Origin of the sequence: Pseudidiomarina homiensis (assembly GCF_003987225.1) — a bacterium.
Lineage (GTDB): Bacteria > Pseudomonadota > Gammaproteobacteria > Enterobacterales > Alteromonadaceae > Pseudidiomarina > Pseudidiomarina homiensis.
This window is the reverse complement of record NZ_PIPX01000001.1, coordinates 1089105-1146775: the sequence shown is the minus strand read 5'-3', so window position 1 is coordinate 1146775 and position 57671 is coordinate 1089105. Positions and strand designations below refer to the sequence as shown.

The 57671-nt window shown below is 49.9% G+C and carries 46 protein-coding genes and 1 tRNA gene (2 of these 47 cut by a window edge); 36 read left to right on the top strand and 11 right to left on the bottom strand.

Translation table 11 applies throughout. The features are described 5' to 3' along the window. Both CWI70_RS05535 and CWI70_RS05530 read left to right on the top strand, forming a co-directional pair. Positions 1-1125, top strand: partial view of a S8 family serine peptidase gene (locus CWI70_RS05535; protein WP_198677653.1) — the 3' end only. Its footprint begins 3117 nt before the window's first position; the window shows 1125 of its 4242 coding nt (coding positions 3118-4242); the start codon falls outside the window, past its left edge; the stop codon is at positions 1123-1125. Continuing rightward, positions 1122-1553, top strand: coding sequence for a hypothetical protein (locus CWI70_RS05530; RefSeq protein WP_126771269.1), 432 nt, complete (start codon positions 1122-1124; stop codon positions 1551-1553). Before CWI70_RS05535 ends, CWI70_RS05530 begins: the two co-directional genes overlap by 4 nt. Here CWI70_RS05530 and CWI70_RS05525 read toward each other — a convergent pair. Continuing rightward, positions 1542-5030 carry a hybrid sensor histidine kinase/response regulator gene (locus tag CWI70_RS05525; RefSeq protein ID WP_126771267.1) on the bottom strand — a complete coding sequence of 1163 codons (3489 nt, stop codon included), beginning with the start codon at positions 5028-5030 and terminating at the stop codon, positions 1542-1544. The two genes, CWI70_RS05530 and CWI70_RS05525, sit on opposite strands and share 12 nt — an antisense overlap. Before the next feature lie 527 nt (positions 5031-5557). On the opposite strand from CWI70_RS05525, the gene CWI70_RS05520 reads away from it, so the two are divergent. The 6 genes from CWI70_RS05520 (at position 5558) to CWI70_RS05495 (ending at position 15353) form a co-directional block, all read left to right on the top strand. Then, the gene (locus CWI70_RS05520; protein ID WP_126771265.1) at positions 5558-8509 is read left to right on the top strand and encodes a TonB-dependent receptor domain-containing protein; all 2952 of its coding nucleotides are present in this window, start codon (positions 5558-5560) and stop codon (positions 8507-8509) included. A gap of 104 nt (positions 8510-8613) precedes the next feature. Then, entirely contained in the window at positions 8614-10578 is a 1965-nt protein-coding gene (locus CWI70_RS05515) for a S9 family peptidase (protein ID WP_126771264.1), read from the top strand. A gap of 155 nt (positions 10579-10733) precedes the next feature. Next, positions 10734-11000, top strand: coding sequence for a DUF4212 domain-containing protein (locus CWI70_RS05510; RefSeq protein ID WP_126771262.1), 267 nt, complete (start codon positions 10734-10736; stop codon positions 10998-11000). 11 nt (positions 11001-11011) lie between these two features. Further along, positions 11012-12727, top strand: coding sequence for a sodium:solute symporter family protein (locus CWI70_RS05505; RefSeq protein ID WP_126771260.1), 1716 nt, complete (start codon positions 11012-11014; stop codon positions 12725-12727). A 140-nt stretch (positions 12728-12867) separates the two neighbouring features. Further along, complete coding sequence (locus tag CWI70_RS05500) at positions 12868-14724, top strand: DUF294 nucleotidyltransferase-like domain-containing protein (protein WP_126771258.1); 1857 nt, start codon at positions 12868-12870, stop codon at positions 14722-14724. Next, positions 14724-15353: a 3'-5' exonuclease gene (locus tag CWI70_RS05495; RefSeq protein ID WP_126771256.1), complete on the top strand. Its 630-nt coding sequence runs from the start codon at positions 14724-14726 to the stop codon at positions 15351-15353. The genes CWI70_RS05500 and CWI70_RS05495 overlap by 1 nt, the downstream gene beginning before the upstream one ends. 172 nt (positions 15354-15525) lie before the next feature. Here the strand turns inward: CWI70_RS05495 and CWI70_RS05490 are convergent, their stop codons facing one another. Further along, a complete protein-coding gene (locus tag CWI70_RS05490) occupies positions 15526-15876 on the bottom strand; it encodes a LytR/AlgR family response regulator transcription factor (RefSeq protein ID WP_126771254.1) in 351 nt (116 codons plus the stop codon). Between the two features lie 278 nt (positions 15877-16154). Here CWI70_RS05490 and CWI70_RS05485 point away from each other — a divergent pair, with 278 nt between their 5' ends. Then, entirely contained in the window at positions 16155-18122 is a 1968-nt protein-coding gene (locus CWI70_RS05485) for a S9 family peptidase (protein ID WP_126771252.1), read from the top strand. Positions 18123-18175: 53 nt separating this feature from the next. Here CWI70_RS05485 and CWI70_RS05480 read toward each other — a convergent pair whose 3' ends face one another. Continuing rightward, positions 18176-21058, bottom strand: coding sequence for a TonB-dependent receptor plug domain-containing protein (locus CWI70_RS05480; RefSeq protein ID WP_198677652.1), 2883 nt, complete (start codon positions 21056-21058; stop codon positions 18176-18178). Between the two features lie 447 nt (positions 21059-21505). Here CWI70_RS05480 and CWI70_RS05475 point away from each other — a divergent pair, with 447 nt between their 5' ends. After that, positions 21506-24190 (top strand): TonB-dependent receptor plug domain-containing protein, encoded by a 2685-nt coding sequence (locus CWI70_RS05475; protein WP_126771250.1) that lies wholly within the window; start codon positions 21506-21508, stop codon positions 24188-24190. Between the two features lie 136 nt (positions 24191-24326). Here CWI70_RS05475 and CWI70_RS05470 read toward each other — a convergent pair whose 3' ends face one another. The 4 genes from CWI70_RS05470 to rpsT all read right to left on the bottom strand — a co-directional run bounded on the left by CWI70_RS05470 (position 24327) and on the right by rpsT (position 27810). Then, on the bottom strand, positions 24327-25301 hold the full coding sequence (locus CWI70_RS05470) for a class I SAM-dependent methyltransferase (protein ID WP_126771248.1): 975 nt from the start codon (positions 25299-25301) through the stop codon (positions 24327-24329). Positions 25302-25334: 33 nt separating this feature from the next. Beyond that, positions 25335-25411: transfer RNA gene (locus CWI70_RS05465), tRNA-Arg, on the bottom strand. A 26-nt stretch (positions 25412-25437) separates the two neighbouring features. Next, positions 25438-27387: an alpha/beta hydrolase family protein gene (locus tag CWI70_RS05460; protein ID WP_157980869.1), complete on the bottom strand. Its 1950-nt coding sequence runs from the start codon at positions 27385-27387 to the stop codon at positions 25438-25440. 162 nt (positions 27388-27549) lie between these two features. Continuing rightward, positions 27550-27810 (bottom strand): 30S ribosomal protein S20, encoded by a 261-nt coding sequence (gene rpsT / locus CWI70_RS05455; protein ID WP_126771244.1) that lies wholly within the window; start codon positions 27808-27810, stop codon positions 27550-27552. Between the two features lie 323 nt (positions 27811-28133). Between rpsT and CWI70_RS05450 the strand changes: the two genes are divergently transcribed. From CWI70_RS05450 to ispH, 9 genes are all read left to right on the top strand, one after another. Next, positions 28134-31232 (top strand): TonB-dependent receptor domain-containing protein, encoded by a 3099-nt coding sequence (locus tag CWI70_RS05450; protein WP_126771242.1) that lies wholly within the window; start codon positions 28134-28136, stop codon positions 31230-31232. Positions 31233-31384: 152 nt separating this feature from the next. Beyond that, on the top strand, positions 31385-32926 hold the full coding sequence (gene murJ, locus CWI70_RS05445) for a murein biosynthesis integral membrane protein MurJ (RefSeq protein WP_126771240.1): 1542 nt from the start codon (positions 31385-31387) through the stop codon (positions 32924-32926). A gap of 102 nt (positions 32927-33028) precedes the next feature. Beyond that, positions 33029-33307, top strand: coding sequence for a type II toxin-antitoxin system prevent-host-death family antitoxin (locus tag CWI70_RS05440; protein WP_126771238.1), 279 nt, complete (start codon positions 33029-33031; stop codon positions 33305-33307). Further along, complete coding sequence (locus tag CWI70_RS05435) at positions 33291-33638, top strand: type II toxin-antitoxin system RelE/ParE family toxin (RefSeq protein ID WP_126771236.1); 348 nt, start codon at positions 33291-33293, stop codon at positions 33636-33638. The genes CWI70_RS05440 and CWI70_RS05435 overlap by 17 nt, the downstream gene beginning before the upstream one ends. Positions 33639-33716: 78 nt before the next feature. Beyond that, positions 33717-34685 (top strand): bifunctional riboflavin kinase/FAD synthetase, encoded by a 969-nt coding sequence (ribF, locus tag CWI70_RS05430; protein WP_126771234.1) that lies wholly within the window; start codon positions 33717-33719, stop codon positions 34683-34685. Positions 34686-34750: 65 nt separating this feature from the next. Continuing rightward, entirely contained in the window at positions 34751-37603 is a 2853-nt protein-coding gene (gene ileS, locus CWI70_RS05425) for an isoleucine--tRNA ligase (protein ID WP_126771232.1), read from the top strand. Continuing rightward, complete coding sequence (gene lspA, locus CWI70_RS05420) at positions 37596-38111, top strand: signal peptidase II (RefSeq protein WP_241967825.1); 516 nt, start codon at positions 37596-37598, stop codon at positions 38109-38111. The genes ileS and lspA overlap by 8 nt, the downstream gene beginning before the upstream one ends. Then, positions 38108-38545: an FKBP-type peptidyl-prolyl cis-trans isomerase gene (gene fkpB / locus CWI70_RS05415; RefSeq protein WP_126771228.1), complete on the top strand. Its 438-nt coding sequence runs from the start codon at positions 38108-38110 to the stop codon at positions 38543-38545. The genes lspA and fkpB overlap by 4 nt, the downstream gene beginning before the upstream one ends. Next, on the top strand, positions 38545-39486 hold the full coding sequence (gene ispH / locus CWI70_RS05410; RefSeq protein WP_126771226.1) for a 4-hydroxy-3-methylbut-2-enyl diphosphate reductase: 942 nt from the start codon (positions 38545-38547) through the stop codon (positions 39484-39486). Before fkpB ends, ispH begins: the two co-directional genes overlap by 1 nt. Positions 39487-39489: 3 nt before the next feature. Here ispH and CWI70_RS05405 read toward each other — a convergent pair whose 3' ends face one another. Then, positions 39490-39876, bottom strand: a complete 387-nt coding sequence (locus tag CWI70_RS05405) for a type IV pilin protein (protein ID WP_126771225.1) — start codon at positions 39874-39876, stop codon at positions 39490-39492. A 108-nt stretch (positions 39877-39984) separates the two neighbouring features. Here CWI70_RS05405 and CWI70_RS05400 point away from each other — a divergent pair, with 108 nt between their 5' ends. The 16 genes from CWI70_RS05400 (at position 39985) to CWI70_RS05325 (ending at position 54672) form a co-directional block, all read left to right on the top strand. Next, a complete protein-coding gene (locus tag CWI70_RS05400) occupies positions 39985-40530 on the top strand; it encodes a GspH/FimT family pseudopilin (protein WP_198677651.1) in 546 nt (181 codons plus the stop codon). Next, on the top strand, positions 40524-41141 hold the full coding sequence (locus CWI70_RS05395) for a prepilin-type N-terminal cleavage/methylation domain-containing protein (protein ID WP_126771221.1): 618 nt from the start codon (positions 40524-40526) through the stop codon (positions 41139-41141). Before CWI70_RS05400 ends, CWI70_RS05395 begins: the two co-directional genes overlap by 7 nt. After that, positions 41131-42246 (top strand): pilus assembly PilX N-terminal domain-containing protein, encoded by a 1116-nt coding sequence (locus CWI70_RS05390; protein WP_126771219.1) that lies wholly within the window; start codon positions 41131-41133, stop codon positions 42244-42246. Before CWI70_RS05395 ends, CWI70_RS05390 begins: the two co-directional genes overlap by 11 nt. Further along, positions 42236-44188 carry a type IV pilus modification PilV family protein gene (locus CWI70_RS05385; protein WP_126771218.1) on the top strand — a complete coding sequence of 651 codons (1953 nt, stop codon included), beginning with the start codon at positions 42236-42238 and terminating at the stop codon, positions 44186-44188. The genes CWI70_RS05390 and CWI70_RS05385 overlap by 11 nt, the downstream gene beginning before the upstream one ends. Positions 44189-44262: 74 nt before the next feature. Further along, a complete protein-coding gene (gene ccmA, locus CWI70_RS05380) occupies positions 44263-44889 on the top strand; it encodes a cytochrome c biogenesis heme-transporting ATPase CcmA (RefSeq protein ID WP_126771216.1) in 627 nt (208 codons plus the stop codon). Further along, positions 44886-45569, top strand: coding sequence for a heme exporter protein CcmB (ccmB, locus tag CWI70_RS05375; protein ID WP_126771214.1), 684 nt, complete (start codon positions 44886-44888; stop codon positions 45567-45569). The genes ccmA and ccmB overlap by 4 nt, the downstream gene beginning before the upstream one ends. A 1-nt stretch (position 45570) precedes the next feature. Continuing rightward, positions 45571-46329: a heme ABC transporter permease gene (locus CWI70_RS05370; protein WP_126771212.1), complete on the top strand. Its 759-nt coding sequence runs from the start codon at positions 45571-45573 to the stop codon at positions 46327-46329. Beyond that, complete coding sequence (gene ccmD, locus CWI70_RS05365) at positions 46329-46529, top strand: heme exporter protein CcmD (protein ID WP_126771210.1); 201 nt, start codon at positions 46329-46331, stop codon at positions 46527-46529. The genes CWI70_RS05370 and ccmD overlap by 1 nt, the downstream gene beginning before the upstream one ends. A 5-nt stretch (positions 46530-46534) precedes the next feature. Continuing rightward, positions 46535-47029, top strand: coding sequence for a cytochrome c maturation protein CcmE (gene ccmE, locus CWI70_RS05360; RefSeq protein WP_126772742.1), 495 nt, complete (start codon positions 46535-46537; stop codon positions 47027-47029). Next, entirely contained in the window at positions 47026-48981 is a 1956-nt protein-coding gene (locus tag CWI70_RS05355; RefSeq protein ID WP_126771208.1) for a heme lyase CcmF/NrfE family subunit, read from the top strand. Before ccmE ends, CWI70_RS05355 begins: the two co-directional genes overlap by 4 nt. Continuing rightward, positions 48978-49556, top strand: coding sequence for a DsbE family thiol:disulfide interchange protein (locus CWI70_RS05350; RefSeq protein WP_126771206.1), 579 nt, complete (start codon positions 48978-48980; stop codon positions 49554-49556). Before CWI70_RS05355 ends, CWI70_RS05350 begins: the two co-directional genes overlap by 4 nt. A 20-nt stretch (positions 49557-49576) precedes the next feature. Beyond that, complete coding sequence (locus CWI70_RS05345; protein WP_241967824.1) at positions 49577-50047, top strand: cytochrome c-type biogenesis protein; 471 nt, start codon at positions 49577-49579, stop codon at positions 50045-50047. Further along, positions 50044-51267, top strand: coding sequence for a c-type cytochrome biogenesis protein CcmI (ccmI, locus tag CWI70_RS05340; RefSeq protein ID WP_126771204.1), 1224 nt, complete (start codon positions 50044-50046; stop codon positions 51265-51267). Before CWI70_RS05345 ends, ccmI begins: the two co-directional genes overlap by 4 nt. Positions 51268-51281: 14 nt before the next feature. Beyond that, entirely contained in the window at positions 51282-52028 is a 747-nt protein-coding gene (locus CWI70_RS05335) for an MlaA family lipoprotein (protein ID WP_126771202.1), read from the top strand. Between the two features lie 47 nt (positions 52029-52075). Beyond that, a complete protein-coding gene (gene galU, locus CWI70_RS05330; protein ID WP_126771200.1) occupies positions 52076-52960 on the top strand; it encodes a UTP--glucose-1-phosphate uridylyltransferase GalU in 885 nt (294 codons plus the stop codon). A 161-nt stretch (positions 52961-53121) separates the two neighbouring features. Further along, a complete protein-coding gene (locus tag CWI70_RS05325; RefSeq protein ID WP_126771198.1) occupies positions 53122-54672 on the top strand; it encodes a peptide MFS transporter in 1551 nt (516 codons plus the stop codon). Positions 54673-54675: 3 nt separating this feature from the next. On the opposite strand, the gene CWI70_RS05320 is transcribed toward CWI70_RS05325, so the two are convergent. From CWI70_RS05320 to cmoA, 3 genes are all read right to left on the bottom strand, one after another. Then, on the bottom strand, positions 54676-55566 hold the full coding sequence (locus CWI70_RS05320; RefSeq protein WP_126771196.1) for a LysR family transcriptional regulator: 891 nt from the start codon (positions 55564-55566) through the stop codon (positions 54676-54678). 26 nt (positions 55567-55592) lie between these two features. Further along, positions 55593-56558, bottom strand: a complete 966-nt coding sequence (gene cmoB / locus CWI70_RS05315; protein WP_126771194.1) for a tRNA 5-methoxyuridine(34)/uridine 5-oxyacetic acid(34) synthase CmoB — start codon at positions 56556-56558, stop codon at positions 55593-55595. A 157-nt stretch (positions 56559-56715) separates the two neighbouring features. After that, the gene (gene cmoA, locus CWI70_RS05310; RefSeq protein ID WP_126771193.1) at positions 56716-57462 is read right to left on the bottom strand and encodes a carboxy-S-adenosyl-L-methionine synthase CmoA; all 747 of its coding nucleotides are present in this window, start codon (positions 57460-57462) and stop codon (positions 56716-56718) included. A gap of 154 nt (positions 57463-57616) precedes the next feature. On the opposite strand from cmoA, the gene aspS reads away from it, so the two are divergent. Further along, a protein-coding gene (gene aspS / locus CWI70_RS05305) for an aspartate--tRNA ligase (protein ID WP_126771191.1) crosses the window boundary here: on the top strand, positions 57617-57671 show its start. 1724 nt of this gene lie beyond the right edge of the window; only the first 55 of its 1779 coding nucleotides appear in the window; the start codon lies at positions 57617-57619; its stop codon lies beyond the right edge, outside the window.

Genomic DNA, 57671 nt, shown 5'->3' with positions numbered 1-57671 from the left:
CAGTATCCGAGTGCCGGTGATGTACTACAACCGCGGTTACTAAGAGGCGAACGTGCCGCAGTCGAAATTGCTTTTGACATGCAGGTGGACACCATCGCTGATGCGCCTGATCGCGCTGTGTCGACCGCATGGGAGCGACCTACGGCGATCGACTTAAGTGAAACCTTTGCGGCGCCAGGCCGTGAACTGCTGACCTTAGTGACGGTTGCCAACGCGGCGCAGAGCTATAACGCGGTATTACCGCAAGAAATTAGCGCCACGGGTGCGGTGACTGCAGAAGTGGTTGCGGCGCCGAGCAATGGTACCGTAACCGTGCTCAGCAATAATAACCTTGAGTATACGCCTAATGCAGGTTTCGTTGGCGATGATAGTTTCACCTATCGCGGCGTGGATGAAGCGGGTCAAGAAACTACCCTTGGTACGGTAAGCGTGCAGGTTGTGAATACCGCACCAAGCATCTTGATTACGGAAGTTGATAGCGCACAAGCAACCGCTGCGACGGTTGTGCTGGATGCCAGTGCCTCGACCGACGCTGAGGGGGATGTGCTTAGCTTCAACTGGGAGCAAACCGACGGTCCAGTGGTTGAGTTAATTGACGCAGACAGTGCCCAAGCGAGCTTTGTGGTACCGGAATTGGAAACAGCCGCCAGCGTTACCTTCGGTTTAACGGTATCGGATGGCTTGAGTAGTAGCGAGGCCTCTATCACTGTAGATTTGCGTGGCGCAAATCAGGCACCAACAGCCTTTGCTCGCGCAACACCATCTGACGTAGAAAGTAGTGGTAGCGTCGTGCTAAGTGCTACGGAAAGCACCGACCCAGACGGGGATACCTTAACTTATACGTGGCGTCAAACCTCGGGGATTAATGTCACGTTATCGGCCTCAGAAGGTGAAGAGGTAAGCTTTACTGCGCCGATCGTTAGCAGTATCTCAACTCTCGGCTTTGAGTTAACCGCTAGTGATGGTGAGTTTGAGGACACCGCTACGGTGAATGTTGTTGTTTCACCGTCGTCAGGAAATATCCCAGATCCAGATACTGAGAGCTCAGGGAGCTTCTCGTGGTGGCTCGCATTAGCTGCTTCTGGGTTGGCGTTCGTGCGCCGTCGTAAGGGAGTCGAAGTATGAACACGGTATGGCAAACCTTTGGCGTGATGGGGCTATCGCTGCTCGTGATGGGGTGCCAGCCACCCCAACAAGAGACGGTGGCGGAACCAGAAATTGCGCTGCAAGATCAACAGCAGATGCAAAATCAGATCACTGAGATGGACCAACAGATCCGCTCAATGGTAGGAATGGCGTACGCCGAAGACGCCAAACAATGTCGTTTAGCAGAGGTCGGCCACCGTCCTTGTGGTGGCCCCGACTACTACTTGGGTTACTCGACGTCGACGGTGGATGCAGAGGTTTTAACGAAGCTCATTAATGAGCATCGTGAGTTACAGCAAGCTTATCAACAAGAGTTTGGCATCATGGGCACCTGTGAAGTGCTCCCTCGCCCAGTGGTTACCTTGCAAGGTGGTCGCTGTGTTGCGGTGCATGCATCAGACCGCTAGTTTTTGTAAGTGCCGCAGCAGGGCTTTGAGTTGCGCAGGCTTGACCGGCTTGGCGATAAAAAGTAACTGCTGTTGGCGTGCCTGTTGACGCACGTGGTCGTCACGCATCGCAGTGACCAGTGCGCCGGTTAATGTCTCGCCCCAAAACTCGCGCAGCGCCTGCACCAGTGTGAGTCCATCATGTTCATCATCGCCAAGTTGGTAGTCTAACAAGACACCATCGGGTGCGCTGTGCGTGCTCGCATACTGCAAAGCAGTTGTGCTACTGGTAAAGGTTTCGACCGTGCAGCCCCATTTTTCCAGCAAGGCGCGCAAGGCACTGAGGTTTTCGGGGTCATCGTCGACGCACACCAAGGTCAGATGATCGCTTGGAGTGCCGTGTTCTTGCTCAGCCTGCGGCTGATAAACCTGTGCTTCGGCACCTTTCGGCACGGTCACCATAAAACAACTTCCACGTCCTTCAACACTGCTAAGTTTAAGTTCACAGTGCAGTTGCTCACTCATACGTTTGGCAACGCTAAGCCCGAGGCCCACGCCTTCAACGCGAGTGTTCTGGCCGCGGTAAAAGGCATCAAAGATTCGATGGCGCTGTTGACTGGTAATTCCGGGCCCGGTATCCCACACCGCCATTTGTAGGTGCTCGCCCCGTTGCCGCACACTTAGCAACACTTTGCCATGATCGCGGTTGTACTTGATGGCATTGGAAAGAAAGTTTTGGATAATCCGCCGTAGGTACGTTGGGTCCGTGTAGATAACAGCATCGCGCCAATGGCTGCGCAGCTCAATTCCGCGTTGCTGCGCAAGCACGGTATATTCATGGATCAGCGGTTGCAACACCGAGCTCAGTTGTACATGCCGAAAACTCGGTTGTAGTGCGCCTTGGTCCATTTTCGCAATTTGCAATAAGGTACTAAGTAGGTGTTCTGTCGAGGCCAATGCGGTATCGAGCTTGCTGCTCAGTTGTTGGTTGTGGGAACTCAGGTTGCTCTCGTCCATTGCCGATAAATACAACCGTGCGGCATTAAGGGGCTGCAGAATGTCATGACTCGCCAGCGCCAAAAAGCGGGTTTTGGATGCATTCGCCTCTTCGGCTTCCTGTTTGGCTTGTTTGAGCTCCACCTCGACTTTGCGACGACGTTCAATCTCTTCGGTGAGCTCATTATTGATCTCACGAATTTTACGTTGCCGAGTATTCATGCGTTGCTCAAGGTCAATATTGGCCTCTTCGAGGGCTTGGGCCGTCTCAACGTGCTCGGTAATGTCGGTAAAACTGGTGACGAAGCCACCATTGGGCAGCGGGTTGCCGACCATTTCAATGACTCGGCCATCGCCACGCCGACGAATAAAACGGTGTGGTGAGCCCATTTGCATGTAGTTCAAACGCTTACTGACCAGCTCATCAATTTCACCGGGTCCACACTCACCGCGTTCGGCGTTATAGCGAATAAGTGTTGCTATAGGCTGTCCCGGTTTGACCATGCCTTCGGGGTAGTCAAAGAGATCAAGGTAACGTTTATTCCACGCCACTAAGCGCAACTCGGCATCGACCACGCTAATGCCTTGCGCTAAGTTTTCGAGTGAACTGAATAAAATGGACTGCTGGGTTTGCAGGGCCTGTGTCGTGTCGTCGAAGAAGTGCACGACTTCTTCAAGGTGGAGTCGGCGGTCACGTAGGGCTGCTTCAATCAACGAGCGCGCGGTTGCTGCCCCGAGCACTCCGGTGAGCGCGCGTTCAACGTAGTCGATGAATTCGCGGCGGGCGACATCCTCTTTATTACTGTCATCGATGAATGCTTGTTGGGCATCATTGAAATACGCAAGCAATTGGCGCGTACGTTCTTCGCCGACAAAGGTTTTTAGTAGCAGTAACATGTCACCATTGGTGGCTTGGTGATGCCGGCCTATGGTGTGTTCTTGCACCGCGTTACGCGGCATCACGAAAGCGGTTGCTTGGATGCGATCGACCAGGCGTGGTTGGGCAACATAGGAAAACACCACGTACGCGGCGGTGTTGAGTAACAAGCTGATGACCGTACCTTGGGTGATGATGCTGGTATCGTTGATCTCGTGTGGCAGGTACATAGGCAAGGCGACACTGAATAACCACGCCATCAGACCGACACCAAGACCAATATAAACACCGCGCGCATGCCCGCGTCGCCAATAGAGGCCGCCAAGGATAGCGGGCAGCAATTGTAAAACGACGGAAAAGGCTAACAGACCTATGCTGACGAGGCCTGTGTTAGCCGCCCACAGGTAATAGCATAAATAGGAGAGTAATAGGATCACGCCAATGGCAATCCGACGAATCAGCAGTAGTCGCCCTTGAAAAGATTGCACTTCTGAGGTCTTGCGGCTTTCTGGAGTGGCAAACGGGAAGCGTTGGCCGCGCTGTAGAATTAGCGGCATGATGACGTCATTGGTGACCATCGTGCTGAGCGTTACTGAGGCAATAATCACCATTGCGGTGGCAGCCGAAAAACCACCAATAAAGATAAAAACTGCGAGCCAAGTCTGATCGTGCAGCAAGGGTAACTGCAAAGCGTAGGTTGAGCCGTCAACGCCGTTACCCAAAAACAAATTACCGCTTAACGCGATGGGCACTATGGCTGCGGCAATGAGTGCAAGATAGAGCGGAAAGCCCCATCGCGCGGTACGCAGATGGTCGACGTTGACGTTATCCACAACGGTAACGTGGAATTGCCGCGGCAGACACAATATAACCCCAGCTGCCATCAGTGTTTGCACGATAAAATCAAACTCACCGACGGCTTGCCATGACCATTCTGGGCGCTCGGGGCGACTGATTTGCTCCCACATACTGACAGGCGAGACGTCGGCAAAGAGCGACCAAGCGAACCAAGCCGCTGCAAGTAGCGCAACCAATTTAACCGCTGACTCAAAAGCAATCGCGAGGATCATCCCATTGCGATACTCGGTGACTTCAATGTGGCGCGTGCCGAACAGCATGGCGAAAACTGCCATAAGCGCGGCAGCAGCCAGCTCATTGATGGAGAATTCTGTAAGCGCTGTGGTGTTTTCGGTAAGCACCAAAAACGTCATTCCCACCGCTTTGAGTTGCAAGGCGATATACGGAATGGTCGCTAACGCAGCAATTAAGGTGACGAATAGGGCAAGGCGTTGGCGCTTGCCGTAGCGACTGGCAATAAAGTCCGCAATCGAGGTGATGTTCTGTTGTTTACTGACCGATACTAGCTTTTCGATGAGCGGGAGACCAATCAGAAATAGTAAAAACGGGCCTAACAAAATTGGTAGGTAAGCCCAGCCAAAACTGGCAGCGTTACCTACCGCACCGTAATACGTCCACGAAGTACAGTAAATGGCCAATGACATACTATAAACCGACGGACGATAACTCAGTCGATTTGCCCATGTACCCGGTTTATCGCCGTAGTGGGCGACGCCGAATAGTGTTGCGATATAGGCAAGTGCGGCGAAAATTAGGACTAGGGTCATTGTGGCTTCCAAAAGCGTGGATTCGAACTTATCGAAGTTAGCTTGAGGAGTGACCTGGGGTCAAGCTCGACTTTGGTGGAGCGTCTGAAGAAAATGTCTTGGTTGAAAAATATACAACTTAAAGGGTTTGAACTGGTGTTAGCTACCGATTTTGTTACGAAATGTTAATAAAGCTTTGCTCGATAACTATTTTCTCTTCGTATTTACACCGATCCTTTAATAGCGACGCATAAAAATTTAATGCTTTTTAACGCATTTATCCGACATTCTGTCTCTAGTTAATAGCTCTATACTTAGTGGTCTAGTAGTGGTCTAGTTTGTTAAATCTACGCTATTGGTAAGCAACAAAAAAAGTACAATCGAACGATACAACTATGTTAATTTTTGTTGTCATTGCTCGCTTTCTATGGTTCACTTCTGTTCACAAGTCTAGTTTTGAACAGGCATAGACTTGGCTAAAGCAACCTTAAGGTTCTGCCTAATAATAAGCTCGTAAAGAGTTAATCAATAATCCCAGGGAGAGACAAATGATTGAGAAGTCATATTTGTCGAGCTCGATCCGTACCATTATGATGGCCGGATTCGGCTCTGTGCTTTTGGCGGGTGCCCCCGTCTATGCGCAAGATCAAGGCTCTGAAGAAGAGCAAGACGAAGCACAACAAGAAGAACCTGCTGAGAAAATTTTAGTCACAGGTTCTCGTATTCGTACTGACGGTTTAGATAACCCAACCCCAGTTGAAATCATTACCGCTGAACTAGCTGAAGAGCAAGGCTTGAACACTCTTGGCGAATTGCTACGTACGTCGACAGTCGCTGCGGGCTCGGATCAGCTCATTTCTGCTTACTCTGTAGGTTTTGTGACTAACGGTGGTAGCGGTGCTGAATCAATTTCAATGCGTGGTCTAGGTGCAAACCGTACCTTAGTTCTGTTGAATGGCCGTCGTGCCGGACCAGCAGGTACCCGTGGTGCAGTTTCTGCATTCGACATGAACGCCTTGCCGATCAGTGTGGTTGAGCGTGTTGAAATCCTGAAAGACGGTGCATCTTCACTTTACGGTTCTGACGCGGTAGCTGGTGTTATTAACATTATCACCAAGCGTGGCGAAGGTGGTGAAGTCAATATCTCTGGTACGCAACCGTTTGAAAAAGGCGGCGAGCGTTTTCGTGTGAATGCGACTTACGGTGAAGCATTTGACCGTGGCTCATGGCGTGTAGTGGCCGACCACAACGTCAACACTGGTCTACAACGCAAAGACCGTGACTATTTTGATTGTTCACAACGTTACCTGTTCGATTACGATACTGGTCAGCGTTATGATCCAATCGATCCTGAAACCGGTGATTACCACTGTAGTGAGAGTGGTTTCGGTTTATGGCATGCCAGCATCGCGCCAGGCGTGGCAAGCGGCCGTATTCAGTACGACTATAACGACTTTGGTTACACACATGTTTCTGAAACCAACCCAGGCGTAGACTCAGCACCAGATGGCTGGTATTGGGCTGGTTACGATCGCGAAACGGACGCCTTGATGGATGGTGGCGGTCACCCAGGCCGCTTAAACGCAACCATGATCCCGCGTACCACAGTATCGTCGGTTTACTTCCAAACTGATTATGACTTAACTGACTCGATGTCAATGTACGGCGAGCTCTTGCATAGCCGTCGTGTGACTAAGTCGGAAAGTGTTCGTCAGTTCTGGACTGCGGACATCGGTGGTTATGTTCCAGTCAACTCTGTAGAGGGTTGGTCAGGTAACGGTACGAGCTATGTTATGCCGGTACATTACAATGCCAAGCATTACGGTAATAAAACGACTGTTGATTACAGCCGTGCGGTTATCGGTCTAGAAGGTGCGATTGGCTTTTGGAACTGGGACGTTTCGTATCAACGTTCACATAACAGCGGTGAGTACGAGCAAGATATCATCTTCCGTGACTCAATGTTGATGGCTCAGTACCAATTGCTTGGCGTACCTTGTGAAGGCCAAGTGACCGAGTTCTCAAACAAAGAATGTGTGACTTACGACTGGTTTGATCCAAGCAACATCTACGGTAACCCAAGCCAAGAAGCAGCTGACTTCTTGTTCGGTATCGACACTGGTAACACTATGTACCGCCAAGACACGTTGGATGCTTACATCACAGGTGACTTGTTTAACCTTCCTGAAGGTCCGGTTGGTGCGGCAATGGGTGTTTACTGGCAGCGTGACGAAATCGACGATACGCCAGGGATTCATACCCGTAACGGTAATTCTTGGGGCTTAACAGGTGCAGGTATTACCGCTGGTTCAGCCTTTACTCGTGCGGTTTATGCCGAGTTCCAACTGCCGTTGTTACGTGACTTACCAATGATTGAAGCGCTAGATTTAACCGCTTCAGGTCGTTGGACTGATGTTAACGTGTACGGTAGCGATACCACTTACAAAGCCAGCATGAACTGGAGTATTGGTCACGGCTTCCGTGTACGCGCTTCACGCGGCACATCATTCCGTGCGCCAGCTTTGTATGAGCTGTATCTTGAAAACCAAACAGGCTTCATCGGGCAAACCGCGGATCCATGTTTGAACTGGGTTGAGTCAACTAACCCGCGTATTCGTGAGAACTGTGCGGCAGATGGCATTCCAGAAAGTTACACTGATGCGATTGGTAGCGGTGGTTCAATGACCTCAATCACTGGTGGTGGTGCAGGTCAGTTGGCAGCAGAAACTTCAGTTTCAGAAGGCATTGGTTTGGTTTATACCAGCCCAGAAGGCACTTTTGCAGCGTCTGTTGACTACTATGACGTCGTCATCAACGACCAAATCTCAAGTGTTGCCGGTTCTGCGGTATTGAGTCAATGTTACACTTCTGAAGATTTTGCCAATGAACCATTCTGCGATCAGTTTGACCGTCGTGACGGCTCTGAAGATGGCGACTGGAGTATCATCGAAGTACGTGGCGGTTACTTGAATACTGCTGAGCAGATCGTTCGTGGTATCGACTTTGTTGTGACTTACCAAGACTCATTCGAGTTTGGTGATTTACGCGTGAAGTGGGATCATACCAACCAGATCCAACGTTCATTCCAGCGCTTCTCTACTGACGAGCCAAGCCAGTACATTGGCCGCATCGGTAACCCACGTCACATTGGTAGCATCAACACTACCTTGAGCCGTGACGATTGGAGCTACAACTGGAACATCACGTACTACGACAAGACTGACGAGTATGACTATTACGGCTTTGATGACACTACGTATCGTGGCAATAAAGTACGTTTCGTCGCTGAAACACCAGTTTACGTGCTGCATTCATTGTCTGCGAATACGCAGTTGTCGAACAGTATGGAAGTGACTTTCGGTATTGCTAACTTGTTTGACAAGCAGCCGCCGTTAGTCAGTCCAGCAGCATCTTATACAGTGGGTAACGTACCATTGTTTGCTTCACAGTTGGATTACTTAGGCCGTCGCGCATTCTTTAACCTTACTTACAGCTTCTAAGTTAAGCTGCGGTCACCGAGAATGTTGTGAACTGATAAAAGCCCCACCTCGGTGGGGCTTTTTTGTCGAATAGATTTTTTGTCGAATAAATCGTAGAGGGCAACATGAAACGATTCATTTTACTGGGGTTGATTGCTCTAACCTCAAGCAGTGTTGCGCAGAGCTTCGAAATTAACGATGAGCTGCTGGAGCTATACGCTCGTCCGTCACAATATTTAGATGTAAAAATTTCCCCAGGTGGGGATTACTTGGCCGCTACGTCGCGAACCGAAAAGGGTACTGTGCAGTTAACTGTTATCGCCATCGATGACAATGAAATCTTGCGTATTACTCAAGGCCGCGAGGGTGAGTCCGTCGCATCATTTAATTGGGCAAATGATGAACGGCTTATTTTTTCTATGGCGCGTGAAGTAGGACCGTTGGAAATGCCCGCAGCTACTGGCGAAATTTTCGCCATGGATGCCGATGGCTCGAATCAAATTATTCTGACTGGGCCGCGTTCCAAAAGTGGTGAATACGTGTTCGCGCAAGTGGTTGATTATTTGCCGCAAGAACCTGATGCGGTGATGATTTATCAACGTAGTTTTACCTCACAAGAACCCTACCTTGATTTGTATACCATAAAAATCGATTCTGGACGTAAGCGCTCTGAAGGACGTATCCCATTGCGCGCTTATCGTAATACCAATGTGTCGGTAATCCTTGATAGTGACGGGGTATCGCGCATGGTTGTGGGTGTTGATCCTGAAGAAGATAACAAAACCGTTATTTTAGGGCGTGATGGCGCAAATCAAGAATGGTATGAAGTGACGAGCTATGCTTCGGACGAAGGAGGTTTTGTTCCGTTGCGGATGCTGCCAAATAGCGATCAAGTGGTCGGCCTGAGCAACAGCAAAACCGATACCCGTTCATTGAGTGTGATGGATTTGAGTGAGCGTCAGGAGACCGTGCTGGCGACGCACCCGAACGTTGACCTGTTACCCATTATGAGCATCAAGGATGGTCGCGCCAACGAGCTCATTGGTGCGGCATTTGAATATGCGACGATTGATAGTTTCTTTTTTGCGGACGTTGAAGACGCTGACTATTCACGATTGTTACAAAGCTTAATGGCTACCTTTCCTGAACAAGCAGTAGGTATTACCTCGGCCACACGCGATAACAGTAAATTGATTGTGAGTGTTAGCTCAGCCAACAAATCGCCGTCGTTCTATATGTTTGATCGGAGCGCGGGCAAGTTGGTTCCTGTTGCGGAGTCACGACCTTGGTTAGCGAAGCACAAATTCCCGAAGACAGAAGCTATTATTTACGAGAGCCGAGACGGACGAGAGATTCAGGCCATTTTAACGCTTCCTAAAGATCAAGAAGCCGAAAACTTGCCGTTGATTTTATTGCCGCACGGTGGCCCCCATGGCGTTAAAGACAGTCTAATGGGGATAGATAGCGACGCGAAAGTATTTGCTGAGCATGGTTACGCAGTCTTACAACCGAATTTTCGCGGCTCTGGTGGCTTTGGCCGAGAGTTTCTTGAGGCCGGTTATAAGAACTGGGGCACAACCATGATTGACGATATGACGGACGGGGTGGATTACCTGATTGACCAAGGTATGGTCGACCCTGATCGCGTGTGCGTCTACGGTGCTTCTTATGGGGGCTATGCGGCGCTGCAAAGCGGCGTTCGTGAACCGGATAAGTACCAATGTATTGTCGGTTTTGTGGGTGTTTATGACCTTGATTTAATGTTTGAAGAGGGCGACATTCCGCAAGCGTTGGCGGGTCGTAATTACTTAAACCGTGTCTTGCCAGCTGAAGCGGAAGAACGCAAAGCTCAGTCACCACTGCATAATGTCGAAAAGCTCAAGGCTCCGGTGTTTATCATTCAAGGTGGGGCCGATCGACGTGTTCCTGAAACCCATGCATTTCGTTTACGTGATGCTTTGAAAGAACGGAATCACCCTTACGAGTGGTTATATAAAGAGGATGAAGGGCATGGTTTCTTTTTGCCCGAGAACAATATTGAACGTTGGCAGAAGATGTTGGCCTTCTTTGCCAAACATCTTGGTGAATAGGCGAGATTCCAAAGAAAACACCGCTTCGGCGGTGTTTTTTTATAGCTATGAAGTGGCCTTCGACCAATGTCGTATTTCTCGCTAGGCAATTGCCGACTAGATTGCTAAATGCACAAAGCAACAATAAAAAATAACAGAACAACCTGGAGGGCGTTATGGCTTTCAAAAGCGAAGAACTCGCTAAAGCCTACTGGCGCGAGAATATCGGACTGGTACTTAAGCTGTTGGCAGTCTGGTTTCTAGTGTCTTATGGATTTGGCATCATCTTGGTGGACTGGCTCAATCAGTTTACCTTTTTCGGCTTTAAGTTGGGCTTTTGGTTTGCCCAACAAGGCTCCATTATCACGTTTGTTGTGTTGATCTTCATTTATGTGAAACGCATGGCGGCGCTTGATAATAAATACGAAGTTCACGAAGACTAAGGGGCCGCGACATGGATATTCAAACTCTCACGTTTATTATCGTTGGCGCGACTTTCGCCCTCTATATTGCCATTGCAATTTGGTCGCGTGCAGGTTCTACCAATGACTTCTATGTTGCCAGTGGTGGTGTTCATCCGGTGATGAATGGTATGGCAACTGCGGCTGACTGGATGTCTGCGGCATCGTTTATTTCGATGGCAGGGATTATCTCGTTTGCTGGGTACGACGGTAGTGTGTACCTGATGGGGTGGACCGGTGGTTACGTGTTGTTGGCACTGTGCCTAGCACCTTACCTACGTAAATTCGGTAAGTTTACGGTGCCCGACTTTATCGGTGACCGTTACTACTCGCAAACCGCACGTACCATTGCTGTTATTTGCGCAATTTTGATTTCGTTCACTTACATTGCCGGGCAAATGCGCGGTGTGGGTGTGGTGTTTTCGCGCTTCTTAGAAGTTGAAATCGCCACTGGTGTCTTCATCGGCGCAGTCATCGTGTTCTTCTATACCGTACTTGGCGGCATGAAGGGGATCACCTATACCCAAGTCGCGCAGTATTGCGTGTTAGCGTTTGCGTACTTGGTTCCAGCGATTTTCATCTCGATTTACATGACGGGTCACATTTTGCCGCAAACCGGCTTTGGTGCGACCATTGCTGAAGGTGTGGCAGGCGAGGGTAATTACTTGCTGGCGCGCTTGGATGGCTTGTCTGAAGAGTTGGGCTTAGCTGCCTACACAGAAGGCGTACGGAACAAGATTGACGTGTTTGCCATTACCTGTGCCTTGATGGTTGGTACTGCTGGCTTGCCGCACGTTATTGTACGCTTCTTCACCGTACCGAAAGTACGCGATGCACGTCGTTCAGCGGGTTGGGCGTTAGTGTTTATTTCGGTGGTTTATTTGACTGCGCCTTCGATTGCGGCGTTCGCCAAAGTGAATCTGATTAACACTGTGAATGGCCCAGAATTGACGGGTGTCGAGTATTCTGATGCTCCTGAGTGGATTAAGAACTGGGAAAAAACCGGCTTAATCTCTTGGGAAGACGAGAACGGCGACGGCAAGATGTTCTACTCGGGTGACGAGCGCAATGAAATGACCGTCGACCGCGACATTATGGTCCTTGCAAATCCGGAGATTGCTGACTTGCCAGCTTGGGTAGTGGCGCTTGTAGCGGCCGGTGGTGTCGCTGCTGCATTGTCAACTTCCGCGGGCTTGCTGTTGGTTATTTCGACATCCGTTTCGCACGATCTATTGAAGCGCACCTTGGCCCCCGATATCACGGATCGCCAAGAGCTCATGTGGGCGCGGATTGCGGCCGCTGTAGCTGTCGCTTTGTCGACGTGGTTTGGTATTAATCCGCCAGGCTTCGTGGCGCAGGTGGTGGCCTTTGCCTTCGGCTTAGCCGCGGCAAGCTTCTTCCCTGCGATCATCATGGGTATTTTCTACAAGCGTATGAATAGCACAGGTGCTATCGCTGGTATGGTTGTTGGTATTGTCTTCACCTTGGCGTACATTATTTACTTCAAGTTTGTGAATCCAGCAGCGAACGTCGAGGCGAACTGGCTGTTCGGTATTTCACCAGAGGGTATTGGTACTCTAGGTATGTTGATTAACTTCATCGTTGCCTACGTGGTCCATAAGCTCACCGGTGATGCACCGCAAGACACCCAAGACTTGGTTGAGTCGATTCGTTATCCGAAAGGAGCGGGCGGCGCGTCAAGTCACTAAATGCATAGCCCGGCTGCCGCCGGGCTTTTTTTTGTGTAAATGGGTAGCCCGTGGTTCTACCACGGGTCTAACCTGACGTTTTGATCATGTTGGTTGAATTCGAAATACCCCGTGGTTGAACCACGGGTTACGGGGGGTATATGCAGCCAGATTTTGCGGAGTTGAATCGTTTTTTGCTCGATTGCCCGCCGTTTGACCAACTCAGTCAAGAACAACGGCAATGGGCAGCGGGGCAAATTAAAGCCGCTTACCTAAACGAACATAATGTCGATGAGCTATTTCGGGCACACAGTCCGGCGCTTTACATTGTGCGTTCAGGCGGTTTTGATTTGCTTACGCCTGATGGTGCATTGATTGAGCGCCTGGAATCCCACGACCTCTTCGGTTTTCCTTCATTGCTCACGGGGCGCGGGGTCGTCAATAAACTTGAAGTGATTGAAGACGGTATCGTTTATATCTTGAGTGCTGATGTTTTCGATCAGTTACGCCAACATTCACGCGCCTTTGAACATTACTTTATTCGAGCGCACGAACAACGCTTACTTTCTCAGCAAGGACAGCGAGCGGCCCCTGCTAATGCATATGGAGATTCGTTGCAGCGATTGGTGAGTGAGGTAGTAACGCGGACGCCGATTGGGCTGGCAAGTACGGCGACGATCCAAGAAGCTGCGCAGTGTATGCGCGATGAGAAGATTTCATCGGTACTCGTGGTGGATGATGAGCGGCTGGTAGGAATTTTAACGGATCGTGACTTGCGCAATCGGGTGGTGGCGCAGGGACTTGATTATGGCATTCACGTGAATGCGGTGATGACGCAAGCGCCAGCGACTATTCGTGGGCAGCAAACGTTACTGGACGCATTAACGTTGATGACACAGGAAAATATTCATCACCTTCCGGTGCTTGATGAGCAGGATCGGCCGATGGGTATGTTGACCAATACGGATTTGATGCGGCAGCAAAAAAGTGAACCGGTGATGCTCATCAGTGCGCTAAACAAGGCACAGAGCCGCCAGGCTTTGGTCGATGAAGCGCAGCATATTCCCGATTATATGCATAGTTTCGCGTTGCGAATGAATGACGCGGCGGCGGTGGGCCGCTTGTTAGCGAGTTTGACGGATACCATGACGCGCAAGCTTATTGATTTTTACGAGCGTGAGCATGGTGTGGCCCCTGCGGCTTATGTTTGGTTAGCGTTTGGCTCGCAGGGGCGCGAGGACCAGACGCTTAGCTCTGACCAAGATAATGGGTTACTACTTGCTAACGATTTGAACGAACAGCAGCTCGCATGGTTTGCCGGTTTAGGAGACTACGTTTGTGAAGGTCTTGCCGACTGCGGGGTGCCCAAATGCCCAGGTAATATTATGGCATCCAATCCGGATTGCCGACGTACGCGGGCAGGTTGGCTGGAGCGTTTCACCTCATGGACGGAGTCACCCACACCGAAGGCGCTCATGTATTGCCAAATTTTCTTCGATAGTCGCAATGTGCAAGGTAATAAGCGTTTGTACCAGGCCTACCGAGAAGATGTTGCGCGACTTGGTCAGTCCGAGTTTTTCTTGGGTAACTTAGCGCGACTGCAGGCCAACGTGCAGGTTCCTTTGGGTTTGTTCAATCGGTTTCGAGGCACTGAATCTGGTAAAGACAGTGATTTGGTCGATATCAAACGCCATGGTCTCGCCCTGATCAATGACATTGTGCGACTCTACAGTTTGCATGCTGGGTTGACCGAGCCTCGTACTCTTGCACGACTGCACTTATTGGAAGCCAGCAAACTCCTTAACCGCAAAGACAATCAGGCGTTGGCCGAAGCTTGGCAATTTCTTACGCAACTGCGATTGCAGCACCAGTTAGCAGTATGGGGAACTGAGCAACCGAAGAATGCGCTTGATCCCGATGACCTTAGCACCTTGTCACGGCGACAGCTTAAGTCAGCGTTTCGTATCTTAAAAGATTGCCAGCAAGGCGTCAGTTTGAAGTTTGGGCGTACTGGGTGATGAGCATTTGGCTAGGCTTACGACGTTATTGGCAACGTCACCGACAGCTCAACCAGAGCTGGCGCGCGCATCGCTACATCGCTCTTGATTTGGAAACCAGTGGTTTAGATCCGAAAACGGATCAGGTTTTAGCGATGGGCTGGGTTACCATAAGGCCCCCTGTTATCGATCACCGTAGTGCGCACTATTTTGTGACCCAAGTGAATCCAGAACTTAAGCAGTCACCGGTGGTACATGGCATGGTGCAACGGGATTTCGAAGCTGCTGAGGCGCCTCAGATGGCATTGGCGCAACTTGCTCGCGAGCTACAAGGCGCGGTGTTGATTTGTCATCATGTGCAATTTGATTGGCAGTTCTTGCAACGTTTTGCCAAGCAATATCAAGTAAAGTTACAGCCGCTGGCGAAGTTTGACACTTTGACGTTTGAGGCGCAGCGTTTGCACCAGCAACAACATCACATCGCCCGAGGTTCACTCACCTTAAAGGCTTGTCGTCAGCGTTTTCATTTACCTGATTATGCCGCGCACCATGCGTTTTCTGATGCCGTTGCTTGCGGTGAACTCTTTCTGGCGCAAGCTTATCAGTACGCAGGAAGTGACGACGCACCGTTGAAAGAGTTGTTGAAATAAAAAACCGCTCCCCAACAGTGGAGAGCGGCCAAAACGGAAGGATGGTTTTAAACAGTCATCGCGATCCAGGGAGAGTGGATAACTGCATCAACCGCCTTCAAGGTTACTGCAATGTGCGCTGTGCAAACTTAATTTGTTACGAACGGAGCAATTGCCTTCATCAATACGGCAGTTAACTGACCGCATCTAAGCCTAAACTTTGAAACAGATCGCGGCGATAGGCGTTACCAATGCGAATTTCTTGCCCGTTCTTGAGTTCGACCAACGAATAACGGCCAAGTTCACTGGTGATTTCGTGCAAATGTTCAATATTTACAATTGCTGAACGATGCACCCGCACAAACAGCTCGGGATCCAGTCGTTCTTCTAATGAAGATAAAGTTTCGCGGTGCAGAACCATACCATCAGGTAGGTGAATTTCTACGTAGTTGGCTGCGCCTTTGATCCAAACAATGTCATCAACGGCAATAAAACGAATCCGGCCAATGGACTTCACAGGGATGTAATTTATTGGAGTTGTCATAGCTTACCTCGTTTCTAGCAGTGTTGTTCCGGTTGCTTCTGTGCTCGGTGGGAAAACTATGGCAATGGCTGGGACGAAATACTAATTAAGCCTTCTTAATCGTTCTTAAAACATCTTAAATCATTGTTTTATTTAAATATTAAACATTTAATTATACTTCCAAACTTTCCCTTTTTTTCATTTACAGCCTATCTTTAAGAGGCCTTAACTATCGAACAGCGCAGCGGATGAACAGCGCAGCGCACGAATAACGAACAACGAATAACGAGGATAAAACCATGTTCATCAACCGCAAAAGCGTTGCCGCTCTGCTCGGTGCCACCAGTATCTTGCTACTGGCGCAAGCACATGCTCTGCAAAGTGAAGCAACAGACACCACGCGAACGCTCAATAACGGCAACCTAGTGCTGGAAAACATTCCAGAAATCCCTGAACGGATCGGCGAGCAATTGAATCGCTTTCAGAATGTCCGCTCGGCTGCTTTTCGAGAGTTCACCAGTGATGGTGACGCTATTTATATCAGCACACGCTTTGGTGATGTCGCACAAATCCATAAAGTGAGCGAAGCAGGGGGTTATCGGCAACAACTCACCTTTTTTGATGAGCCAGTCGGTGGAATAAGTCGCCAACCGAATAGCAACACGATGATTTTCAGTATGGATGCCGGAGGCAATGAATTTTCGCAGTTGTTCATGCTCGATTCGGAGACCGGCGACTACCACATGATCAGTGACGGCGAGTCGCGTAATGGCGCGGTGGTATGGAATCAAGAAGGCGATAAGATTGCTTATCAAAGTACCCGACGTGATGGTCGTTCGAATGATATTTGGGTGATGAATCCGAACATGCCAGAGCAAGCCGAGTTAGTGTTGGCGGCACCTGATGGCAGTTGGTGGGGGCCGGTAGACTGGCATCCTAATGGCGAAAAACTATTGGTCGTGCAGTACCGTAGCATCACCGACGTTAGAATCCATGAATTAGAGTTAGCCGAAGGGGAGCTCCAACTTCTTGAAGGCAGCGACGTGGGGACGAACGCAAACTTCCCATTGGCGTATCGTAAAGATGGTCAGGGTTACTTTTTTACTACCGACCAATTTTCTAATTTTACCCAGTTAGCATTCCGTAATACCGAAACGAATGAAGTACGGTTGATTACGAAGGACATCAATTGGAATGTTGATAACTTTGCGATGAGCGAGGACGGTAGCACAGCGGCTTTTACCATTAATGAAGAAGGTATGAGTCAGCTCTATCGGTTTGATCCCATGACTTTCGCTTTTACTCGTGTTGAGGGCATGCCGATTGGTGTGGCCAGCGGGCTGACGTTTAGTCCTGACGGGAAAAAGCTAGCGTTAAGTATCAATACGCCGAAGTCGCCAACGGACGTTTACCTACTCGATACTAATGATCAGTTAACGCGGTGGACGTATAGTGAGGTCGGTGGTTTGAACACTGACAATTTTGTTGAGCCCGAGCTGGTAAGATTTGCAAGCTTTGATGGCCTGCAAGTGCCGGCATTTGTTTATAAACCGCAGACCGAAGGTCCACATCCCGTGATCATTTCAATTCATGGCGGACCAGAGTCACAGTATCGGCCTTACTTCAGTAGTACGGTGCAACTCTGGTTACAAGAACTTGGAGCCGCGGTCATTGCACCAAACGTTCGTGGTTCAGCTGGTTATGGCAAGGACTATGTAAGCTTGGACAATGGTTTTAAACGCGAGGATTCAGTGAAAGATATCGGCGCTTTACTTGACTGGATTGCAACCCAGCCCGATCTCGATGCCGAACGTGTGGCGGTCATTGGTGGTAGCTACGGTGGCTACATGGTCTTGGCAAGTTCGGTGCACTATAGCGACCGACTGAAAGCGGCGGTTGATATTGTCGGCATTTCGAATTTCGTGACGTTCTTGACGAACACTGAGAGCTATCGCCGCGATCTGCGTCGTGCCGAGTATGGCGATGAGCGTGATCCAGACATGCGCCAACATTTAGAGGCGATTAGTCCGAATAACCATGTGGATAAAATCAATGTGCCGATGTTTGTTGTGCAGGGCGAAAATGACCCGCGTGTGCCTGTGACCGAAGCGGAGCAAGTCGTCGCGGCCTTGAAAGAAGCTAACAAAACGGTGTGGTACATGAATGCGCTCAATGAAGGGCATGGTTATCGTAAGAAAGAGAACCGTGATATTTATGAACAGGCAACGGTACTGTTTTTCGAGCAACACTTGTTACCAAAAGACTAACCCAAAAAAGCCCCGCAGCGTCGCGGGGCTTTGTCTTTGTGTTTCTAGCTAGCTTAGAATTTGTATTCGAAGCCGGCGAAGAAGTAACGACCTAGGGCATCGTAGTACGATGGGAAGGTGTTACCGTTGTCAGAAATGCCGCCAGGAAGCAAAGGTGCATCGTTATCGAATACGTTGTTCACACCGACGCTAAAGCGACCACCTTCGTAGACCATAAACTGTGCGGTCAGGTCGAGGTAGTTTTCAGAAGCAAGGCTTCGCTCACCACTAACGTGATCGACACCGCCAAGGTGACGCCAGTTGGCTGACATAGTCATATCCCAAGGCGTGATCCAAGTGCTACGCAGGTTATGCTGCCACTCTGGCTTAGGTGACCAGCAACTGCCGCCCCATTTGCCGGCACATTCAATCAAGTCTGAGCCAGGCTGCGGTAATTCATCGAAGTTGATGAAGTAGGTACCTACCAAGTTGAACTTCACACGACCCATGTCTTCAAGACGGATCTGGTAGTTCGAATTGATGTCGATACCAGTACGGCGTAAGTAACCAATGTTTGTGTTGGTCGCCGCAATATAGCCCTCTGAACCCTGCCAGATTGAACCATTAGCGTTACGCGTGATCAGCGAGCAGTAAGCTTCTGCGCCGGTGGTCAAACACTGGTCTAGTGCGTACTCAGAGTCAACGATGCCAACTGCGTCTTCAACATCAATGTCGAAGTAGTCGACCGAGAAGTCAAAGTCGTTGTCCCAATGTGGACGCCAGACAAAACCAATTGACTTCGTCTCTGAAGTTTCTGGACGCAAGTTAGGATTGCCACCTTGCATGTAGTTGTACTGACCGGCTGGGTTATCGAAGATCTGACCGTATTGTTCTTCGGTCACACCGGTGCGAGCACACTCCTCGAAAGTCGCACTAGGGTTAGTACCGGCACATGGGTCTTCGTCCATGTTGAACAGATTTAGACCTTGTGGGCGGAACAACTCGCGAATGTTAGCGTGACGCATCGCACTTTGAAAGCTGGCACGGATTTTGAAAGCGTCATTGACATCCCAACCTAAGGCAAGCTTATAGGTATCGGTGGTGATACCGGTTGAGTAATCTGAGTAACGATAGCCAAGGTCGACAACCATGCTATTTGCGAACGCTGCATCTTCAACAAGCGGTAGCTGAACTTCAGTATAGATTTCGTCGACGCTCAAGTCGCCATTCACCGGTACTGATGGACCACCTTGACCTGCGCCGTCGCCACTACGGAAGGCTGAATCAGGCTCGTAACGCATGGCTTCACTACGGTGCGTGTAACCAAACAGTACCGATGGTCCCATGTAGGCCCAAGGTGATTTGAAGTCGCTCATGCTCAAGTCACCAACGGTGTAAGCATTGAACTCACGCAATTGTGTTTCGCCTTTGGCATACAGCGGTAAGGTCAAGTAATCCAACTGTTCATCAGTAATGCCGTTAGGTTGGAAAACGTTCCAAGGCACACAAGAAGGATCGAGCCCCTGTAAAGCAGAACGACAAACCGCTTCACCGGTTTCTGGATCGGCAACAATATCGAGTGCGCGAACGATCGCAGTATTGCTCATATCATTTTGATAAACTTCGGTGTAGGCAACATCACCAACGTTGAAGGACACGTCATAGGTCCAGTCACGGGTGATGTCACCACGCACGCCAGCAACCATCCGGTGTGAGATATGCTGTAGGTCAGCATAGCGCGGGCCACCCTCAACGTTACGCTTAGCGAAGGTAGCGGTAAAGCTATCCTCAGCACCATAGCCGCGATCCGCACACATTGTTTGATATTGCGAATCAGTGAGCAATGGGTTGCTACAGTTGAAGTTTACGTCCAAGAAGAACGAGCCTGACTGGGCAATTTGCGCCAAGCTGTGGTCTTTCATGTAACCGACTTCGGCGAAGAACTCGGCGTGTTCGTTCACATAGTACTTGGCAAAACCGCCTAAAGTTGTACGCGTGTCAGGGCGCTGGAAGTAGTTAAGTGGTGCATAGTTGTAGGCACGGCCATCGTAAGGGATAAGCTCGCCACCTTCGTTAACCAAGGCGTCGCTACCAACTAACCATAGGCCGTCTGGAATTGTTGACGAACCTGAACAGCTCCAATCGCCAGGACCACCGGCGAGCGCACAAGCGCTACTTTCACGGTTATTCTGTGTAATACCTTGGATGTCGCGGTAGGTGGCATACACCGTAACGTTTCCACGACCATCGGCCGAGTTTGCGCCCATGATCAATGAATAGTCGTTCATGTGACCGTCGGTGACATTGCTGTCAGGCAATGGGAAACCGGCTTCTAGATTGGCTTGTGCAGCTTCACCGTTATTATTGTTGTTATGCTGATAGAAGCTGTTTTGGTAGCCAAATTTTACGCCCTCAAACTCATCTTCCATGATGAAGTTGACGACACCGGCAATTGCATCAGAACCATAAGTTGCAGAGGCACCACCCGTTAATAGTTCCACGTTTTTAATGAGTGCGGCTGGGATTTGGTTAAGGTCGGCAGCAATACCAGCTTGGGCGGGCGACCCCATTACCATGCGTCGGCCGTTGATGAGGGCTAACGTGCGATACGTGCCCAAACCGCGTAACGAAATCGTTGCGGTACCGGTAGCGCCATTAGTATCGGTCGAGGCTTGCCCAGGAAACACCTGTGGCAAGTCGTTCACTAAGTCTTCGGTACGCACGGTACCCGAGAAATCAAATTCTTCAGCGGTAACCTGTGAGACTGGGCTTGAGCTTACGACGTTAGTAGATTGTGGAATACGCGAACCGGTCACCTGAATACGCTCATCAGCTTTTTCTTCTGCTTGTGTATCAGTGCTCGTGTCTTGCGCCATGGCTGCCATCGGCATTGCACTAAGCAGTGCAATAGCTAAAGCTGCCTGCACTGAATGAGCAAGGTAGGATTTTTGCATCATTGCGGAAACTCCCTAGGATAATTTAGTTGTAAGTTGCTCGCCGAAAATCGGTAGAGCAACAGGCAAACTAGGGGGTAAGTGCAGCACCGCGCAGGTTAAGTGATAAATCTCGCAATTGAGTTGAGAATGTCCTCAATGAGAGGGGTGTAGCGGTGTTAGAGAAGAGAAAAATCAACGCTAGTTCAAAAAGTTGTAGTTTTTGTGTTGATGTATTCAAGAGCAAGTAAAGATATTTCTACAACAGACGTGCAGAAAAACACCACAAATGCTCATTTTTTGGCGGATTCTATGTTGCCGAATCGGTTTTTTTTGATTAGTATCGGGCAAGGACAAGTTAAAAAACGTAAAGTTCATCACGTTTTTTGCTATGTCCACAACTTGCATTTAGTCGAACTATTTGCCTGTTCAAACTAGTCATCACTCTAAGAAGTGATCCAGGGAGAAGATATGTATACTAATAACAAATTAGCTAAGTCGATCCGCTTAGCTCTTATGTTTGGTGGTGCCTCACTTGCTTTGTCAGGTGCAGCAATGGCGCAAGACCAACAAGAAGAAGATGAAGAGCAAGCACAAGAAGAAGCGCAAGAGCGTATTCAAGTAACAGGTTCGCGTATCCAGCGTACCGATATGGAAGGTGCAGTTCCGGTAACAGTTATCGACCGTGAAGCTATCGACCTTTCAGGTGATATCTCTGTTGCTGACATCGTTCGTAACACAACTTTCAACACAACCGGTTCATTCCGTCCTCAATCTGGTAGCTCTGCACAGGGTGTTTCTCAGGTTGACTTGCGTGGTTTGGGTGCATCACGTTCACTCGTCCTCGTTGACGGCCGTCGTTTGACCATGTCTCCATCTACCGGTTCTAGCCAAGATTTGAACGCTATCCCATTGGGTGCTGTAGAGCGTATCGAAATCTTGTCTGACGGTGCATCTGCAATCTACGGTTCTGACGCAATCGGTGGTGTAATCAACGTTATCACTCGTAAAGACTACAACGGTGCTCAAATCACCTTGGGTCAGGGTGAAGTATCTGTGCCACGCGAAGGCGGTGACCGCGAAAACGGTAGTGTCTTGTTCGGTTCTTCTGATGCAAACACTTCTTTGTTAGGTGGTGTATCTTGGAACAAGCGTGACATCGTATTCGAAAACGCTTACCCGTGGGTAACTCCAGGCGCGTCAATCTTCAGTGCGAACTACTACCCGCTTGACGAACCATTCAACTTCCAAGGCATTCCAGGTGCTTGTGGGTCTGAAAACTTCTACAAGCAGGGCGACCTTTGCCGCTATAACTTCAACGCGACTAACGCGAACGAAGCATCATCAGCGAACGAATCTTTGTTCTTGAAAGGTGAGCACCAAATCAATGCGGACTGGAAATTCTACGCGAACGCTAGCGTTGCTGAAACCGAGTCGTTTGGTCGTTACGCTCCAGCACCAGATTCAAACTTCTACTACGGTGGTTCATTAGATACCCCTGCTGATAGCTACAACAACCCGACAAACCCAGACGCATGGTTCTATGATCCAAACAACCCTAACGCGGTTGCATTTGACCCAGACTATGTAGGCGAAAATCGTCCAGTACACCTGTGGCACCGTTTCGCAGCGATGGGTAACCGTGATACTACCGTAACCAACAAAAACAAAGACTTGTTGCTTGGTTTCGAAGGTAACATCGGTGACATGGTTGTTGACTTCGGTTATCGCCGTGTTCGCAACAACACCACTGAAATCGGTAATGGCTACCTTGCAGCAAACACAGCTTGGGGCAACATCAACGACTTTAACCCAGGTTATTGTTCAGATGGCAGTTTCGACCCTGCAAACTGCCGCTTCGGTTATGATATCCAGAACCCAACCGAAAACCCTGACAGCGTACTAGCTGCTGGTGTTGTAACGACTTCACGTATCTCTAACTTCGACATCGATGAGTACTATGCGAACACTGCATTCGATATCGCATCAACTGATGCTGGTATGGTTCAAGGCTTCATCGGTTTCGAACACCGCTCAGAAAGTTACACTGACCAATATGACTCACAGTCAGAAGCTGGCTTAGTTGGTGGTTCAGCAGGTAACTCTGCTGGTGGTGGTCGTACTGTAAACGCGGCATTCTTCGAGGTATTGGTTCCAGTAACTTATGACTTCGAATTGAACTTCGCTGGCCGTTATGACCGTTACTCTGACTTCGGTGGCAACTTTGCTCCTAAAGTAAGCTTCCGTTGGTCTGTCACTGACGATATCATCTGGCGTGGTTCATACGGTGAAGGTTTCCGTGCACCATCATTGGATATCTTGACTCAGAAGACTTCGTTCTCTGCTGATTCAGTTAACGACCCTGAAACCTGTTCAGTACTTGTTGGTGATCCAAATCAACCATGTCAAATCAGTGCGTACTACATTGCTAACCCAGATTTGGGTGCTGAGCAGTCTAAACAGTTCGCAACTGGTTTAGCGATGAACGTAACAGAAGACATTAGCTTCGCTGTCGATTACTACAACATCGAAATCGAAGAGCGTATCCGTTCATTTGGTTCACAAACGTTGATCAACCGTGAAAAAGCGGGCGACCCAATTCCTCCAGGTCTTGGTGTAACTCGTAACGCTGACGGCGTAATTACTCGCATCGACGCAGGCTTCGGTAACGAGGGTACGCTTGAGACTAGCGGTATCGACTTTAACCTTCGTGCAAACTGGGACTTCGGTGATTTTGGTGCATTAACCAACAACTTCCAGTTGAGCCACATCCTCGACTACTCAGTTGATGGCGGTCGTAACATCACTCGTGACCCAGGTACACCACGTCAGCGCGGTGTGTTCACTAACACTTACACGCTTAACGACCTGACTGTTGCCTACAATATCAACATGATTGGCGACCAGTATACTGACGTTAGTGCTGACCCAGATGGCGCTGACGGTGTAAGCCGTACAGGTCACTTAGGCACGTGGATCACTCATGACATCCAAGTATCATACGATACTCAGTGGGATAACAAATTCACTGTTGGTGTTCAAAACGCGTTTGAAAAACTTCCTACGCTTGAACCATTCGGTGGTCGTGACTACAACTACGGCCTATACAACGGCTGGGGTCGTGTCTACTATGTACGTTTCCAACAAAACTTCTAAGCTAGAAGTTAGTTACATAACGTAATGATAAACGGGACCTTCGGGTCCCGTTTTTTTAATGCTTTCCGAAGCGAAAGACAGATACAAAAAAAGCCGCACTGTTTGCGGCTTTTTGATATTGCGAAAAATGAAGAAATTATTTAGTTAGAGAAAGGGTCCAGCCAAAGGGGGAACCATCAATTTCAAGAACATCGAGCTCAGCCTTCACACCGAGCTTTTCACTCGCTTTCACGTATGCACTTGCGTCTTTTTTGGTGAGAGCGGCATCTAGTTGATCTTTCAAACGCAAACGATGGTCATTGAGCAAGTGATACTGATGCGCGAGGCGGTTTCTACTCTCTTGTATATTGTCCGCATTCATAGCCTCAAAGATGCGAGCAATTCGACGAACCACATCATTCACATAATTCAGTTCTGCCGGCTTAGCGTATTTTTCTTGTAGCGTCTTCATCGTCCACTGAACGGTACGTGTAAGGATTTTATTATGGGGATAGTTTGCCCAGCCCTCAGCTCCAAGTTGCGGAACGGCTTGTGCTGCCAGGTCGAGTAGCATGTCACTTTGTTGAAACAGCGGTGATTCCTCTAAAATAGAGGTCAACACGGTAAACCCCACTTTGGAGTCTTTCACCAGCTTACTGTCGTGGTGATGCATGACAGCGATGAGCTGGCCATTGTCCTTTAGGCTCTTCAGCGTTGCTTTGAGCGCTTCATCACGCTGCCCATACTCGAGGGCGAATTGTGCAACGAACGCGTCAACACTTGCTTCGTTGAACGGCGATCTTTCGATGGGCGTTTCACTATGGAAAGTGATTTTTTTTAGCTTTTTAGCAAGGGCTGGCGACTTCGAAAATTGCTGTGGCGGATCGATTTTTGCTGCGTCGATTCCATGCACGATGAAGTCTTTCTGATGTGTCACGCCGAAGTCATGAGCGAGCATGGCTAATGCCCCGTTGCCCGTACCAAGATCAACGATGGTTGCTCCTTGCGGTAACGTCTTGATGTGCTGTTCCCAGAACTTTTTTAAATCGCCGGTGTAACCGCTGTTCGCGTCACCCTCGGCGAAGCTATTGAGCACACCGTGGTGATGCCAATACTTTGACCAATGTTCCATGTTTACTCCTCATTTGTCACGATGACAATTTTATGGCGTCCCCGGCAGGAGTCGAACCTGCGACCTGCCCCTTAGGAGGGGGCTGCTCTATCCAGCTGAGCTACGGAGACCCGTTGAATTCGCGCGGCGCTGAAGGCTATTCAGCGCCAATATGTTTATTGAAAAACGCTTCTAAGCTTTCATAGAGCTCGTAGCGATTTTCTTCAATTTGATAGCCGTGGCCTTCTGCTTTCAGCATCGATTGATAGGGGATTCCTTCCTTTTCAAGGGCCTCAGTGAGTGCCTTATACTGCTCCATCGGCACACGTACGTCTTCAGTACCATGCACAATGTAAAGTGGGACTTTGATCTTATCAACATTCTCAGCTGGTGAATTCGCCTTCAAGACCTCCTCGTCAGTCCCTAAGACATGGTCGAGGTACTTGCGGCCACTGCGACTTCTAGGGATATCGCCCGAGCTTTTCATGACCGGCAGACTGTAGACGCCGACATAACCCACCGAGCATTGATACAAGTCAGGTTCCCGAATTACTCCCATCAGCGAAGCATAACCACCGTAGCTGCCACCATAGATACAAATGCGGTCGCTGTCAGCGTACCCTTGTTCGATTGCCCACAAAGTGGCATCCGTTACGTCATTTTGCATTTCACGGCCCCACTTACGGTAGCCAGCTTCCTCGAATTCGTCACCATAGCCGCCCGAGCCACGAAAGTTAATTTGCAGAACTGCATAACCGCGATTTGCGAAGAACTGATTCTCAGGACTGAATCCCCAAGTGTCGCGCGGGCCATGAGGGCCACCATGCACGTTCACGATAGTAGGGAGTGCGCCGTCGCGGTCTTGGTTATAGTTTTTAGGGATGGTTAGATAGCCATGTAGTTGAAGTCCATCGCGCGCCGTTACCGTAATCGGCTGCACGGAGGCCATGTCATTTGGGTCGACCGTCGGGTAGGGCGACGCAATAAATTTTGCTTCTAACGTATCGAGGTTGAAAATGTAATACTGGCCCGGGTTTATATCTGAGCTGACATGGACGACTGCTAAGTCGCCTTTGTCAGTCGTACTTGTCACGTAAACGTTCTCACCGTTAAAAGCGTCGGTCAGGCTTTTACGCAGCGTTACGTCATTCGAGTCTGCAAAGTAATGACGCTCAATCGCCCCAGGCATTGATTCAACGGCAATAGGGTTATCATCTGAACCATAGATAATGTTTGAGACATCAGCGATAGGGTTGACGTAAATTTGCTCGAATTCTTCGGTTTTGGTATCGAACTCATACAAAGCACGAGTTTTTGTTTCGAAGTCAGCGGCCACATAAGCATAGCGGTTGTCGCCAGAGAACCCGATGAAACTGAGTGTGCCTCCTTCATCGAACTGTTCCATATGGTATTTTTTCCATTCATCTGAACCATAGGGTTTGTAGTTTAGTATGAAGGTTCCTTTACCAAATTCATCGTCCTCGTCTTCTTCATAGTTAAAGCTCGCGCGCAACGTACCAGTATTGTCGGCAAGCAGTCGACCTGGGTCTTTGGGCTGATCATCCAGGTAATAGGTGCGACCGTCATTCACATCTAATTTATGCGCGAACATACCATCTTCGCCACCGTATAGTTTGCCAATGAGAATATAATCCTCTTCGTTGGGGAGCGAACTTAGAAAGGTCCAGCCAGAGCTGCCCCAGCGAATTAACTCGCGGCGGTTCGAGCCATCGGCATTGGCTGCATATAAACTTGGTGGCGAGCCGCGCTCGTCAAGGTAGCCAACAAACTTACGCCCAGTGAAGATGAGTCTTTCGTTGTTGACCCAACGTATATTGGAAAAACGTTGATACTCCCCAAACGCAAACTTGCTGACCACTTTCTTCTCTTCGCGGTCATATACGAAAATTGCATCATTGATGCCTTCGGTTGATTTTATCGCGAAATATTTTCCCGTCGGCGAAATGATAACGCCGTTATAAACCGGGTGGGTGAAAAAGTCTTCAACTGTGTATTGTTTGACAGGTTCTTTTGTGTGCGCCGTAGGCGCAATGACCGCAGCGAGGACCATCGCCGCAAATGCGGTACCAAGTGTCAGTTTTCGCAAAATAATCTCCCCCCTTGTATTGTTGTTCTCGACGAACAGCAACTTAATTTTTTTATCGTTTTTATAACAAGAGGTAGTTTGCCAGAAACGGCCTAGGAGGCCAATGTGATCAGGCACAAAAAAACCGGCCATGAGGCCGGTTTTTTCAGAAAGCTAGGAAGCTTAAAGCGCGTTGATTTTCGCACTTAAGCGGCTCTTATGACGAGCAGCTTTGTTCTTACCGATAAGACCTTTCGTCGCGTAACGGTCAAGAATCGGTTGAAGGCCAGTAAATGCCTGCTGAGCAGCCGCTTTGTCGCCCGCTTCAATAGCAGCAATTACTTTTTTCAACTGGGTACGCATCATTGAGCGACGGCTCGCGTTGTGGCGACGGTTCTTTTCCGCTTGTACCGCACGCTTTTTCGCAGACTTAATATTAGCCAAGGTGAACTCCTAAAATTCGTTAACTATGTGCATTGGTTTTATAGGGCGGGGAATATGCCTGTTTTCGAGGCTAAAGTCAAGAAAAGATCATAACCCTCCGCAATGATTCTTTGTCTTTAGTTGCTTACAACGCAAAAATTTTAAGTCGCGGGAGATTGGACGTTGACATGCGGTCACAAAACAAGCATAAATATTTCAGAGTGTTTCAATATGTTTCATTAAGTTGCTAAGTGTTTCTCCCTGGCGCTTGTCCCTTTATGCCAAATTGAATGCACTCTTTATAAGGTGAAATAAAAACTACAATCCAACAATTGAGGTTAATCATGTATAAGAAAAATAAACTCTCAAGTTGTATACAGCTTGCCTTAGCGCTAGGCGTATTATCGGCGCCTGTCTCCGTTGCTTTAGCGCAGCAGACTGAAAGCGAAGAGAACACGCAGAACACCCAACAAGAAGAGCAAACTGCGGAAAAAGAAGTTGTCGAACGTATTGAGGTTACCGGCTCTCGCATTAAGCGTACCGACTTAGAGCCAACCCAGCCGATGACTGTCGTTGACGGTGAATATTTTAGTGAACGTGGCTTAACCAATGCCGCTGACGCTGTCGTAGAGATTCCAGGCGTTCAAGCCGCAGCTTCACCGGTCATTGGTGCTAACGTTGGCGCCTCTAGCCAAGGTGTTGGTCAGAATACGATTAACATTTTCGGCCTGGGTTCGCAGCGTACGTTGACATTGGTGAATGGCCACCGCTTTGTATCGTCGAACTCTCCTGTAGGAGGCGGTAGTGCTCCAGGTTCTCAGGTTGACGTGAACAACATCCCGATTTCACTGATTGAACGTGTTGAAGTGGTAAAAGTTGGCGGTGCAGCCGTGTACGGTTCAGATGCGGTCGCAGGTGTCGTTAACTATGTTCTGAAAAAAGATTACGAAGGCGCCGAAGTTAGCGTTGATTACGAAGATAAAGATGGTATCGCGAATGAGGTTTCGTTCCGTACCTTGTTAGGTGGAAACTTCGGTGGTGGCCGCGGTAACGTTGTGCTGTCCGTCGAATACAATGAAACCGATAATGTCTTGTCGTCTGAAGTTCCAAGCTTACGCGATAGTTGGACGCTCCAGCAGCCATCTGCGGCAGATCGTGTGCTTGATCCCGATGGTAACTACAACCCAGGCCAACTGCGTCTTTATCCTCAACCGCGAGCTGGTATCTTGTCATTTAGCGGTCTTGTAACTCCGGGGCCATTGGCGGTAACAAACTTCGGTATTGGCCAGTGGGGTGACGGTAACTTCTACCAATTTGCAATGGATGGTTCTGGCTCGTTAGTCGGTTATGATCCGGGGGTTGCTACGGGTAATGCCGTATGGTCATCAGGTGGTGACGGCCTGGATCTTGTCGCGACAAACACCGCACAAGAGGGGTATGAACGCGTCAACATTACAGCAATAGCGAATTATGAATTGACCGACGACGTTAATTTCTCTTTAACTACCTTTGCGAATTCATCAGATGCAGCAAACCCAGGTTATCAGGCAACGCTATATAGCTCAGGCGTTTTCGGTGGTACCGGTGCTGCATTGCGGTTCTCTACCGACAACCCTTTCTTAACCGATAGTTCGCGCAGTGAGCTAGAAGGTTTACTTGGTGGACCTGGTGATTTCTACATGCACCGTGGTTGGCTGAACCTTGGTCAACGTGAAGTTGTTAACGAGTCAAATGTACGTAGTATTCGTTTTGGCTTTGATGGCGAATTCGATATCGCCAACCGTTATTTTGATTGGGAAGTGAGTTATCAACGAGGCGTATCGTCTGTATTTTCGCAAAGTACAGCGATTAATGACTGGCGTTGGCTTACCGCCATGGATGTGGGTATCAACCCAGAGACCGGCCAAATCGACTGTAAGTTCAACTATGTCGATGGGTATGGTGATGAGTTAGTTCCACAAGGTAGTGGTGTGCGCGGTACCGAATCGATCCTTGGTCGTCCTGGCGATTGTTCACCGTTCAACCCATTCGGAACGGCCTCAGAAGCTTCTATCGACTATATTTCCTATTTGTCGATGGGTAAGACTCGCGTTGAGCAAGACATCCTGTCGGCTTACATCTCTGGTGATTTATTCTATTTGCCAAGCGGTACTGTAAGCGCATTGGTTGGTTTTGAGTCACGTCGTGAATACGCTGACTTCAAATCTGATGGTACTGACCAATTTATGGGCTTTAGCGATAATTCAACAGGTGGTGAATATCGCACCAAGGACGTTTTCGGCGAGCTTTACATTCCTTTAGCGGATCCTTCGCAAGATATTCCACTGGTTTACTCGGCTTCGTTGGAAACGTCGTACCGTCGCATGGATAACAGTCGTTCAGGTACCGATAATGCATGGGCGGTAGGTTTGAACTATCGACCTATCGAAGACTTGATCATCCGCGCTAACGTTGCTGAAACTGTGCGCTCTCCGGCAATTACCGAGTTATTCTTGCCTCGCGTACAAATTTCATCATTCGCAGCCGATCCATGTCATGGTGCAAACCGCGGTAACGGTCCTGATCCAGAAACGCGCCAACGTAACTGTGACGCCGAAGGTATTCCTGAGGACTTCGTGAGTATTGCAACGAACGCTTCGCGTTTTGGCTATACCGGTGGTAATCCAAACCTTTCTAATGAACAAGCTGAAAGCAAAAACATCGGTATCGTTTATGCACCAAGCTGGGCTCAAGGTTTAGACCTATCTGTGGATTGGGTTGAGATCGATATTGAGGACGCAATTACGAGCTTCTCGCTGACGAATATCATGGAAGCTTGTTACGATGCGACGAACTATCCGAACCAGTTCTGCGACATGTTCGTTCGCGGTCCGGATTTCCAATTGCCAACCATCGATGCGTTTGAGTCGGGTTATGTGAACGCAGCTTTACGTTCGTTCGAAGCAATTGAATATGCCGGTCGTTATCACAAAGCGCTGCATGAGTTCCCTCTTGTTGGAGGTTGGTTCTCAGAAGGCATGGGTGACTTAACGATGACCTTGCGTATGTATAACCTGAAGAAAAATGCGACCTCTAACACTGGGTTTGACTTTTCTGACTCAACCGGTCAGTACAATAACCCAGATTGGCGTGGCGACTTCAAGATCGCGCATCGTTTGGATCGCTTGTTAACATTCTTGGACGTGCGTTACTCAGGTGAAGGTTCGCGCAACGTGAATAACACTGACGAATATAAGTACATCGATATTGATGGTACGCCGTACAATTCACTACCTAGCATTACAACCTTCGACTTAGGTATGGTTTATGACTTTTCTGACACGGTGCGCTTCCGCGCCAAAGTCGAAAATGTCGGCGACTGGTACCCTAATCGTAAGGAACTGCAAGCTGGGCGTTGGACGTGGGGACGCACCTACAGCATCGGCTTAAATATGAAGTTCTAAATCTTAACGCAAAGTTGAAGCCCCAGCTGATTAAGCTGGGGCTTTTTTGTCTGTGTTGTAGCAGTGGGAGTGACATTGAACGAAATATAATAGAAACTAACTGGCTTAAGTAGAACCCTCAGCTAGTTTTCTGCGAAAGAATTGGAGCTCGCTTGTCTAAATCTCTTATGAAATCCGGCATTATTGTTAGTGCCATGACACTGATTTCGCGCGTGCTCGGGCTTGTGCGCGATGTGGTGATCGCGAACTTGATGGGTGCGGGTGCTGCGGCCGATGTGTTCTTTTTTGCCAACAAAATTCCGAATTTTTTGCGGCGATTGTTCGCTGAGGGAGCTTTTGCTCAGGCGTTTGTGCCGGTTTTAACCGAGTATCGGCAGGGTAAGGATATTGATGCACAACGATTGCTGATCGCGCGGGTGTCGGGCACGCTCGGTACGTTGGTGACGGTGGTTACGCTGGTTGGGGTGATTGCTTCACCTATTGTGGCGGCGCTATTCGGTATGGGCTGGTTTGTGGATTGGTATACCGATGGGCCGCAGGGGCATAAGTTTGTGCTCGCTTCTGATTTGCTGCGCATTACCTTTCCTTATTTGTGGTTTATTACCTTTACGGCGCTTGCCGGGGCGGTGCTCAATACGCTGGGCAAATTCGCGGTGGCGGCGTTTACGCCTGTGTTTTTGAATATTGCGATTATTGTGGCGGCGTTGTGGTTGGGGCCGCAGCTTGAGCAACCTGAATATGCACTGGCTTGGGGTGTGTTTTTGGGTGGCTTGGTGCAGTTTTTGTTCCAAATTCCATTTATGAAACGTGCGGGGTTGCTGGTGCGTCCGCAGTGGGGCTGGCGTGACCCTGGCGTCACTAAAATTCGCAAGTTGATGATCCCGGCGTTGTTCGGTGTGTCGGTAAGCCAGATTAACTTATTGCTCGATACCTTTATTGCGTCGTTTTTAATGAGTGGTTCAATTAGTTGGTTGTACTACTCTGATCGCTTACTTGAGTTCCCTTTGGGTTTGTTTGGCATTGCCATTGCGACGGTGATTTTGCCAGCGTTGTCATCGCGCCATGTGGATAAATCTGCCGATGAGTTCAGTCGCACGTTAGACTGGGGCATCCGCAAGGTGGTGCTGCTGGGGCTGCCGGCAATGGCGGGGTTGATTGTGCTGGCCGAACCGATGCTGATGGTGTTGTTTATGCGTGGCGAGTTCACTCCAGAAGACGCGCGTTTGGCGTCTTACAGTCTTTTTGCGTACGGCTCTGGGCTGTTGAGTTTTATGTTGGTGAAGGTGCTCGCGACGGGTTTTTATTCGCGCCAAGACACCAAACGTCCAGTGAAATACGGCATTATCGCCATGGTTTCCAACATGGTGTTTAACGTTATTTTTGCCATCCCTTTTGGTTATGTGGGCCTAGCTATCGCCACTTCGCTGTCGGCTGCGGTCAACGCGGGACTGTTGGGGTATAACCTCTGGCGTGATGGCGTTCTTAAGCGCTATCCAGGCACGCTGACCTATCTGGTAAAAGTTACGCTAGCGGTTGTCGCTATGATTGCTTTACTGCTCTATCTAGGGCCGAATCGCCAGTGGTGGCTCGCCGTCGACTTTATGGAGCGGGTGTGGCAGTTGGCACTGTTAGTTGGTGCAGGTGCCGGCATCTTCTTAGCGGCCTTGCTGTTGCTACGCGTTAAACTCCGTTAGCAAACAACGCTTTTCGGATGGTCCATATTTGGTCTAAATTTGGACTTTGCCGCTATTCTCGTCTAAGCTGACACCTGTTAACACCAGCAAGGAGTCAGTGCCATGTACACCGTTAAACGCCCCCGCGTAACCACCGTTTCTGGTTTTAAAAAAGAAATGGCCACCATGGATGTAAACGAGCCTGTTTTGGTGACCCAAAACGGCGAGCCTCTGTATGTGGTGCAAGACCCTGTTCAATATGAAGCCATGCAAGAACAAATGGCGATGCTGAAAATGATAGCCCTAGCTGAAAAGGATGTTCGCGCTGGTCGTGTGGTAAGCCGAGAAGATCTGTTCAAAGGATTGGCAGAGGAGCTTGGGGAAGATGACGATCGCGATTGATTACACCAGCCGATTTAAATTGCAGACGAGAGATTGGGTAAAATATCTTGCTCGAGATATTGGTTACCGGGCCGCGCAGCGTTACATCGATAACATCCTTGACCGTTTTGAGCAGCGTGTAAGCGCGTTTCCAATGGGCTGTAGCCAATGTATCGAGAGCGAAGTTGTAGGTTTCGGGCACTATTACGAGTTTATTGATACCAAGGCACAGGTTCGGATTATCTATCGACTTGGTGAGGAACGTGGTACCCATGTGTCGGTATTATTGTTCCTTCGTACACGACAGAACTTGCGTGATCAGTTATTCAAACTGGTACTAATGACGCCCTAGTGTCTGGTGACCCCTTGCACAGCCTGTTATAATCGCCGCTTTGTTAAACGATTCGCGCAACGGATCCGCAAGGCCTACATGCAACTCATTCGTGGAATTCACAATATTCGTGCCCAGCACCGTGGCTGTGTGCTCACCATCGGTAACTTTGATGGTGTGCATCTGGGCCATCAAGCCGTGCTAGCGCAGGTGAAGTCGCAGGCGTTGGCACGTGGAGTGCCGGCGACGGTGATGACGTTCGAGCCACAACCGCAAGAGTTGTTTCAGCCGGATCGTGCGCCTGCGCGCCTGACCAATTTTCGTGAGAAACATTTGGCGCTGCGAGCGCAAGACATCGATCGCCATATTGTGATTGAGTTCAATCGTAAGTTTGCCAATCTACCAGCGCGTACCTTTATTGATGAAGTGCTGGTGAAGCAGCTAGGCGTCGAGTTTTTGGTAGTAGGTGATGATTTCCGTTTTGGTCATGGTCGCGAGGGCGACTTTGCTATGTTGCAACGGGCCGGTGCGGAGCTTGGTTTTGAGGTAGTGGATACCCATAGCTATCGACAGCAGCAGCAACGCGTAAGCAGTACGGCGATTCGTGAAGCATTAAAAACCGGTGACTTTGCTCAAGCAGCAGCCATGTTAGGGCGTCCCTATGCATTCGAAGGCCGTGTGACTCATGGTGAGAAAAAAGGCCGAACGATTGGTTTTCCCACGGCAAATATCCAGTTAAAGCGGCTACATTCACCTTTGCAAGGTGTATTTGCGGTGCAGGTGCAAAGCAATGATGGCAAAATGCATGCAGGAGTTGCTAATATTGGCCGTAGACCGACATTGAATGGCGAGCGTATGCAGCTTGAAGTGCATTTATTCGATTACGCTGGTGATTTGTACGGCCAGCAGTTAAAAGTTGTGCCGACACATTTTATTCGTGCGGAACAAAAGTTCGCCGATTTTGCCGAGCTGAAGCAACAAATTGTCGCCGACGCTGAAAAAGCAAAGACGTTACTCGTAGCCCGCAGTTCTGCTGCGGGGGATAGCGAATTGAACGGACGTAGCTGAAACGTGTGGCCTGCCCCGTGGTAGAGCCACGGGCTACAAAAGATCTCGAAAAAGGAACCTAACTAATGACCGACTATAAACACACGCTGAATTTACCGGAAACCGAGTTTCCGATGCGTGGCAACTTGGCTCAGCGCGAGCCGCAAATGTTGCAGCAGTGGTATGCCGACGACGTCTACGGCAAGGTGCGCATTGCGAAAGCGGGTAAGCCAGTGTTTATTTTGCACGACGGCCCGCCGTATGCGAACGGTCAGATTCACATTGGTCATGCGGTGAACAAAATTCTGAAAGACGTGATCGTGAAAGCGAAAACGCTTAGCGATTTCGACGCACCTTATGTGCCGGGGTGGGACTGCCACGGCTTGCCGATTGAGCTGCAAGTCGAGAAGAAACATGGCAAGCCAGGTAAAAAGCTGTCGGTTGCTGAGTTCCGGCAAAAGTGCCGTGATTATGCGATGGGGCAGGTTGAGCAGCAACGTGAAGACTTTAAACGCTTAGGTGTATTCGGTGATTGGGACAACCCTTATTTGACGATGAATCCGAAGCAAGAAGCGGACAGTATTCGAGCTCTTGGTAAAATCATTGCGAATGGCCATATGCAACAAGGCTTTAAACCGGTGCACTGGTGTACAGACTGCGGCTCGGCGTTGGCTGAAGCTGAGGTGGAATATCAAGACAAGCGTTCGCCAGCGATCGATGTGGACTTTTTGGCGGTGGATCAAGAGCAGTTGGTTGCTGCGTTTGACCATCCCGAAGGCCATGCTGGTGCGGGCGAAGTAAGCGTCGTCATTTGGACCACCACACCGTGGACCATTCCGGCGAACCGTGCAATTTCATTGCATCCGTCGTTGGACTATACCTTAGTGCAAGTTGAGGCGACCGATGAGCGTCCGGCGCAGCGTTTTGTGCTGGCCGACGAATTGGTTGAGTCCGCCATGGCGCGCTGGAATATCGATGACTACCACAAGCTCGGTTTTGCGAAAGGTGCGGCGTTGGAAAACATGAAAGTGCAGCATCCGTTGTTTGCTGATATTCAAGTTCCGTTGATTTTAGGTGAGCATGTAACCACCGAATCGGGTACGGGGTGTGTGCACACCGCGCCAGGCCACGGTGTTGATGACTTTTTGGTAGGCCAACGTTATGGCATCGAGGTGTATAACCCTGTAGGTGACAATGGCGTCTACAAAGACGATACGCCGATGTTCGCAGGTCAGCACGTGATGAAAGCTAACGACAACATCGTTGAGGCGCTGCAAGACAACGGCCGCTTGGTACATCATGAAGCGTACAACCACTCGTACCCGCATTGCTGGCGTCACAAAACGCCAATTATTTTCCGTGCGACGCCGCAGTGGTTTATCAGCATGGATAAGCAGGGCTTGCGAAGCAAAGCGCTGGAGCAGATTAAACAAGTACGCTGGGTACCTGAGTGGGGCCAAAGTCGTATCGAAAGCATGGTTGATGGCCGCCCAGACTGGTGTATCTCGCGTCAACGGACATGGGGTAACCCAATTGCTGTATTTGTTCGACGCGACAATGATGAGTTGCATCCACGTACCTTGGAATTACTTGAAGAAGTAGCTAAGCGTGTTGAAAAAGACGGTATTCAGGCTTGGTTTGACCTTGAGCCAGAAGCGTTGCTGGGTGATGAAGCTAAAGACTACCGCAAGGTAACGGACACTTTGGACGTTTGGTTTGATTCGGGCGTTACCCATGAAGTGGTGCTCAACAAAACACCAGGTTTACAATGGCCTGCTGACTTGTACTTAGAAGGTTCTGACCAGCACCGCGGCTGGTTCCAGTCGTCATTATTGACTGGTGTTGCCATGTACCAAGAAGCTCCTTACAAGCAAGTACTTACTCATGGTTTCACGGTTGATGGGCAAGGCCGCAAGATGTCCAAGTCGATTGGCAACGTCGTCGCCCCGCAAGAAGTAATGAATAAACTTGGCGGCGACATCCTGCGTTTGTGGGTCGCTGCTACTGATTATTCCGGTGAAATGACTGTATCTGATGAGATCTTGAAGCGGTCGGCGGATAGTTATCGTCGTATTCGTAACACGGCGCGTTTCTTGTTGGCGAATATTAATGCCTTCGAGCCAGCGCAGCATGCGGTTGCAGCTAACGATATGGTAGCTATGGATCGTTGGGTTGTTGCTCGAGCCGTCGCCTTACAAGATGAATTGCTCGATGCTTATGACAACTATCAATTCCACGTTGTCGTACAAAAATTAATGCACTTCTGTTCGATTGAATTGGGCAGTTTCTATCTTGACGTTATTAAAGATCGCCAATATACCGCGAAGCGTGACAGTGTCGCACAGCGTTCGTGTCAAACGGCGTTGTATCATATTGCGGAACTGCTAGTACGTTGGTTAGCACCGATTTGTAGCTTCACTGCGCAAGAAATTTGGACGGCCTTGCCGCAGCAAAATGGCAACGGTGAAGCACGCAGTGAGTACGTGTTTACTGAGTCATGGTACCGCGCCGCCGACGGCATTCGTGTGAGCAGTGAAGACAATGCATTTTGGCAGCAATTGCTGGAAGTTCGCGATGCGGTGAATCGCGCGCTAGAACAAGCGCGCCGTGATGATGTGATCGGTGGCTCATTACAGGCCGAATTGACGTTGTATGCGCAGGCTGACTTAGCTGCTCAATTACAACGCTTAGGCGACGAACTGCGCTTTGTATTGCTGACGTCGGGCACGCAAGTCGAGACGGTCGATGCGGCACCAAACGGCGCTGTTGCAACCGACGTCAAAGGCTTGTGGGTTAAAGTGAACAAGTCGGACAATGAAAAGTGTGAACGTTGCTGGCACCACCGCCCAGAAGTGGGCAGTATCGCTGAACATCCAACGCTTTGCCAACGTTGCGTGACAAACGTTGATGGACAAGGTGAGGAGCGTCGTTTTGCCTAAACAGCCAAAACCAGACTTTCAAAAGCGCCTGAGCGGGTTACAGTTTCTGTGGCTCTCGTTACTGCTGATTATTATTGACCAAGCCACTAAGCAGTGGGTTCTGAGTGCGTTTGAGTTGTATGAAAGCATTGAAATTATGCCGTACCTAAACTTTACCTATGTGCAAAATTTTGGCGCGGCGTTTAGCTTTTTAAGTGACCAAAGCGGTTGGCAGCGCTGGCTATTCACTGCATTAGCAGTTGCGGTTAGTGTGATCTTACTGGTTTGGTTGCGTCGTAATCCGGTGGGCATGTGGCGTCAGAACTTAGCTTTTTCACTGATCCTTGCTGGGGCTGTGGGAAACGTCATTGATCGCCTAATGTACGGCTACGTGATCGACTTTATCGACGTTTATGTGGATAACTGGCATTGGCCAGCCTTCAACGTCGCCGATATGGCGATAACTTGTGGCGCCATCTTAATGCTACTCGAAGCATTCTTTGAGCAACGTCAGGAGCAACGCGCATGATCAGTCGTCTACCGATCGAGCATGGTCGGGAAGTGATTTTGCATTTTACGATTAAGTTGACCGATGACTCGGTGGCTGACAGTACGAAAATGTCGGGTAAGCCCGCCAAGTTTCGTATGGGTGACGGTTCACTTACGGAAAACTTCGAGAGTTGCCTCGTAGGTTTGAAGGCTGGTGATGAGCGTGAGTTTGAGCTTGCGCCGGAAGATGCCTTTGGCGAACCGAACAAAGACAACTATTATCAAGTGGAAACGCAAAAGTTCGCTGAATTGCCAGAAGTAGGGCAAATCTTTACGTTTCCACAACCCGATGGCACGGAACTTCCTGGTATTGTGCGGTCGATCAATGAGCAGTTTGTAACGATTGATTTTAATCATCCGTTGGCGGGACAACGCGTACGATTCGCGGTCGAAATTATTGAGGTAAATCCGTAATGGACATTGTGCTGGCAAATCCACGTGGTTTTTGTGCGGGTGTTGACCGTGCGATCACCATTGTTGAACGCGCGCTAGAGATTTTTGAACCGCCGATTTATGTGCGTCATGAGGTTGTGCATAACAAATACGTGGTCGACTCATTGCGTAAGGCAGGTGCAGTATTCGTTGATGAGCTTGAAGAAGTGCCCGACGATAGCATTGTGATTTTCTCAGCGCATGGCGTTTCGCAAGCGGTGCGCCAAGAGGCCAAAAACCGTGGTTTGAAGGTATTCGACGCAACTTGTCCACTGGTGACCAAGGTACATATGGAAGTAACGCGCGCTAGTCGCAAGGGCCACGAATGTGTGCTGATTGGCCATCAAGGGCACCCTGAAGTCGAAGGCACAATGGGGCAGTACTCCAATGCTGACGGTGGTATTTACTTGGTGGAATCGGTAGCCGATGTTGCCAAACTTGAAGTCAAACATCCGCAACAGTTGCATTACATGAGCCAAACGACATTGTCGGTTGATGATACTGCGGATGTGATTGATGCGTTGCGAGCCAAGTTTCCGGACATCCAAGGCCCACGTAAGGACGATATTTGCTATGCCACACAAAATCGCCAAGACGCAGTGCGTGATTTGGCCGCAGAAGTCGATTTACTGTTAGTGGTTGGGGCTCGAAATAGTTCTAACTCGAACCGTTTGCGTGAACTTGCGGAAAAAATGGGGACGCCGGCGTTTCTTATCGATGATGCGACCTGCATTGATCAAGCTTGGCTCGCAGGTGTTCAGCGCGTTGGGGTAACAGCAGGGGCTTCGGCACCGGAGGTTTTGGTGCAAAATGTGATTAAACAGTTACAAGACTGGGGTGGCCACACAGTTAACGAGCGCAGTGGTCGCGAAGAGAACATAACCTTTTCAATTCCGCCAGAGCTGCGGGTGGTAGAACTTTAAGAGTTAACGCTCCCAACACGCAGCTGGTGATTTTTGGTCATTTTGATTCAGGGTTAGGGTGGTACAGCCGGTGTCATTGGCCTGCCCACCTGTCGCTGTTGCCGTAAGCGTATAAGTTTCGTTACCGATATTACTCACCGAAAAAGTATAATAATCACTAGTCAAGGTAATACCTAATGTTGCGATATCTGCGTAGCTGGTATTCTTTAAGCGATATTCTTCTTGTGCCATCTGTAGTGTTAACAACTGCCCCATAGCATCTGCTCGACGGGCTTCGCGCACGTAATCGACAAAATTCGGGTAGGCAGCACTAGCGATGATGCCAATGATAACCACGACCACCATAAGTTCGATAAGTGTAATCCCCGCCTGCTTTAATTTAGCTTGCATTTGTTTGCCTTGTCGTCAAAGATGAATTTTTGCACTACACTGTAATTTAATAAACTATAACTAAATAGATACGCTATTTTTGGCAATTTCGCAATGCGCAGAGCACTTATGAGACCTTGGGCGGCAGTTAAACGCGGCTTTACACTCCTCGAGTTATTGGTCACGCTGGTTATCCTTTCCATCATTATAGGGGCCGGCGTGCCGCTGATGCTTGGTATGGCTGAATCTATGCGTTTGCAAGGTGCGGCGCAGGATACCTATGCGCTATTGCAATATGCGCGCTCGGATGCATTGCGTACGACCGAGGAGCGCTTTGTCGTGTGGGACACGGATGGCGCGAATTGGTGTGCGGCGGTAGCGGTCAGCAACGACTGTGACTGCTTAACGGAAGATTGCAGTATCAACGGCGTGTTGCGGCAAGTGAACGGCTCGGAATACACGAATGTCAATGTCGCCGCAAACTTTTCTGCCGGCGACTATACTCGCTTTGATGGTATGCGTGGTTTAGCCGAAGGGAATGCGGGTCATGTCGCCTACAGTTTGACAGATGATGGCGGGACGGTTGAAGCGGAAATTCGCGTCGTCGTGAGTTTGTTGGGGCGTGTTCGTTACTGTAAAGCGACGGGGCAAATTGGAGATTACACAGCATGTTGATGGAACGGCAGAAAGGTTTATCTATTGTCGAGCTTATGATCACCATTACGCTGGGTTTATTGCTGATGGCAGCGCTTACTGCTGTGTTTTCAAATACGTTGGGGGTGAACTCCCGAAGTTTGAAACTGAGTCAATTGCATGAAGAGGCGACCACGGTAATGGACCTGATGGTTGGAGAATTACGCCGCACAGGTTATCGGGGTGATGCAGCGGAATTAGTGTATGACCCAGCCAATGCCAGCACTGCCTTCAATAATACGATTGTCATTTCACAATTCTCCGGCGAAGAAGCTAATAGCTGTGTTTTGTTTAGCTATGATGAAGATGCCGATGGCACGCATGATGGTTCTTCGGAGAATATGGGCTTTCGTGTACGCGAAAACCAAGTGCAACGCCGCCAAGCCTCGGCAGGGTGTGATGGAGGTGGCTGGCAGAATTTGACGAGTAGCGAGATGTTGCTCGTGAACGATTTAGAGTTCACGCTTACCGAGCAAATGGTCGATTTAGTAAATGAACAGCGTGTGACTGTCGTGATGGAGGTAGCAATGCCTTCTGACCCTGACATCACCAGAACGATGACTAGTGAAGTGGTAATTCGCAATGCATTTTAATCGTAAGTATTTACAGCAAAGTGGTTTTGCAACAGTCACCCTTACGGTGCTGTTACTAGCGATTATTATTCTTGTGACTTTGTATACGGCAAAGTTTAAAGCGCAAGAGCAACGGATTATGCGTAACCACTTGGCGATGCAAGAAGCGCGTATTGTGGCGGATGCCGGTTTGGAGCAGACAATTCAAGAGATTGATGCGGATCGCAATAACCTCGATCGCACCATCAATGGAACCATTGCTGGTGCGAATTATACGGCGACGATTACCAACGTCACTTATCCAGATACACCACGCGGCGATGTTGATGTGGTTGAGGTGGATGTAGTTGCGAACTCTGCCGATGGCTCGGCTACCCAACGAGCGGCACAAGAACTGATTGTCATGTCGTTGGTGCGTGGTGGTCCCAATGTACCCTTGGCGATTCGCGGAGGGGTCAACGTGTCGGGTAGTTTCCAAGTGGTTGCTAACCCGAATGGTGGTGGTGACGGCGTACCTTTGTCGATTTGGACGCAAGATGATGTTGATGTAAATGGCGCCGGAACGACCTGTGGTCAGTTTGAATTTGATAATGGCGTTTGTTCAACCCAAACTTTAAGCGAGCGTGGCGATCACGGCGTCGATATTCTCGATAATGACCCTAACTTCCCCGATGACCTATTGGACTATCTGTTTGGTATTCCAGAGGAGAACTGGGAAGACTTGCGTGACATGGCGAATCAGGTACTGCCTGATTGCTCGAGTTTAGGCCCGAATACCACAGGCTTGATTTGGATTACCGGTAGTTGTGATATGCCGAGTAACGATGTTGGCTCTGTTGCTGAGCCAGCATTGATTGTGATTCACGACGGTGATTTTAAAATGAACGGTGATGTCACCTTGTATGGGATGGCCTTCCAATTTACGACGCCGGGAAATACAACCCAATATGAAATTACACTCAACGGTGGTGCCTACGTTGAGGGCTCGGTGATGGCGAGCCAAGACCCTAAACTATCGAACGGTAATTTGACCGTTCGCTACAGTTTGGATGTATTGCGAAATGTGGTAGTGAATGATGAGTTTCGTCGACTCTACCGCGTAGGAGGAAGTTGGCATGATTTCTAATCGACACAACCGTCGCGGCTTTACCTTTGTCGAGGTATTGGTCGCCTTGGTGATCATTGCCGTAGGTGTCGCTGGCTTAGTGAGCCTGCAACGCATGTTTATTCAGTCATCGACCCGTGCAGCAGAGCGCACCGCGGCGATGGAGTTAGCGCAAGAAAAAATCGAAGAATTACGTTTTGTTGAGTACGCAAATTTAGCGGCGGGCTCCGAAACCGCTGACCGAGAAGGTAAAACCTTTACTGTGGGCTGGACGGTTGCAGAGCGTTATTGGAGCGCTGGTGGCTGGATCCCGGCAAGTGATCCAAGCGCACCGGATCCGTTGCCGCCAGAGCCAGATATCAAGAATGTAACGGTGTCCGTTGCTTGGACTGAGCGCGCAGGCGATGCTGAATCGCTGGATATGGAAGCGTGGTTCAGTAAAATCGAATCGCGCGATGGCGGTCTAGTGGTAACACAGCCGAATCCGCGGCAGCAACCAAGCGTCACCTATAATCCCGGTGCTGCACCGGAAGTTATCGCGGTGCGTTTGACCGAAAATGATGGTGCAGAACAGTATCAAGTTAAAGAAACCACCAAACCAACACCGCAAGTCGCTAAACGAGGCGACAAGCTGCAGGTCAGGTTCGATACGGTCACCTATGATGAAGAAACGCAGACGCAGCGCATCGAGGATTTTGTTACCGTCAATTGCTCTTGCCGCTTCGTTGGCGTTGCTGAAAACGGCTTAACGCCGGCAAGGTTAGTGCTAGAAGGTGACTATTTAGTTCTTGATCCTAATGGCTCGCAAGCCACGCAAAAAATGGTAGGGGAACCAGCCGATACCAATCAGCCGGAACTCTGCACTATCTGTTGTCGCGATCACCATGACAGTAATGCTATGGCCTCTAGCGGCAACGTTTATCGCGAAGAAAGTTCGCTGTTGCGCGTACCTAGCGGTGATCATCGGCACTTTACCAATGTGAATGGTCAACCGGTGCAGGCTGGGTTAGATGATGTCTACGAAGAGTCATGCCGCTTGCGTCGGGTAGATGGTTATTACGTGACCTATCCTGATTGGAAAGTGGAAACCATTACCGCCATGAGCTCGCAATATCTCGTGAATGCCGCCACCAGCGGTGAGTACACTGACTATGTTCGTGCAGTGGTGAAGGCGCTAGTGTTGAATCAAAGTTTACCAAGCCCGCCAAGTGGACGTGACATGCGCGTGGTTCCTGGTGCCTACCAGTTAATCGGTCGCGCTATTTATCTCGATCGAATGACCGACTCGCATCGCAGTGCAGTTGTCACAGCGATTCAAAATGGTGAAGCAGACTGGCTTACCAAAGTACCGTTTTATGAAGTTAACCTGACGCTCTTAGGGGATTGGGATTCCGCCAATGACGCCGTGGCGACGGTTACGAATGAGCCGATTGAAACCATTGTCGATCCGGCGAATGACTACTATGGAACCTATAGTCGCGGTCGATTACGCACCGTAGCGGGTGGCTCGACGTCAGTCGATATCACCGTAGGTGCGGGGAATGCCAGTATCCTGAACAGCAACGCTGTTCATCCGTTTGATGAAGGTGTGTTCTACTCCAGCGATCTTGGGGTGACCGTTATCGCACAAGACAACGACGAAACACAACTGTATTCCATTACTGGCGAAATTAACTGCTTGTACTACAAAGTCACGGGTCAAACTGGGGTGTGGGAAGCATGTAAGTCAAGTGACTTCCGTGACCTTTCGATCAGCTCTTCTGATCTTAACGTAACCTGTGAGTTCTCGACGATCGGTAACACAAGCACAGCAAGTTATTCGTGTCCTGGTATTCGTGCCGGTACGAGCTTATCGATTTCATTTGGTTATAGCGGCGGCAACGCAACGATATCGCCAAGTTCGGTAGCGGTGCAAGAAATTAGCCAAGATGTCGTGCAAGACATTGAACTACGCATTAACTGATCCGATTTTCTACGACTTGTGATACTATCGAGGCAATTTTTAACGATTGCCTCGGTAGTTGAACGCCTATCATCATGTCGACACTGTTAGATGTACAACAGCTCGCTTCGCAGCGTGCCGGCCGCACGCTTTTTGCCGATCTCAGCTTCACCCTCAATGCTGGCGACGTTCTTCATATTGAAGGCGAGAATGGCGCCGGAAAATCGACCCTATTACGTTCATTGGTTGGACTCGTCGAACTGCAAGCCGGTACCATTCGCTTTTTCCCTGAGCAACTTCCATTCGCCCAAGAATGGCGCCAACACACCCTGTTTATGGGGCATAAACCCGCAGTTAAAGCTGAGTTAACGGCACTTGAGAACGTGCGCTTACAAGCACAGTTGACGGCGGTTGCCAATGTCGATGCTTGGCAGTTACTCGAGACGGTGGGTTTGTTAGGGCTTGAAGATTTGCCTGCTGGTCAATTATCGGCAGGTCAGCAGCGGCGCATCGCACTCACGCGCCTGTGGTATAGCAAGGCGCCGTTATGGATCTTGGATGAACCGTTTACCGCGCTTGATACACGCGGCATTGACCTATTGCAGCAGCGTTTTGCTGAACATACAGCACAAGGCGGAGCCATCGTGATGACTTCGCACCAAGCGTTAACTTGGCGTCCGGAACAGTTAAAGCGCATCCGTATTCAAGGAGGTGAGCTATGACGCAACCGGCTAATTGGTCTGCGCTTACCGCCGTGATGCGTCGTGACCTGATGGTGGTCATGCGCCGTCGCAGCGATATTCTCAACCCGCTGCTGTTTATCTTGATCGTGGTCAGTTTGTTTCCACTCGCGGTAGGGCCAGGCCCTGATATTTTGGGCCGCATCGCGGCAGGTGTGATTTGGGTGGCGGCATTGTTATCCGCGTTATTAGGCTCAGAACGCTTGTTTCGAGAAGATTACCTAGATGGCACGCTTGAACAACTCACTTTGCAACCTCAGCCTTTAGCGCTGCTGGCGTTCGGTAAGATAGCCGTGCATTGGCTATTGAGCGGCTTGCCATTGGTGATCCTTGCGCCAGTGTGCGCGTTATTATTAAAACTACCGATCGCTGGTTGGAGTACGTTGCTGGCAACGTTACTCGTGGGAACGCCGATCTTGAGTGCGATGACCGCTATAGGCGCTGCTCTGACGGTAAGCTTAGGGCGAGGCGGCGCACTGTTAAGTTTGCTACTACTGCCGCTGTTTATTCCGTTACTTATTTTTGCTAGTGGCGCTGTGGAAGCCGCTTTGGTGGGTACAGCTGCGTGGCCGCAAGTGTTACTATTGGCCGGCTTAAGTTTATTAACTTTGCTGTTGGCGCCGTTTGCGGTAGCAGCCTCAATACGAGTGAGTGTGAATTGACATGTGGCGGTGGTTACATCCTTACGCAAAACCCGAAACGGTTTATCATCTGCTTGGTCGCTGGCTGCCGTGGGTAACGGCTGGCGCGGTCCTCATTTTAGGCGGCGGACTGGTGTGGGGGCTTTTATTTGCGCCGGCGGATTATCAGCAGGGCGATAGTTATCGAATTATTTTTATTCATGTTCCCTCGGCGATGTTTTCGATGAGTATCTATGTGAGCTTGGCGGTTGCAGCATTTATTGGCCGAGTTTGGCAGTTGAAAATGGCCGACTGGGCACTTGCTGCGATTGCGCCGGTTGGGGCTGTTTTTACCTTTATTGCGCTGTTCACCGGCGCGGTCTGGGGCAAGCCGATGTGGGGTACGTGGTGGGAGTGGGATGCGCGACTGACGTCTCAACTCATTCTCTTATTCCTGTACATAGGTGTGCTCGCGCTTTATTACGCGTTTAGTGATAACCGCACGGGCGCGAAAGCTGCAGGTATTCTGGCAATGGTTGGCGTGATCAACATTCCCATCATTCGCTACTCAGTCGAGTGGTGGAACACGCTGCATCAGGGGGCAACGTTAACGGTCTTCGAGCGTCCGCCTATGGCGAATAGTATGCTGTTTCCATTACTCACATGTATCTTGGGCTTTGCGTTGCTAGCGGCTGCACTTATTTTCCAGCGGATGCGCACCGAAATCTTGCGCCAAGAATTGCGCCGACCTTGGGTTAAAAATGTGCTTCAGGTTTCACCAACGACGGGGGAGCAACGCTAATGCAGTTTGAGAGTTGGCAAGCCTTCATCGAGATGGGCGGGTATGGTTTTTATGTTTGGCTGGCGTTTGGTGTCAGCTTTTTAGCTATGGGTCTATTGGTTGTGCAAGGCTTGCGTGCCCGTAGCAAGTTGGAACGTGAATTTGTGCAAGAACAACAGCGGCAACAACGACTGGCGCGACGGCAGCAAGAGGTATCCTGATGGCGATGAATCCCCGACGAAAAAAACGTTTAACATGGACGCTAGGTTTGGTGGCCGGTGTAGCAGTTGCATTCAGCATTATTTTGTATGCTTTGTCGCAAAACATCGATTTATTCTATACGCCCAGTGAGGTGGTCGAGGGTAAAGGCCCAGACGCAATCAAGCCAGCTGTGGGACAACGCCTGCGCATTGGTGGCATGGTGGTCGAAGACTCGGTACGCCGCAATCCGGAAACGCTGGAAGTCGAGTTTCGCGTTACTGACACTGGGCCTGAGGTTAAGATCCTTTACACCGGTATTTTGCCGGACTTATTCCGCGAGGGTCAGGGCATTGTCGCGCAAGGCGTGATGGTCGAGCCGACGGTGATGCAAGCGACGGAAGTTTTAGCAAAGCATGACGAAGAGTATATGCCGCCAGAGCTCGCTGAACAGATGAAAGGCATAAAGCATGTCAATCCTAATCAGTCAGGTGTCTATGACGAGCAGGGCGGTGACCAATGATTGCTGAAATCGGTCAATTTGCTCTGGCGTTGGCACTTGGCTTCTCGCTCATTCTTGCCATTTACCCGCTATGGGGAGCCTATAAAGGGCATAGCGGTGCTATGTTGCTGGCGCGTCCACTTGCCTACGGCCAGTTTTTGTTCACCGCGATAGCCTATGCGGCGCTGACTTGGGGCTTTGTGGTTAATGATTTCAGTATTGCTTATGTTGCCGCAAACTCCAACTCGCAGTTGCCTTTAGCGTATCGAATAACGGCAGTTTGGGGCGCGCACGAAGGCTCATTTTTATTGTGGATGCTGATGCAAGCCGGATGGATAGCTGCGGTGGCGATGTTTTCGCGGCGTATGCCAGTGACGATGATGGCGCGCGTATTAGCTATTCTCGGCATGATCAGTATTGGCTTTTACTTATTCATGCTATCGGTGTCGAATCCGTTTGACCGGACGTTGCCATGGATTCCAGTTGATGGCCAAGATTTGAACCCACTCTTACAAGATCCTGGGATGATTATTCACCCGCCATTGCTGTATATGGGGTATGTCGGCTTTTCAGTGGCCTTCGCCTTTGCCATTGCGGCGTTGATGACGGGTAAGCTTGATGCTGCGTGGGCGCGTTGGTCGCGACCTTGGGCGACCACTGCTTGGTCGTTCTTGACCGTAGGCATCGCGCTTGGAAGTTGGTGGGCCTATTACGAACTTGGCTGGGGCGGCTGGTGGTTCTGGGACCCAGTTGAAAATGCCAGCTTTATGCCGTGGTTGGTGGGTACTGCACTAATACACAGCTTAGCGGTCACCGAAAAGCGCGGCGCGTTCAAATCGTGGACGGTGCTACTGGCCATTTCAGCCTTTAGTTTAAGTTTACTGGGGACATTTTTGGTGCGTTCAGGCGTCATTGTTTCGGTGCATGCATTTGCCACGGACCCTGCCCGTGGACTGTTTATCTTGGGCCTCTTAGCGGTGGTCATCGGCGGCTCGTTGTTGCTCTTTGCACTGCGTGCTGGAGTGGTGCAAAGCCATACCAAATATGAAGCGGTCTCGCGCGAAGTCATGCTCCTCGGCAATAACATATTGCTTATCGCGGCCACCTTAGTGGTGTTGCTCGGTACCTTATTGCCGCTGGTGCATAAAGAGCTTGGTTTGGGCTCGATTTCGATCGGCGTACCGTTTTTTAATCAAATGTTCACTTGGTTGATCGTCCCATTTGTCTTGCTGATGGGGCTAGGGCCGTTATTCCGTTGGCGCCGGCAAGAATTACAACCGCTCCGTAATAGCTTGGTGCTGGCTTTGCTGCTCGCTTTGGGGATCGGTTACGCTTTACCGGCAATACTCGCCGAACAAGTTAAAGCCATGGCGGTGTTAGGCGTGGTGATGAGTTTATGGATCACGATGACGCTAGTCACCGAATTGCGCCTGCGGGTTGCGCAGCGTAAGCAAGGGCTGGCAGGTCTAACTAAACTGGGGCGTAGTCATTGGGGCATGGTGTTAGGGCATTTAGGCTTTGCCGTCACCCTGATCGGCATTGCTGCAGTCAGTCAATACGAAGTTGAACGTGACGTGCGCCTAGCGCCTGGCGATAGCGTTGTGGTGCAAGGTTACCGTTTTCAGTTTGATGTTTTAAGTCAGCAACAAGGTCCGAATTACATCACCGACCATGCGGAGTTTTCGGTGTACTCCGGCCCCCGGAAGATTACCGTTCTGGTTACCGAAAAGCGCTTTTACACCGTGCAACGTATGAGTATGACGGAAGTTGGCCTTGACGCTGGATTCACGCGCGACTTGTATGTTGCTCTTGGTGAGCCATTAGAGAATAGTGATGCATGGGCGGTACGCATTTATGTGAAGCCATTTATCCGTTGGATTTGGGGTGGAGCCTTGTTGATGGCGTTAGGTGGTGCTTTAGCAATTAGTGATAAGCGTTATCGTGCCTTGAAGAAAGCTGGAGGTGCAGCATGAATAAGGGCTGGCGTTGGGTCGTCTTACTGCTGCCGCTAATCGCTTTTGTGGTGTTAGTTGGCTTTTTGCTGCGTGGTCTTTTTTCTGATCCTACTGAATTGAGTTCGGCCCTCGTAGGTAAGCCGGTACCACAATTTACTGTGCCAGACTTGTATCAGCCAGAGCGCTCCCATACGCAAGCTGTGCTTAGCGGTGAGCCCATGCTTTTGAATGTTTGGGCCACGTGGTGCCCAACCTGCCGTGCTGAACACGAATACCTTAATAAGTTAGCGGCGGAAGGTGTTGCTATTGTTGGCTTGAACTATAAGGATGACTCACGCGATAAAGCGGTCAATTGGCTGAATACGCTAGGCGACCCTTATACTGTCAATCTTTTCGATGCGACTGGAAGTGTTGCGCTAGAATTAGGCGTTTATGGCGCACCTGAAACCTTCTTAATTGACGCCCAAGGTCATATTCGCTACCGCCATGTGGGTGACGTGAATGAGCGTGTTTGGCGCGGTGAATTGGGCGAGCGTTATCGCAAGTTAAGGCAAGAGTTTGCAGCGAATGCAAGCGGGGAGCAAAGCAAATGATAAGCGAAATGGTGCGAATCGTGCTAACGGCAACTGTACTCATGGCGACGTTACTGTTGAGTATGCCAAGTTCAGCCCAGAATCTCGAAGCCTATCAATTTGATGAACCTGCACAGGAAGCAATCTTCAAAGAACTGATCAATGAGTTGCGCTGCCCGAAATGTCAAAACCAAAGTATTGCCGACTCGAACGCCGAATTGGCGCGAGACCTGCGGGACCGCACTTATTTTATGGTGAAAGAGGGTGCGACGAAGCAAGAGGTCATTGACTTTATGGTCGCGCGTTATGGCGACTTTGTGCACTATCAACCGCCAGTCACTTTTGTCACGAGTATCTTGTGGTGGGGGCCGATTGTGGTAGTGGCCATTGGTGGTCTCGTGATCGTGTTTCGGGTTCGCCAGCAGCGTAGCGCTGAGGTCGAACTTAGTGATGAGGAACGCCAGCGCCTTGCGGCATTGCAAAGCCAAGCAAACAAGGATGAGGAACGATGAACGTGGTACTGATCCTCAGCATGACCGGACTGGCATTATTGGTCTTTGTCTTGGTCCTTTTTTTCGGTGTGCGACAAACAGCGCAGCGGCGCACAAGACTCGATGTGAACCGTGAGCTGTATGAGCAACGCAAGCAAGAATTGGCGCAGGAAAATGCCGATGGACTCCTGAGCGAGCACGCTTTGCGCGCGGCTGAGCGTGAGCTCGATAAGCGCTTTGTTAGTGAGAATGCTGAACTCGAACAACTGGAAGAACACGCGATTGGTCGCGGCATCTGGTTGCCTGCCGTGATCATTGTTGTCTTTGCGGTGGTGGGTTATGCCTTGTTTGGGAGCTGGTCACAGCAACAGCAGGCCGATGAAGCACGTAAGGCTTTACCTGAGCTAGCGCAGCAAGTGCTGAATAATCAGCAGAGCACGCCGACCCAAGCCGAACTTGAATCGTTTGCGTTAGGATTGCGTCAACGTTTACAACAAGATGGTGGTGATGGGTTAACATGGATGCTGTACGCTCGTGCGGCAACAGCATTGCAGCGTTACGAGCAAGCGTTAGAAGCCTATGCGCATGCCTATAAGTTGGAGCCACAACGCCCCGGAATTTTACTTGGCTACGCCCAGTTACTGATTAATTTAGGTGGTCCAGAGCAACTGCAAACAGCTGCGCGTTTGTTGTCAGAATTGTTGCAAGTGGAACCGCAGAATATCGATGCATTATCGCTAACCGGTGCCGTCGCTTATCAACGTGGCGACTATGAACAGGCGGTCCAAGCGTGGCAGTTGCTCATGCAGTTGATGCCAGCGAATGATCCGCGTCGTGGTGCTGTGCAAGAGGCACTGAGTGATGCGCAAGAACAACAAGCAGCAGGAGCGCAACAGCTGCGTGTTACGGTGGAAATTAGTGAGGCGCTACGTGCACAAGTACCTGCCGATGCGACGTTGTTTGTTTTCGTTAAAGCGGTTGATGGTGCACCGATGCCTGCCGCAGTAGTGCGTCAACCGGTAAGTGAATTTCCAGTTGAGGTTCTGTTGTCGGACGCGCAAGCGATGCTGCCTGACTACAAAATGAGTCAATTGAACCAATGGCAGGTTGAGGCGCGTATTTCTACCGATGATCGAATTGAAATTGCTCGCGGCGATTTAGGCGCTGAGGCAAAAGTTGTTGAGGCAAGAGCCAGCGCTGAGGTGACGTTGATCATTTCTCAGACATTGGCAGGTGAATAAACAAGGAGAATAGCTTGAAACGCTATGTGTTAGTTGTGGTAATGGCGCTATTAGGTCTGAGCGGCTGCGCAACCGCGCCCGATGACCCTTATGCAGATCCGCGCGACCCATTCGAAGAAGTGAACCGCGACGTTTGGGACTTTAATGAAGCGCTTGATGAAAACGTTCTTTGGCCGGTAGCGCGAACCTACGGGAAGATCCCGCAACCCGTGCGAACGGGTATGCTCAATGCTGCCGAAAACCTCAGCGAACCGTCGTATTTAGTTAATAATACTCTGCAAGGTAAGTTTAAAGACGCTGGTATTTCGTTTTGGCGCTTTTTGATCAACAGTACTGTGGGTGTCGTCGGTATCTTTGATGTTGCCGACAAAATGGGACTCAGCCGCCGTGATGAAGGCTTTGGCGAAACGCTTGCCTCGTGGGGCGTGGGCGATGGACCTTACCTTATGTTGCCGGCGATGGGACCGACGGTTCCGGTCGACCGCGGTGGGGACTTAGTCGATGGTTGGTACTTTCCGTTAGATGACTTGAATACACCGGTGAGTGTTGCGCGGGTCACCATTAAAGCCCTCGAGTTACGCTTGCGTTTGCAAGAGCAGCAAGCGTTGATGGAAAACTCGCTCGATCCCTATAGTTTCGTGCGCGAAGCCTACTATCAGAGCTGGCGTAACAAGGTGTATGATGGCAACCCGCCGGAACAAGAAGCGGACCCGAGTGAGCCTGAAGATTTAGGTGACGATTTCTACGATCAATTTGATTAACGACAGCTGTTTTGGAAACACGTTTTGGAAAACAAGGACCCGATGACATGGTAAAAAAAGTCGTCATTCCCGTTGCCGGACTCGGTACACGGATGTTACCCGCTACGAAGGCTATTCCGAAGGAAATGCTACCGCTAGTGGATCGCCCACTCATTCAATTTATTGTGGAAGAATGTGCAGCAGCAGGGCTAACGGACATTATTTTGGTGACCCATTCGAGTAAGAACTCGATTGAGAACCACTTTGACACCAGTTTTGAATTAGAGACGACACTTGAGCAGCGCGTAAAACGCCAATTATTAGCTGAAGTGCAAGCGATCACACCACCAGGTGTGACGATTATGCATGTCCGCCAAGGGGTTGCTAAAGGTCTTGGCCATGCAGTGCTGTGCGCGCGGCCATTGATTGATGATCAGCCGTTTGCTGTGGTGTTACCTGATGTGCTGGTCGACGCCTCAAGTTGTGATTTGCGCCGTGAGAACCTAGCCGAGATGGTGCGTAATTTTACTGCAACCGGTACCGCCCAGGTAATGGTCGAAAAAGTACCGCACGACAAAGTCGATCAATACGGTATTGCCGATATTGATGGCAGTGACTTGGCGCCGGGCGAACAAGCAGCGATCAAGCAACTCGTCGAGAAACCGGCGGTGGGTAAAGCGCCCTCGGATCTTGCCGTAGTTGGCCGCTACGTATTCCCTGCCGATCTTTGGGAGCTGTTAGAACGGACTCCTGTCGGAGCCGGTAATGAGATTCAATTAACGGACGCCATGGCGATGTTACTGGAACGTCAGACTGTGAATGCCTATTACATGAAAGGGCGCAGTAATGACTGCGGTAATAAGCTTGGCTATGCGCAAGCATTTGTCGAGCACGCACTTCGTCATCCCGATCTTGGCCCAGCAATGAAAGAGTGGTTGAAGTCGATTGGCTGACGCTACTGTGTAAAGTTTCCTGTTTAAAGTTTCAACAAGGAGGGTTCATCCCTCCTTTTCTTTTTGCTTTTGGTCGCTTTCTGTTTCCTTTTCGCCTCGAAATAGGTAGGGTAATACGGTTTTAAAACACTATAACGATAAACTAGTGAAGGCGAATAGGTATGGAACCTAAGAATAATTTACAACAAGACAACGGGTTTTTCGGCCAGCCAGCCGGCTTGCAAACCTTGTTCTTTACGGAAATGTGGGAGCGCATGAGTTATTACGGCATGCGCGCGCTACTTGTACTCTTCATGACAGCAGCCCTGCAAGACGGCGGTTTGGCGATGAACGTTGCCACTGCGACCGCAATCTACGGCTTATATACCGGTGCGGTTTACTTCATGGGCTTGCCTGGCGGTTGGATTGCTGACCGTTTGATCGGTGGTCAACGTGCCACTTGGTACGGCGGTATTGTGATCATGTGTGGTCACATCGTATTGGCTATTCCTTCGGACACGTCGTTCTTTCTCGGTCTGATTCTTGTCGTACTTGGTACGGGCATGTTAAAGCCGAATATCAGTGCTCTGGTAGGTCAGCTTTATGACGATGGTGATGACCGTCGTGACGCCGGTTACACCCTTTACTACATGGGTATCAACATTGGTTCATTGATCGGTTACTTGGTCACCGGCTATCTCATGGAAAATGTGGGTTGGCACTGGGCCTTTGGTGCCGCAGCCGTAGGTATGTTCTTCGGTTTGGTGCAGTACCGCATGACTCTGCCAAAGCTTGGTTCTGTTGGCCAAGATGCGCCGAAGCCACTGTCTGACAATGGTCGTCGCCTAAGCTGGATGATCATCACTGCGTTCTTGGTAGGCCTTGGTGTAGTTTTTGTGGCCACTTCAACTGGCGCAATGACCATTGATCCGGTTGCGATTGCACAATATGTTGCAGCAGCAGCGACCATCGTATTTTTTGTTTATTACCTAAGTATTTTCTTGTTTGGTAAGTTAACCAAGAACGAAGCAAAACGTCTGGGCGCACTGTTCCTAGTATGTATTGCGTCAATCTGTTTCTGGGCAGGCTTTGAGCAGGCTGGTTCTTCGTTGAACTTGTTCGCTCGTGATCTGACCGACCGTATGGTGGGAACTTTCGAAATTCCAACCACCTGGTTCCAGATGCTGAACTCAGGCTTTTTGATTGCGTTGTCACCGTTCTTTGCGGCCCTGTGGGTCAACCTGACCAAGAAGATGATTAACCCATCGTATGGCTTTAAGAGCGCACTGGGTTTGATCATCATGGCAAGTGGTTTCATCGTGATGTTTTTCGCTTCACAAGCGGCAGCATCAGGCATGAAAGTGTCGCCAAACTGGTTGGTAGCCGTGTACTTCTTGCACACCGTTGGTGAGTTATGCTTGAGCCCGGTAGCGTTAAGTGCGGTAAGTAAGCTGGCGCCGAAGCGCATGGCTGGCCAGATGATGGGCATCTTCGTGTTAACTTACTCTATCGGTAGCCTGTTAGCAGGTCTGATTGCGGGTAACCTAGACCCTGAAAACACCTCGACCATGCCTGATATGTACATGCAGATCACGCTGTTCGGTATTGGTGTCGGTGTTGTCGTGTTCTTTATTGCACTGAAAACCCGTAAATGGGAAGCCCTGGCCGGTCAACCTGATCCGGAGCATGTGGCTATCAATGCAAATGAGCCAGTAAAACAAGATAAACTTTAAGCGTTAAGTGTTGGTGAGTTCGCTCACCAACATGTCGTACAGTAACCGGGCGCAAGGCCCGGTTTTTTCGTCTTTGGGCAACACCAAATAGGTTGCGCCAGCGCGGTGGGAGCTGCCGGCAAGTTGCAATTCCGTGAGTTGAGTGCTGGTTTTTGTGATAAACGGCGGCAGCCAACAAAAACCAATCCCAGCTTCGATCAGCTGCAGCGCTTCATTGAAGTTATTGACCGTCCAACGCTGCTCCGCTTTGAGCCAGCCTTGTTGCTCAAGTGGTTTCTGCGCTGTATCTCGGATCACGATTTGTAAGTATTGACTGAGTTGGTCAGGACTCACCGGTTGGGGCAGCCCAGCAAGGGGGTGATCGTTACTGACGACTAAATGCATTTGAAACTGCGAAATGGGTTCACCAACGTAACCTTTGGGAACTTGGTGGCTAATGACAATATCAGCACGCTGTTCGGTAATAGCCTCGACGGAGCCGGTCAGAACCGTATCCTCAATGATCAGCCGACTGCCGCGACTATGCAGTTGGAACTCGCGTAACACCGGTAGTAGAAGATTACGGTCAAAGACCATTTCGACGGCAAGTTTAATCTCCGGCTCCCAACCTTGTTTGAGGTTGACCGCTAATTGCTCGAGTTCGGTGACGAGCACGGTGAGTTGCCGTGAGCGACGGAGCATAACTTCACCAATTTCGGTAAGCTCAGCTTTGCGCCCAATGACCTGCAGCAACTGCACGCCGAGGGTATCTTGCAACTTCGCCACGGCGTGATTCATTGAGCTTTGACTTTTGTTCAAGGCGTGAGCGGCTTGCGCATAGCCACCATAATCGACGACCGCCTGCAGAATGCGCCATTGCTCAATGGTGGTCTTTGGGCGGTAGTTGGTAGCCATCACATGCTCCGTTCCGATGTTGCTGATTAGTTGTTGGCAATGACCACAGCACGGCGCGGTGCTGGGTAACCCTCAATGCTCTTGCTGTGGTCATTCGGATCAAGAAAGTCCACTAGCGATTGGCCTGTCATCCATTCCGTTGCGCGTTGTTCGCTCAGCTCAGTGACGTTTTCGTCAACCACACGGGCGTTTTTGAATCCGCAACGATCAAGCCAATGGAGCAGTGCAGCAGTGCTTGGAATAAACCACACATTACGCATTTTGGCATAGGTTTGACCTGGCACGAGTACGGTATTTATGTCACCTTCGACGACTAACGTTTCGAGCACCAATTGGCCGCCGGTGCGCAACTGTGCTTTCAATTGCGTGAGAAAGTCGATGGGAGAGCGGCGATGATAAAGCACGCCCATGCTAAATACCGTGTCGAACGCCTTTAATTCAGGGAGGTCTTCTACGCCAAGCGGAAACCAGTGGGCACGCTGTTGTAGTGCTTGGGGCATAAAGTGGCGTACAGCCATAAACTGGGCCATAAACAGCTGCCCCGGATCGACTCCCCAGACCTGTTCAGCACCACTTTCGAGCATGCGCCACAAGTGATAGCCGCTACCGCAGCCGACATCAAGGACGTGCTGTCCGCTTAGGTCACCGATATGAGGCGCAACACGTTGCCATTTAAAATCCGACCGCCATTCGGTATCGATGTCGACGCCATGCAAATGGAACGGCCCTTTGCGCCATGGCGTGAGTTGTTGTAACAGCCCACGAATACGATTTTGCTCACCCTCGCTGACATTCTCGCTGCGCACCGTCACCGTATCACCCAAGACAACCTGTTCTGGTTCAAGCGTGGGTAATTGTGCGACACAACGCAGCCATTTATGCAGTTCGCCGTGTTGCTGTTGCTTTTCCCATTGTGCCAGCTGTTGCGGTAAGTGGGTGAGCCAGTGGCTAAGCGGCGATTGCGCCACAGCTATGAGATCGTTTTTAAACATAAAATCCCTTAAAACCGTTGTTTGTTATTCGCTGTTCGCACGCTCACTGCGTTCGCTTTTTGTTTAAACAAACAGCAAACAGCGAATAGCGAAGAACGCCGTTAGACGTTTTGACCATGTTCGCTGCATTCGAGATACCCCGTAGTAGAACTACGGGCTACGACTTCACTGCGATTAAAGCGGCGAAGTTGTAGCATTGGAACCATACTTGCACCGCGCTAAAACCGACTTCCTCTAAGCGTTGCTTATGCGTTTCGAGGCTATCGATGCGCATCACATTTTCAATCGCTGCACGCTTCTGACTAATTTCTAATTCACTGTAACCGTTTGCGCGTTTGAATTCATGGTGCAAATCTACGAGTACTTCGTCCATACCGGTATTTTCACTCTTAAACTTTTCTGAGAGTAGCAGTACGCCACCAGGTTTGAGGCCGTCGTAAATGGTTTGCAGTATGGCTTGGCGTTGCTCCGGTGGCACGAACTGGAGGGTGAAGTTCATGGTCACCACAGACGCATCGACGATCTGGGTGTGGCGGATGTCTTCGCATTTTACTACGACAGGGATGTCACTGCGGTAGCCCTCAAGATGTAGACGGCAGCGCTCCACCATTGCTGCTGAATTGTCGACAGCGACCATACTTACGCCGGTTAAGCCTTGTGCGCCTTGGCGCATGGCGAGCGTTGCCGCCCCCAGTGAACAACCAAGATCATATAAGGTGCTATCGGCTTGCGCGAAGCGTCGCGTGAGCTGGTGAATGCCTTGTAAAATACTTTGGTAACCCGGCACTGAACGGTTAATCATGTCGGGAAAGACTTCAACCACATGTTGGTCAAAGGCAAAGTCACTCACCTGCGTGAGCGGCTCGGCAAAAATAGCATCAGGTTTGCTGTCAAACTTACTCATGTTTTCAACACCATGAATTCAATTGAATGGTTATAGTTTAACGCACTGGGGGCTAAAACTTGAGGTTTTTATTCGGCCCGCGCTACTGACAATTGCTGTGAGTCCGTTATAATGTGGCGCTTTGTAAATTCTAACTTGTGGTAGGGAAGCTCCCATGCGTAGCCATTATTGCGGACAGCTCGAAAAGAGTCTTGTTGATCAACAGGTAA

What these genes read in the sequence shown, in the direction of transcription:
- CWI70_RS05530 (WP_126771269.1), top strand. Translation starts at nt 1,122, where the DNA reads ATGAACACGGTATGGCAAACCTTTGGCGTGATGGGGCTATCGCTGCTC.
- CWI70_RS05525 (WP_126771267.1), bottom strand. Translation starts at nt 5,030, where the DNA reads ATGACCCTAGTCCTAATTTTCGCCGCACTTGCCTATATCGCAACACTA.
- CWI70_RS05520 (WP_126771265.1), top strand. Translation starts at nt 5,558, where the DNA reads ATGATTGAGAAGTCATATTTGTCGAGCTCGATCCGTACCATTATGATG.
- CWI70_RS05515 (WP_126771264.1), top strand. Translation starts at nt 8,614, where the DNA reads ATGAAACGATTCATTTTACTGGGGTTGATTGCTCTAACCTCAAGCAGT.
- CWI70_RS05510 (WP_126771262.1), top strand. Translation starts at nt 10,734, where the DNA reads ATGGCTTTCAAAAGCGAAGAACTCGCTAAAGCCTACTGGCGCGAGAAT.
- CWI70_RS05505 (WP_126771260.1), top strand. Translation starts at nt 11,012, where the DNA reads ATGGATATTCAAACTCTCACGTTTATTATCGTTGGCGCGACTTTCGCC.
- CWI70_RS05500 (WP_126771258.1), top strand. Translation starts at nt 12,868, where the DNA reads ATGCAGCCAGATTTTGCGGAGTTGAATCGTTTTTTGCTCGATTGCCCG.
- CWI70_RS05495 (WP_126771256.1), top strand. Translation starts at nt 14,724, where the DNA reads ATGAGCATTTGGCTAGGCTTACGACGTTATTGGCAACGTCACCGACAG.
- CWI70_RS05490 (WP_126771254.1), bottom strand. Translation starts at nt 15,876, where the DNA reads ATGACAACTCCAATAAATTACATCCCTGTGAAGTCCATTGGCCGGATT.
- CWI70_RS05485 (WP_126771252.1), top strand. Translation starts at nt 16,155, where the DNA reads ATGTTCATCAACCGCAAAAGCGTTGCCGCTCTGCTCGGTGCCACCAGT.
- CWI70_RS05480 (WP_198677652.1), bottom strand. Translation starts at nt 21,058, where the DNA reads ATGATGCAAAAATCCTACCTTGCTCATTCAGTGCAGGCAGCTTTAGCT.
- CWI70_RS05475 (WP_126771250.1), top strand. Translation starts at nt 21,506, where the DNA reads ATGTATACTAATAACAAATTAGCTAAGTCGATCCGCTTAGCTCTTATG.
- CWI70_RS05470 (WP_126771248.1), bottom strand. Translation starts at nt 25,301, where the DNA reads ATGGAACATTGGTCAAAGTATTGGCATCACCACGGTGTGCTCAATAGC.
- CWI70_RS05450 (WP_126771242.1), top strand. Translation starts at nt 28,134, where the DNA reads ATGTATAAGAAAAATAAACTCTCAAGTTGTATACAGCTTGCCTTAGCG.
- CWI70_RS05440 (WP_126771238.1), top strand. Translation starts at nt 33,029, where the DNA reads ATGTACACCGTTAAACGCCCCCGCGTAACCACCGTTTCTGGTTTTAAA.
- CWI70_RS05435 (WP_126771236.1), top strand. Translation starts at nt 33,291, where the DNA reads ATGACGATCGCGATTGATTACACCAGCCGATTTAAATTGCAGACGAGA.
- ribF (WP_126771234.1), top strand. Translation starts at nt 33,717, where the DNA reads ATGCAACTCATTCGTGGAATTCACAATATTCGTGCCCAGCACCGTGGC.
- ileS (WP_126771232.1), top strand. Translation starts at nt 34,751, where the DNA reads ATGACCGACTATAAACACACGCTGAATTTACCGGAAACCGAGTTTCCG.
- fkpB (WP_126771228.1), top strand. Translation starts at nt 38,108, where the DNA reads ATGATCAGTCGTCTACCGATCGAGCATGGTCGGGAAGTGATTTTGCAT.
- ispH (WP_126771226.1), top strand. Translation starts at nt 38,545, where the DNA reads ATGGACATTGTGCTGGCAAATCCACGTGGTTTTTGTGCGGGTGTTGAC.
- CWI70_RS05405 (WP_126771225.1), bottom strand. Translation starts at nt 39,876, where the DNA reads ATGCAAGCTAAATTAAAGCAGGCGGGGATTACACTTATCGAACTTATG.
- CWI70_RS05400 (WP_198677651.1), top strand. Translation starts at nt 39,985, where the DNA reads ATGAGACCTTGGGCGGCAGTTAAACGCGGCTTTACACTCCTCGAGTTA.
- CWI70_RS05395 (WP_126771221.1), top strand. Translation starts at nt 40,524, where the DNA reads ATGTTGATGGAACGGCAGAAAGGTTTATCTATTGTCGAGCTTATGATC.
- CWI70_RS05390 (WP_126771219.1), top strand. Translation starts at nt 41,131, where the DNA reads ATGCATTTTAATCGTAAGTATTTACAGCAAAGTGGTTTTGCAACAGTC.
- CWI70_RS05385 (WP_126771218.1), top strand. Translation starts at nt 42,236, where the DNA reads ATGATTTCTAATCGACACAACCGTCGCGGCTTTACCTTTGTCGAGGTA.
- ccmA (WP_126771216.1), top strand. Translation starts at nt 44,263, where the DNA reads ATGTCGACACTGTTAGATGTACAACAGCTCGCTTCGCAGCGTGCCGGC.
- ccmB (WP_126771214.1), top strand. Translation starts at nt 44,886, where the DNA reads ATGACGCAACCGGCTAATTGGTCTGCGCTTACCGCCGTGATGCGTCGT.
- CWI70_RS05370 (WP_126771212.1), top strand. Translation starts at nt 45,571, where the DNA reads ATGTGGCGGTGGTTACATCCTTACGCAAAACCCGAAACGGTTTATCAT.
- ccmD (WP_126771210.1), top strand. Translation starts at nt 46,329, where the DNA reads ATGCAGTTTGAGAGTTGGCAAGCCTTCATCGAGATGGGCGGGTATGGT.
- ccmE (WP_126772742.1), top strand. Translation starts at nt 46,535, where the DNA reads ATGAATCCCCGACGAAAAAAACGTTTAACATGGACGCTAGGTTTGGTG.
- CWI70_RS05355 (WP_126771208.1), top strand. Translation starts at nt 47,026, where the DNA reads ATGATTGCTGAAATCGGTCAATTTGCTCTGGCGTTGGCACTTGGCTTC.
- CWI70_RS05350 (WP_126771206.1), top strand. Translation starts at nt 48,978, where the DNA reads ATGAATAAGGGCTGGCGTTGGGTCGTCTTACTGCTGCCGCTAATCGCT.
- ccmI (WP_126771204.1), top strand. Translation starts at nt 50,044, where the DNA reads ATGAACGTGGTACTGATCCTCAGCATGACCGGACTGGCATTATTGGTC.
- galU (WP_126771200.1), top strand. Translation starts at nt 52,076, where the DNA reads ATGGTAAAAAAAGTCGTCATTCCCGTTGCCGGACTCGGTACACGGATG.
- CWI70_RS05325 (WP_126771198.1), top strand. Translation starts at nt 53,122, where the DNA reads ATGGAACCTAAGAATAATTTACAACAAGACAACGGGTTTTTCGGCCAG.
- CWI70_RS05320 (WP_126771196.1), bottom strand. Translation starts at nt 55,566, where the DNA reads ATGGCTACCAACTACCGCCCAAAGACCACCATTGAGCAATGGCGCATT.
- cmoB (WP_126771194.1), bottom strand. Translation starts at nt 56,558, where the DNA reads ATGTTTAAAAACGATCTCATAGCTGTGGCGCAATCGCCGCTTAGCCAC.
- cmoA (WP_126771193.1), bottom strand. Translation starts at nt 57,462, where the DNA reads ATGAGTAAGTTTGACAGCAAACCTGATGCTATTTTTGCCGAGCCGCTC.